Source organism: Hymenobacter jeollabukensis, assembly GCF_005771675.1.
GTDB lineage: Bacteria > Bacteroidota > Bacteroidia > Cytophagales > Hymenobacteraceae > Solirubrum > Solirubrum jeollabukense.
This window is the reverse complement of record NZ_VAJM01000016.1, coordinates 1-57303: the sequence shown is the minus strand read 5'-3', so window position 1 is coordinate 57303 and position 57303 is coordinate 1. Positions and strand designations below refer to the sequence as shown.

Annotated in this window: 54 protein-coding genes (1 of these 54 only partly in view); 25 read left to right on the top strand and 29 right to left on the bottom strand. The window is 62.1% G+C overall.

The window, feature by feature from the left end:
- Positions 1-680, top strand: the 3' portion of a protein-coding gene (locus tag FDY95_RS22985; RefSeq protein ID WP_138081523.1) for a PGAP1-like alpha/beta domain-containing protein. Its footprint begins 2461 nt before the window's first position; the window shows 680 of its 3141 coding nt (coding positions 2462-3141); its start codon lies beyond the left edge, outside the window; it ends in the stop codon at positions 678-680.
- A gap of 76 nt (positions 681-756) precedes the next feature.
- On the opposite strand, the gene FDY95_RS22980 is transcribed toward FDY95_RS22985, so the two are convergent.
- The gene (locus tag FDY95_RS22980; RefSeq protein WP_138081520.1) at positions 757-2217 is read right to left on the bottom strand and encodes a hypothetical protein; all 1461 of its coding nucleotides are present in this window, start codon (positions 2215-2217) and stop codon (positions 757-759) included.
- A 257-nt stretch (positions 2218-2474) separates the two neighbouring features.
- Here FDY95_RS22980 and FDY95_RS22975 point away from each other — a divergent pair, with 257 nt between their 5' ends.
- Positions 2475-4214: an ABC transporter substrate-binding protein gene (locus FDY95_RS22975; RefSeq protein WP_138081517.1), complete on the top strand. Its 1740-nt coding sequence runs from the start codon at positions 2475-2477 to the stop codon at positions 4212-4214.
- Between the two features lie 449 nt (positions 4215-4663).
- Here FDY95_RS22975 and FDY95_RS22970 read toward each other — a convergent pair whose 3' ends face one another.
- The 12 genes from FDY95_RS22970 to FDY95_RS22915 form a co-directional block, all read right to left on the bottom strand.
- On the bottom strand, positions 4664-4927 hold the full coding sequence (locus FDY95_RS22970) for a hypothetical protein (protein ID WP_138081514.1): 264 nt from the start codon (positions 4925-4927) through the stop codon (positions 4664-4666).
- Positions 4914-5108, bottom strand: a complete 195-nt coding sequence (locus FDY95_RS22965) for a hypothetical protein (RefSeq protein WP_138081512.1) — start codon at positions 5106-5108, stop codon at positions 4914-4916. Before FDY95_RS22965 ends, FDY95_RS22970 begins: the two co-directional genes overlap by 14 nt.
- A gap of 16 nt (positions 5109-5124) precedes the next feature.
- Positions 5125-5583, bottom strand: coding sequence for a hypothetical protein (locus FDY95_RS22960; RefSeq protein WP_138081509.1), 459 nt, complete (start codon positions 5581-5583; stop codon positions 5125-5127).
- A 1-nt stretch (position 5584) separates the two neighbouring features.
- Positions 5585-6076: an ASCH domain-containing protein gene (locus tag FDY95_RS22955; RefSeq protein ID WP_138081506.1), complete on the bottom strand. Its 492-nt coding sequence runs from the start codon at positions 6074-6076 to the stop codon at positions 5585-5587.
- A gap of 69 nt (positions 6077-6145) precedes the next feature.
- Positions 6146-6649 (bottom strand): hypothetical protein, encoded by a 504-nt coding sequence (locus FDY95_RS22950; RefSeq protein WP_138081503.1) that lies wholly within the window; start codon positions 6647-6649, stop codon positions 6146-6148.
- 112 nt (positions 6650-6761) lie between these two features.
- Positions 6762-7439, bottom strand: a complete 678-nt coding sequence (locus FDY95_RS22945) for a hypothetical protein (RefSeq protein WP_138081500.1) — start codon at positions 7437-7439, stop codon at positions 6762-6764.
- Between the two features lie 286 nt (positions 7440-7725).
- Positions 7726-8439, bottom strand: coding sequence for a hypothetical protein (locus tag FDY95_RS22940; RefSeq protein WP_138081497.1), 714 nt, complete (start codon positions 8437-8439; stop codon positions 7726-7728).
- The gene (locus FDY95_RS22935; protein WP_138081494.1) at positions 8436-9131 is read right to left on the bottom strand and encodes a hypothetical protein; all 696 of its coding nucleotides are present in this window, start codon (positions 9129-9131) and stop codon (positions 8436-8438) included. The genes FDY95_RS22940 and FDY95_RS22935 overlap by 4 nt, the downstream gene beginning before the upstream one ends.
- 60 nt (positions 9132-9191) lie before the next feature.
- On the bottom strand, positions 9192-9524 hold the full coding sequence (locus FDY95_RS22930) for a hypothetical protein (protein ID WP_212744946.1): 333 nt from the start codon (positions 9522-9524) through the stop codon (positions 9192-9194).
- A gap of 68 nt (positions 9525-9592) precedes the next feature.
- The gene (locus FDY95_RS22925) at positions 9593-9904 is read right to left on the bottom strand and encodes a hypothetical protein (RefSeq protein ID WP_138081491.1); all 312 of its coding nucleotides are present in this window, start codon (positions 9902-9904) and stop codon (positions 9593-9595) included.
- Between the two features lie 171 nt (positions 9905-10075).
- Positions 10076-10402 (bottom strand): cell envelope integrity protein CreD, encoded by a 327-nt coding sequence (locus tag FDY95_RS22920; RefSeq protein ID WP_138081488.1) that lies wholly within the window; start codon positions 10400-10402, stop codon positions 10076-10078.
- A 78-nt stretch (positions 10403-10480) separates the two neighbouring features.
- Positions 10481-12103, bottom strand: coding sequence for a ParB/RepB/Spo0J family partition protein (locus tag FDY95_RS22915; RefSeq protein ID WP_138081485.1), 1623 nt, complete (start codon positions 12101-12103; stop codon positions 10481-10483).
- 123 nt (positions 12104-12226) lie between these two features.
- Here FDY95_RS22915 and FDY95_RS22910 point away from each other — a divergent pair, with 123 nt between their 5' ends.
- The 3 genes from FDY95_RS22910 (at position 12227) to FDY95_RS22900 (ending at position 13991) form a co-directional block, all read left to right on the top strand.
- Complete coding sequence (locus tag FDY95_RS22910; RefSeq protein WP_138081482.1) at positions 12227-13303, top strand: hypothetical protein; 1077 nt, start codon at positions 12227-12229, stop codon at positions 13301-13303.
- 83 nt (positions 13304-13386) lie between these two features.
- Positions 13387-13782, top strand: coding sequence for a hypothetical protein (locus FDY95_RS22905; protein ID WP_138081479.1), 396 nt, complete (start codon positions 13387-13389; stop codon positions 13780-13782).
- On the top strand, positions 13779-13991 hold the full coding sequence (locus FDY95_RS22900; RefSeq protein ID WP_138081477.1) for a hypothetical protein: 213 nt from the start codon (positions 13779-13781) through the stop codon (positions 13989-13991). The genes FDY95_RS22905 and FDY95_RS22900 overlap by 4 nt, the downstream gene beginning before the upstream one ends.
- A gap of 116 nt (positions 13992-14107) precedes the next feature.
- On the opposite strand, the gene FDY95_RS22895 is transcribed toward FDY95_RS22900, so the two are convergent.
- A complete protein-coding gene (locus FDY95_RS22895; RefSeq protein ID WP_171025814.1) occupies positions 14108-14674 on the bottom strand; it encodes an IS630 family transposase in 567 nt (188 codons plus the stop codon).
- Between the two features lie 24 nt (positions 14675-14698).
- On the opposite strand from FDY95_RS22895, the gene FDY95_RS26455 reads away from it, so the two are divergent.
- Positions 14699-15040, top strand: coding sequence for a hypothetical protein (locus tag FDY95_RS26455; RefSeq protein ID WP_171025813.1), 342 nt, complete (start codon positions 14699-14701; stop codon positions 15038-15040).
- A gap of 704 nt (positions 15041-15744) precedes the next feature.
- Here FDY95_RS26455 and FDY95_RS22885 read toward each other — a convergent pair.
- Positions 15745-16680 (bottom strand): universal stress protein, encoded by a 936-nt coding sequence (locus FDY95_RS22885; protein ID WP_138081468.1) that lies wholly within the window; start codon positions 16678-16680, stop codon positions 15745-15747.
- Between the two features lie 104 nt (positions 16681-16784).
- Positions 16785-17096 (bottom strand): phosphoribosylpyrophosphate synthetase, encoded by a 312-nt coding sequence (locus FDY95_RS22880; RefSeq protein ID WP_138081465.1) that lies wholly within the window; start codon positions 17094-17096, stop codon positions 16785-16787.
- A 526-nt stretch (positions 17097-17622) separates the two neighbouring features.
- Here FDY95_RS22880 and FDY95_RS22875 point away from each other — a divergent pair.
- From FDY95_RS22875 to FDY95_RS22835, 9 genes are all read left to right on the top strand, one after another.
- Complete coding sequence (locus tag FDY95_RS22875) at positions 17623-19920, top strand: T9SS type A sorting domain-containing protein (RefSeq protein ID WP_138081462.1); 2298 nt, start codon at positions 17623-17625, stop codon at positions 19918-19920.
- A gap of 521 nt (positions 19921-20441) precedes the next feature.
- A complete protein-coding gene (locus FDY95_RS22870) occupies positions 20442-21020 on the top strand; it encodes a hypothetical protein (protein WP_171025812.1) in 579 nt (192 codons plus the stop codon).
- 508 nt (positions 21021-21528) lie between these two features.
- Positions 21529-22341 carry an amidohydrolase family protein gene (locus FDY95_RS22865; RefSeq protein WP_171025811.1) on the top strand — a complete coding sequence of 271 codons (813 nt, stop codon included), beginning with the start codon at positions 21529-21531 and terminating at the stop codon, positions 22339-22341.
- Positions 22342-22396: 55 nt separating this feature from the next.
- Positions 22397-23887 carry a BON domain-containing protein gene (locus FDY95_RS22860; protein ID WP_138081453.1) on the top strand — a complete coding sequence of 497 codons (1491 nt, stop codon included), beginning with the start codon at positions 22397-22399 and terminating at the stop codon, positions 23885-23887.
- Between the two features lie 59 nt (positions 23888-23946).
- Positions 23947-24639, top strand: coding sequence for a hypothetical protein (locus FDY95_RS22855; RefSeq protein WP_138081450.1), 693 nt, complete (start codon positions 23947-23949; stop codon positions 24637-24639).
- A 3-nt stretch (positions 24640-24642) separates the two neighbouring features.
- A complete protein-coding gene (locus FDY95_RS27160; protein WP_138081760.1) occupies positions 24643-24816 on the top strand; it encodes a universal stress protein in 174 nt (57 codons plus the stop codon).
- Between the two features lie 326 nt (positions 24817-25142).
- Positions 25143-25901 (top strand): MlaE family ABC transporter permease, encoded by a 759-nt coding sequence (locus FDY95_RS22845; protein ID WP_138081447.1) that lies wholly within the window; start codon positions 25143-25145, stop codon positions 25899-25901.
- An 11-nt stretch (positions 25902-25912) separates the two neighbouring features.
- Positions 25913-26707: an ABC transporter ATP-binding protein gene (locus FDY95_RS22840; RefSeq protein WP_138081444.1), complete on the top strand. Its 795-nt coding sequence runs from the start codon at positions 25913-25915 to the stop codon at positions 26705-26707.
- 44 nt (positions 26708-26751) lie between these two features.
- The gene (locus FDY95_RS22835) at positions 26752-27783 is read left to right on the top strand and encodes an MlaD family protein (RefSeq protein ID WP_138081441.1); all 1032 of its coding nucleotides are present in this window, start codon (positions 26752-26754) and stop codon (positions 27781-27783) included.
- 292 nt (positions 27784-28075) lie between these two features.
- Here the strand turns inward: FDY95_RS22835 and FDY95_RS22830 are convergent, their stop codons facing one another.
- Positions 28076-28402, bottom strand: a complete 327-nt coding sequence (locus tag FDY95_RS22830; protein ID WP_138081438.1) for a YbbN family protein — start codon at positions 28400-28402, stop codon at positions 28076-28078.
- Positions 28403-28560: 158 nt separating this feature from the next.
- On the opposite strand from FDY95_RS22830, the gene FDY95_RS22825 reads away from it, so the two are divergent.
- Both FDY95_RS22825 and FDY95_RS22820 read left to right on the top strand, forming a co-directional pair.
- A complete protein-coding gene (locus FDY95_RS22825) occupies positions 28561-30162 on the top strand; it encodes a sensor histidine kinase (RefSeq protein WP_138081435.1) in 1602 nt (533 codons plus the stop codon).
- A gap of 8 nt (positions 30163-30170) precedes the next feature.
- Complete coding sequence (locus tag FDY95_RS22820) at positions 30171-31211, top strand: response regulator (RefSeq protein ID WP_138081432.1); 1041 nt, start codon at positions 30171-30173, stop codon at positions 31209-31211.
- A gap of 225 nt (positions 31212-31436) precedes the next feature.
- Here the strand turns inward: FDY95_RS22820 and FDY95_RS22815 are convergent, their stop codons facing one another.
- Positions 31437-32261, bottom strand: a complete 825-nt coding sequence (locus FDY95_RS22815) for a universal stress protein (RefSeq protein ID WP_138081429.1) — start codon at positions 32259-32261, stop codon at positions 31437-31439.
- A gap of 200 nt (positions 32262-32461) precedes the next feature.
- On the opposite strand from FDY95_RS22815, the gene FDY95_RS22810 reads away from it, so the two are divergent.
- A complete protein-coding gene (locus FDY95_RS22810) occupies positions 32462-33499 on the top strand; it encodes a 2-hydroxyacid dehydrogenase (RefSeq protein ID WP_138081426.1) in 1038 nt (345 codons plus the stop codon).
- 106 nt (positions 33500-33605) lie between these two features.
- Here the strand turns inward: FDY95_RS22810 and FDY95_RS22805 are convergent, their stop codons facing one another.
- Positions 33606-33923, bottom strand: a complete 318-nt coding sequence (locus FDY95_RS22805; protein WP_138081423.1) for a hypothetical protein — start codon at positions 33921-33923, stop codon at positions 33606-33608.
- A 230-nt stretch (positions 33924-34153) separates the two neighbouring features.
- Between FDY95_RS22805 and FDY95_RS22800 the strand changes: the two genes are divergently transcribed.
- The 4 genes from FDY95_RS22800 to FDY95_RS22785 all read left to right on the top strand — a co-directional run bounded on the left by FDY95_RS22800 (position 34154) and on the right by FDY95_RS22785 (position 35589).
- On the top strand, positions 34154-34441 hold the full coding sequence (locus FDY95_RS22800) for a hypothetical protein (protein ID WP_138081420.1): 288 nt from the start codon (positions 34154-34156) through the stop codon (positions 34439-34441).
- 55 nt (positions 34442-34496) lie between these two features.
- The gene (locus tag FDY95_RS22795; protein ID WP_138081417.1) at positions 34497-34877 is read left to right on the top strand and encodes a hypothetical protein; all 381 of its coding nucleotides are present in this window, start codon (positions 34497-34499) and stop codon (positions 34875-34877) included.
- An 83-nt stretch (positions 34878-34960) separates the two neighbouring features.
- Positions 34961-35239 (top strand): hypothetical protein, encoded by a 279-nt coding sequence (locus FDY95_RS22790; protein ID WP_138081414.1) that lies wholly within the window; start codon positions 34961-34963, stop codon positions 35237-35239.
- A gap of 8 nt (positions 35240-35247) precedes the next feature.
- Positions 35248-35589 (top strand): hypothetical protein, encoded by a 342-nt coding sequence (locus FDY95_RS22785; protein WP_138081411.1) that lies wholly within the window; start codon positions 35248-35250, stop codon positions 35587-35589.
- Positions 35590-36261: 672 nt separating this feature from the next.
- Here FDY95_RS22785 and FDY95_RS22780 read toward each other — a convergent pair.
- Together FDY95_RS22780 and FDY95_RS22775 are read right to left on the bottom strand one after the other, a co-directional pair.
- Positions 36262-36627 carry a hypothetical protein gene (locus FDY95_RS22780; RefSeq protein ID WP_138081408.1) on the bottom strand — a complete coding sequence of 122 codons (366 nt, stop codon included), beginning with the start codon at positions 36625-36627 and terminating at the stop codon, positions 36262-36264.
- Positions 36628-36923: 296 nt separating this feature from the next.
- The gene (locus FDY95_RS22775) at positions 36924-37529 is read right to left on the bottom strand and encodes a recombinase family protein (protein ID WP_138081405.1); all 606 of its coding nucleotides are present in this window, start codon (positions 37527-37529) and stop codon (positions 36924-36926) included.
- Positions 37530-37700: 171 nt separating this feature from the next.
- On the opposite strand from FDY95_RS22775, the gene FDY95_RS22770 reads away from it, so the two are divergent.
- Together FDY95_RS22770 and FDY95_RS22765 are read left to right on the top strand one after the other, a co-directional pair.
- A complete protein-coding gene (locus FDY95_RS22770; RefSeq protein WP_138081402.1) occupies positions 37701-40766 on the top strand; it encodes a Tn3 family transposase in 3066 nt (1021 codons plus the stop codon).
- Between the two features lie 60 nt (positions 40767-40826).
- On the top strand, positions 40827-41345 hold the full coding sequence (locus tag FDY95_RS22765; RefSeq protein WP_138081399.1) for a hypothetical protein: 519 nt from the start codon (positions 40827-40829) through the stop codon (positions 41343-41345).
- 27 nt (positions 41346-41372) lie between these two features.
- Here FDY95_RS22765 and FDY95_RS27020 read toward each other — a convergent pair whose 3' ends face one another.
- From FDY95_RS27020 to FDY95_RS22745, 5 genes are all read right to left on the bottom strand, one after another.
- Complete coding sequence (locus FDY95_RS27020; protein ID WP_262710223.1) at positions 41373-41495, bottom strand: hypothetical protein; 123 nt, start codon at positions 41493-41495, stop codon at positions 41373-41375.
- A gap of 201 nt (positions 41496-41696) precedes the next feature.
- Positions 41697-46541, bottom strand: a complete 4845-nt coding sequence (locus tag FDY95_RS22760; protein ID WP_138081397.1) for a DNA translocase FtsK — start codon at positions 46539-46541, stop codon at positions 41697-41699.
- Positions 46542-46557: 16 nt separating this feature from the next.
- Positions 46558-47181, bottom strand: coding sequence for a hypothetical protein (locus FDY95_RS22755; protein WP_138081394.1), 624 nt, complete (start codon positions 47179-47181; stop codon positions 46558-46560).
- An 881-nt stretch (positions 47182-48062) separates the two neighbouring features.
- Entirely contained in the window at positions 48063-49595 is a 1533-nt protein-coding gene (locus FDY95_RS22750) for a hypothetical protein (protein ID WP_138081391.1), read from the bottom strand.
- Complete coding sequence (locus FDY95_RS22745) at positions 49583-51550, bottom strand: Druantia anti-phage system protein DruA (RefSeq protein WP_138081388.1); 1968 nt, start codon at positions 51548-51550, stop codon at positions 49583-49585. The genes FDY95_RS22750 and FDY95_RS22745 overlap by 13 nt, the downstream gene beginning before the upstream one ends.
- 488 nt (positions 51551-52038) lie before the next feature.
- On the opposite strand from FDY95_RS22745, the gene FDY95_RS22740 reads away from it, so the two are divergent.
- Positions 52039-52389 (top strand): helix-turn-helix domain-containing protein, encoded by a 351-nt coding sequence (locus FDY95_RS22740; RefSeq protein WP_138081385.1) that lies wholly within the window; start codon positions 52039-52041, stop codon positions 52387-52389.
- 489 nt (positions 52390-52878) lie between these two features.
- Here FDY95_RS22740 and FDY95_RS22735 read toward each other — a convergent pair whose 3' ends face one another.
- The 3 genes from FDY95_RS22735 to ltrA form a co-directional block, all read right to left on the bottom strand.
- A complete protein-coding gene (locus FDY95_RS22735; protein ID WP_246074115.1) occupies positions 52879-53346 on the bottom strand; it encodes a recombinase family protein in 468 nt (155 codons plus the stop codon).
- Between the two features lie 415 nt (positions 53347-53761).
- Complete coding sequence (locus tag FDY95_RS22730) at positions 53762-54949, bottom strand: Y-family DNA polymerase (RefSeq protein ID WP_138081379.1); 1188 nt, start codon at positions 54947-54949, stop codon at positions 53762-53764.
- Positions 54950-55017: 68 nt separating this feature from the next.
- Positions 55018-56742: a group II intron reverse transcriptase/maturase gene (gene ltrA, locus FDY95_RS22725; protein WP_138081376.1), complete on the bottom strand. Its 1725-nt coding sequence runs from the start codon at positions 56740-56742 to the stop codon at positions 55018-55020.
- Between the last annotated feature and the right edge of the window lie 561 nt (positions 56743-57303).

The window sequence follows — 57303 nt, the reverse complement described above, 5'->3', positions numbered from 1 at the left end:
GCGTCGTGGCCACCCGCACCGGCGCGGCCCCCAGCCCGGCCGCCACCTACACGATCAACGCCTCGGCTGGCTCGCCGCTGACGATTGAGTACGAGTTTCAACCGGGTCAGGTCCGCCTCTGCCCCAACAGCTCGGTTACGGTGAAGGCCACCGGTCAAACCACGGGCCCGTACTATTGGACCCGCTCCTCGACCCGCGGCTACGTGGGGGGCACCCCGGGCACTTACCCGGTTGCGTTCCGGGCAACGACCTCGACGCCGTATTACTCGTTTGGGGTAGTTACCGCTACCATCGAAGTCACCGTAACGGCCCCTAGCTCCTGCTCGGGCGTCAACCTGCCCATCGCCCGCTTCCTGGTCACGCCGGATAACTCCGGCCGCTGCAACCCCTACAGCTTCCGCGTAGCGCCGGTGCCCAGCGACGGCTACGTAGAGGTTAGCTCCCTGGACGAAACGGAGCCTGCCGCCGTCACGGCCGCTACGCTGCAGCTACCCGATGACCAGAACCCGCACGCCTACCAGGTGGAGCTGTTCAACGACCGCGGCCTCGTGCAGAAACTGGGCAGCACGCGCACGGGCAAAGTGCGCATCGACACCTCGACGCTGCCGGCGGGCCTCTACCACGTCCGCATGCGCCGCGGCGGGCAGACCGAAACCCGCAACATTCAGATTACCCATTAACCTTCGCGGTGGGCCATACGGCGGCGGGGAGCTCCTGATCAGGGGCTCCCCGCTTTCTTTTTTCCACCGAGCGCTGTTAGCGCACTTCCTGGCGGCGCTGCTCCAACACCTGCAAGGTCAACGTCCACAACGCCTCGTAGGGAATGATTTCCACCTCGGCATACGCTTCCCCGGGCGCCGGCGAAGCGCGCAGCTTCTCGATCAGACCGGCGCCCTTCTTCGCGCAGGCCTGCGGATCGAAATTGAGTTTTACGACCAACTGCAGCAGTCGGAACATCAGGCGGCTGCGCGTGGCATTTTCCGTGCGCAGGTGCATGCCCTCATATTTTCGCAGCGACTCCAGGCGGCCCTGCAGGGCTTCCTCGTTGTTCTCGCGCAGAAAGTGAAAGAACTGCAGGATCAGGATGGCCACGTTGTAGCCCTGTTTGTTTTTGGCGTGGTCGGGTACGCGCTGCACCAGCTGAGCGAAGTGCAGCGGCCGCAAGCCGGCTTCTTTGGGCCGGACCAGGAACAGGTAAGCCCGGTACAGGTCCCAGCGCTGCGCGGCCGATACGACCAGCTTGCCGACGTTTGGATTTTGCTGCTGGCGCCGCAGCACGTCGGCCGCCTTGTCGTACTCGCCGGCGTGCATGGCCAGCAGCAAGTAGTTTTCGAGATAGGAAAACCAGTTGGTGCTCGATATGTGAAACGCGGCCAGGTAAGGCTCGCATACGGCCAACCCTTCCCGCAGCCGCCCGGTGCGCAGCAGAGCATACGTGTGATAGAACTTGGTAAACCGGCTGTCAAAGCGTTTGGGATTCAGCTGGCCCTGCGCAAACAAGGCTTCGGCCTCGCCGGTGATTCCCGCTACTTTTTCGAAATCACCCGCCATTTCCGCTGAAAACAGGCGCATCTTCAGCAGCGCGTTGTAGACCGTGTAGGACCTGGTCTGGTCCCAGAGTTCGGTAAGCCGGGCCACTACCTGCGGCAGTTTGGTGTTCAGCACCTCCGTGCGCACGGTGATGACCCCGCCTAACGCGGATTTGGTGGACCAAAACAAGTCTTCCGCTTCTTCCTCGGCCGCCCGAAGGGACACCAACCGTTCCAGTTCGGTTTGACACTGCCGAAACAGGGTCGTATCGTTGATTTCCACGGAGTAGCTGCGCATCATCTGCCAGCCCGATAGTGCCATCGACGTGAATTCGCCCTCCTCGGCGAGCCGTACCAGCTTGCGCAGCACCTGCGGCACCAGCCCTTGGCCTCCCTCCCGCCAAAGCACCGTAGCCTGGTGGTGCAGATCGAGGCATTGCTGCTCGTAGCGCCGGTGTACCGGGTGGCGGGAATCGGTGTTGTCCAGGAAGAACAAGTGGCTCATGAGCTTGTCCTGCAGGCGCTGTTTGAGCTTGCGCAGCGCCGCCTGGGTCGTCTCCGAGTTTTCCCCGTACAGCCGCCGGGCCAACTGGCTTTTGGTCAGGTTGGTTTCCGTCACCAACATCTGCAGAAACTCGGTTTCCCGCGTGGCATTATCGCCCTTGGCGCCAAATTCGAGCAGGGGCAATGTGGTCAGCCGTCGGTTCGTGACAATCTTGGCTAGGTTGATTAATTCCTGCATAGCGATTCTTCGGTCATCTGGTAAGTAGGGCGGCGGCCAGCCCCTGAACGGGTGCCGGCGGTGTGTATTGCCCGGGCCTATCTGCTCGTTACAACCGCATTCCTGCCGGCCTGGTGCCAGCTCACCGGCAAAGGTAAGAGGCAGTTCGCGCACCCGATGGCGCGGCCGTACTGCCTACCTTTGCCGCCTTTGCCGCATTGCTGATGATCTTCTCCAATCAAGTTCGCGCCTTTGTCTGCGCCCTGCTCGTGGCCACGCTGACCGGCTGCCCCGGGTCCAAGCCCCAACAAAGCACCGGCACGGTGCGCGTCGTGTGGCCCAAAGACCCGGAAAGCCTCTGCCCGGTCACGTTGCCCAATTCGTACGCCGTCCAGTCGATTAACCTGCTGTACCAGGGCCTGCTGGCCATCGACGCCGCCTCGCGCAGCCGTGTGCCGTGCCTGGCCGAAGCCATGCCGCGTGAGACCCGCGATGATTCGCTCACGTACCTGCAGTACCGCCTCAACCCCGCCGCTACCTGGGACAACGGAAAACCCGTGCTGGCCAGCGACGTGGCCTTTACGCTGAAGGCACATTTCGCCCCGGGCATACCCAACGAGGGCCAGCGCGCCATCATCGACTTTATCCAGGACATACGCCTCGACGCGAAGGACCCGCGCGCCTTTACCCTGGTCTGCCGTGGCCACGCGGCGACCCACGCGATTAACAGCGGCGAGTTTTCCGTGCTGCCGGAATACCTGCTTGATCCTACGGGCGTGCTGCGGGCCGTGCCGGTGCGCAGTTTTACTCGACCCGTTCCGAACCTGGAGCAGCTGCCGGCGGTGCTGGCCTTCCAGAAAGCATTCAACGAGGCCTCGCGCTGGCGTGACCCGCAGCAGCTGCGCGGCAGCGGCCCCTACGAGTTGGTGAGCTGGAACAACGGGCAGCAGCTCACGCTTGCCCGCAAGGCCCACTGGTGGGGCAGCCAGCAGTCGCATCCGGTGTTTGAGGCCAACCCCTCCCGCATCGAGTTCCACATCGTGCCCAACGCGGCGACAGCCATCCTGGCCCTGCGCCGCGGCGAGCTGGACGTCTACCCGATGATATCGGGGCCGGACTTTGCGCGCCTGCAGCAGTCGGCCGACAGCACCCGGTTCCGGTTCTATTCGCCGCCGTCGTTCCGGGTGGTCGTCATGGAAACCAACACCCAGCACCCGAAGCTGCGCAACGCCCTGGTACGGCAGGCCATGGGCCACCTGATCGACGTCGACCAGTTGGTGCGCGCCGTCACCTTCGGCCGCGGCCGCCGCACCACCGGCATCATCAACCCGCTGGAACGCTGGGCCTACAATGATAGCCTGCCCCTGCGCTCCTACGCCCCGGCCCGCGCCGCTGAGCTGCTGCAACAGGCCGGGTGGCAGCGCCGCGCCGACGGCTGGCACCTGCCCGGCCAGGCCCAGCCCGTCTCGCTGCGCGTCGCGTACGGCGCCGGCGAGCGGACCTACGAAACGATTGCCCTGCTCTTTCAGCAAGCAGCGCGGCAGATCGGGCTAGAAGTAGCCTTGGCGCCCACCGAGGGGGGACTGCTCTCGGAGCAGCGCCGCAACGGTGAATTCGAGCTGGCGCTGCGCACGCTCTACGGCAACCCCTTCTTCTACGACCTGCGCCCGCTGCTGCATTCCGATTTTGTGGGGGAACACGGTGCCAACCGCACCCGCTTCAGCAACCGCCGCGCCGATCAGCTGATGGAAAGCATCGTGGCCACCGGCGACTCGACCAGCCAGGCCCGGCAGTTGCGTCAGCTGCAGGCCCTGCTCTACGACCAGGCGCCCTACCTGCCGCTGTTCTTCGAGCCCTTCCGCGTGGTCGTGGGCAAGCGCCTCGACAACGCCCGGCCCACCGGGTTGGAGCCGGGGTTCGCGGTTGGCAGCCTGCGTGCGGCGGCTGAAGCCGGTGGCCGCTGAGCCCCGGCGGCGGGTGAAAAGGTGGATAACGCTCTTTACGCCGGCGAGACGCAAAAAAACACCCCTTGACGGTCAATCACTTACAAATATTTCGGGGTAAAAACCCGAATAAGGGGCGTTTTGCCCGTGACAGAGCAGAGGTGCGGTACTACATAGGGCATGGTTAGTATATTTTCCATGAGCCTCGCAGCCCTAGGGGTTGCCGCTCACTCGCTCCTCGTTGCCCTGCTGCACTTGCTGGCTTGGGTCCTGCAACACGCCGCTGAACTCGGCGCGTTTGCCCTCCTGTGCAAGGTTTTACACGCCTTGTTTAGCATGCTAGCAGCCTTCATCCGGCTGTGGCTAGCCGGTGTTCGGCTCCGCCGGCGCTACCGCCTCTGGTAGCCCCAGCAGCTGCTAGCGTATGCTCGCCCCCAAGGTGCACCTGGTGCGCTTTGGGGGCGTCGTCGTTAATGGTCGTCCACCCAGGCCAGCAACAACAGCCGTACCACCTCCATGCTCCAGCCTGCCATTGCCCAGGCCAGTGGCGGGGGGCCGGCGGGCCCGACCAATGCGGGCCAGCACAACACGGCCAGCGCCATCAGCATCATCTCAATGGTCATGAAGTCGAACATGGCTGGAACCACGCGGCCTTCCCGGATCTGGCGTCGGACTATGCGGGTGGCCAGGGCGGTCAGGACGCCGAGGCAGAGCCAGGCCTCAGGACTGAACATGGGTTTGGGACTTGGGGCGCAGATAGCCGCGGTAAGGGTAATACTGGCGGATGGCCGCCTGCAGGGCTCGGTTTACACGCACGGCCTGCACCACCTGGCCCGCAAGCCAAAGGATGCCTACGAAGAGAAGTGCCAGCACCGCCAGCAAAAGCGGCACGGGAACGGTTACGACTACTTGCATAGCATGGGGAGTAAGGTCATCTGATGGGATTAGTGGCAATGGATTCGGTACCGGCGCTAACCCAAACCTGGATCATGCTGCTAATGCGCATTTCCGGGTAGCATTCGGAGAACTGGCTCAGCGGCGTAATGCCGTGGAAGGGGTCGTACACCTTTTGGTCGTAGTACACAAAGGCGTACCAGTCCGGGCTGTCGACGCGGCGCTTTCCGTCGGCGCCCGGCTCGCGCTCAGGCTTCGGTGGTCCCAGGGCCCGCATCAGCACCGGGTATTCGGTGGCGGCATCGAAAGGCTTAAAGCGCTCCGAGCAGCTGTAGCCCAGCGCCCGGAAGGCCTTCTTAAAGTCTGTTGACGGCATCCGGCTGACCTTGCCCGTCTTGGCCAGCACCTCAACCAGCGAGTAGCCCGTCAGCATCATGATCAGGGCCTGGCAGTACCATTTGCGCTCGGCCACGAACTCAACTTCGTATTTGCGCATCTCAACGAGTCAGTATGGCCAGCTGCTGCTGCTGCACCGCCGGGGGCAAATGCCAGATGCGCTGCCGGCCGGCGCACGGAACGGGGATGCTCAGGGCCTGGGTGTCGTCGAGCGTCCACGCGAAGCGGCCGTGGCGGTAGTCGCCGTAGGCGCGTTGTGCCGGCGTGAGCTGAGCCGGGTCGAGCACCGCGCCGGCGTAGGCTTGCGGGTGCTCCTGGATCTGGGCCACCTCGCCCAGGGTAGTGATGGCCACGATGGCGCCCTGGGGCAGCGTGGCCAGGCTCAGCCCGGCCGCCTGCAGCGCGGCCATGATGTGGGGGTCGGCGGCGCACGCGGCCAGCACGGCGGCCGGCGTACTGGCCGTGGCGTGCAAAGCCAGCGGGCCGCGGTAGTCGGTGTACCAGGAGCGGGTTTCGTACCGCTTCGCGCGAAGGGCTGCCAGCGTAGCCCACGGTTGCCACAAGCTGATAGCACGAGTAATAAGAACGTCCATGGGTGCGGAGCCTTGTAAAATTCGACTAAAGTTAAACTAAACTTCAATCAAATCACTGACTCCGAGTGATTACCCCGCCGGCGGGGCCGCCTCCCGTGCCCGGGCCTCGTCCGTGCGGGCGCAGGCCCGCTCCCAGGCGGCCCGGGCCTCGGCGCAGTGGGCCTTGCGCAGCTCGGGGTCGTTGGGGTACTCCCGCTTCGCTTCCCGCTGCTTGTCGTTGAGGTGCCGTTTTTGAACGGCTTCCCCCGCCTCCAGCACGCTCAGCGGCAGTTCGACCGGCAGGGTGGGGAAGTCGCCCAGCTCCACGCCGAAGGCGTGCACCTTCGTTACCCCCGGGCTTTGCAGCTTAAACCAGTCGGGCAGCACCTCTGGGGTGCAAAGCACGCCGAGAAAGCCGTCGGCGTGGAAGTAGTAATTCACCACGGCCGGCCCGAAGTCATTCATGCGGATATACACCCGCTCGCCGATGGCCGGTAGCGGCTGCTTGCCCGACCAGATAAGATCCGCCGGCAACTCGGCGCGGGTAAGGACACCGGCAAATTTTTCGGGCATCTGGGGGGCGGGCTGGCTCATGGTAAACAAGTGAAAAAGTGGACGTTGCTTATAGTGTATTATACGGATTACGGCCTCTATATGTTGTAAAAAATACAACATATAGAGGCCGTATTTTCTGGCTTCGGCCGGGCTATTTTTTCCCCTGGGCCTGCTTACGGGCCTGCGTCACGCTGCCCACCATCGGAGCCATTTCGGTAACGCCGCTGAACAAGCCCAGGTCGAGCAACGTGGGTTTGGGCCCGTACAGGCGCTGCATTTCCTTGAATAGCCGGCTGGCCTGCTTGGGGTCGGCATCGAGCCAATGTGCCACGTCGGCAACCGAAACGGTCTGCCCGGCTAACAACAACTCCATGTTGGGGCTCAGCTCCGCGAAGGGTTCCGGCTCCGGCTGCGGCTGCAGGCTCAGGTAAACCGCGCCCTCGCGCTCGGGGCGGGGGTCGGTGGTGGCCCACGTATCCGGGGCCTCCCCGCCGTAGCCCTTCACCCGGACGGCGGTGTACGTGCCGGGCACCGCGGTGCCGCCGGCCTGCGCGATGGCCGCGGCCACCAGCTGCGGGCTGGTCAGGAAGTCGTAGCCGGCCGGGAACTGGTAGGGCAGGCGGTGCCGGGCGCTCAGGCGCAGCTCGCCCAGCAGGTTGCGGCAGGCGCCGTCCATCCAGACGGCCTGCACCTGGCCGTTGATGCTGGAAAACTCGCGGATGGGCGCGGCCACGTCGGCGTTGCGGGTGCTCATGTGGACGTAGGCGCCAACGCGGAAGCCTTTGGCAGCGGCCTTGGCTAGAATCTCCTGGGGAGTGGGGTAAGGCATAAAAACAGATTTGCGACGGTGAAACGATGAAGTAGGCGGGGCATCAGAACCCCCACGGTTCCCCGCTCGGCCAGTCGGCCGGCGGCGGGCCCAGCAGCCCGGCCGGCCCTGGGCAGCCGGGCTTGCACCGGCCGTAAGCCCCGCAGGCCGGGCAATCCGGCTCCGGCTCTGGCCGGGGGCAGCTACAGTCTTGGGGCAGTTCGCCGCACTGTTCGCAGGGGGCGGGCTGCTCGGCGGCGTCGGCGTGCTCCGCCGCGTAAGGATTGGGGTAGCTCATGGCCAGGGCTTAGAATAAGGTTCCTTGGATGCCGGGCCCGGTGCGGAGCGGGGCCGGCGCGGGCGCTGCCGGCAGCGGGTGGGCATTGCGCCAGATCTGCTGCTTTAAGGCGTAGGCTTCGGCCTGCAGCTGCTCCAGCTGGGCTGCGTTAGCGGCCTTGTCTTCGAGGGGCAGCCGGTAAAACAGCGGCCGCATGGCCCACAACAGCTCGCTCAGCTCCTGGTGCTGCGGACTGGGGGCGGGCCGCACCACCGAGTAGCGCAACGGCTGGCAGTACTCCGGGCTCCGGTCGTCCTGCTCCCGGCCCAGCATGTTGAACTCGAAGGTTTGCCGGATGCTGGCCCAATCGTAGGCGTCATCGGTGGGCTGGCTCATGGGGGGTAGGGTAGTGGCGGCCAGCAGGGCGGCCGTCAGCCGGCGGATAACGGCGGGCTCGTTGGACGTGACGGAGTAGGTGTCGTGGGCGTAGCCGTACCAGGCATCGAACTCCACGCAGTAGGACGTGGGGCGCACGTTCGGCAGCCCGTTGATGCGCGGGTGCGGCTTCTCGCGGCGAAGGCGGTCCTCGAAGGCAGCCAGGCACGCGGCGGTGCCTAGCTGCTCTTGCTCGCGGTGCAGCAGCCCGCCGCAGGTGTGAATGCGGGTAAAAGGCTTCACCGGCTCGGGTTTCGGCTTGGGCTGAAACCCGATGCGGCGGGTCAGGACGGGGGCGGCAGTGCTCATGCGGTGGGGCCTTCGGTCGGGATAATCAGGTAGTCGCGCAAGGCGGTTTCGGGGCGGGGCCGCAGCTGCTCCGGGTCGCTGCCCAGCAGGTAGTGCCACTCGAAGGCCTCGCCCTCGCGGCGGCGGCCGGCAGGTACCTGGTGCAGCTGAATGCCGGTCACCGTCTCGGCCTGCTTCCCGCCGGTCCGGTACACCCGCTGACCCAGCGCGAAGCGGGGCTCGGGGCGGGCCTGGCCGGTGTAGACGTAGGCCAGCGCCCCCACAATCCCGAAGCTGCCGCGAAACCGCACGTCCACCGGCCGGCCCTCGGCCAGGCGCGTCAGCTGCTGAACTTCGTAGGCTTCATCCTGAATGCCGATGCAGCGGGCCAGCAGCTTTATCACCTGCTCGGACGTTTGGGCGAAGTACACCCGGTCGCCCTGGCCCGGCACCAGCACCTCAAACGCGCCGCTGAGCACCGGCTCCGCGTCCTGGCTGAGGATGGCCAGCGCCTGGGGCTCGGGCGGGGCCACCAACACCAGGTCGCCGGCGGCCTCGCCGTGGCGGTCGTTCAGGATGGCGCGTGGCCCCTGGGGGCTGTTGGGCACCAATTCGGTTATCAGGCCTTGGCGCCGGGTGGTCGTGCTGCGCACGGTAGCGCCTAGCACCAACTGGCCGGCGGCGGTATCGAGGACTCGGGTAATGGCTGGCATGGCAAGGGAGAGGAAAAGGGGGCGGGCCAACGGCCCGCCCGGTGGTAGATAGCGGGCGGGCTATTGGGCGGGCTCAGCGGCCCGGCTGCGCACCTTGGCAAAGGCGGCGTTAAGGGTTGGCACGTTCAGGGCGTAGAAGCGGCTAAACCGGCCCTCTGCAGTCAGCTCTACCCCCGTCCATACCCCGTCCGTGTCGCGGTAGATGACCTGGTGGTCGGCCAGCACCAACCCTTCTTCCCACTCGGCTATGTCGGCCAGCACGTTTTCAATGTCGTTGGTCACCGAGCGGCCCGCGTCGAGGTCGGTGATATACAAAATGCGGTCCTGGGTGGTGTCGTAGGTGAAGCAGGCGCGGGGCTCGTTGCGAGGCTGAAAGCGGCGGTTGCGAAGCATGGGGCGGTAGGTGAGAGGGGTTGGTAAGCCGGCCGGGCCTGTCCCGGCCGGATGGAAAGCGGCGGGGGTTAGGCCACGGCGGGCTGCTCGTCCCAGTCGCGGCGGGCGTTGCCCACGTTGTCAACTTCGTCCTGGTCGAGCGCGGCCAGCAGCCCGGCCGGAATGGCGATGCCCAGTTCGATGCACTTGGCCTCTATGTCGTCCACGTTCAGGCCCGGGTCACGCTCTTGCAGGTTGCAGTAGATTACCTGGTCGTCGTCGGGGTTGTGGCAGACCGTTTCGATGGTCAGGTGATGGTACTGCAGGGGGCGGTCCCACCCGCAAAGGACTTCGACAAGCTGACCGGCGGACGTGACGCCTCGAAACGTGTGCTGGCTCATGTTACAAGCTGGTTTTGTGCGCGTTGCTTATAGTTATTAAACGTAAAACCGGGGCTATATGTTGTATTTTATACAACATATAGCCCCGGTTTTCTTGTTTATGTGAGCGTGGTAAAATCTTCTCCCCTACTGCCCCGGCCCCGGCAAAAAGGCGGCTGGTGCCGCGCCGGGCTACGTCCCGAGCAGGTCAGGGTCCACAAAGCCCGCCAGCAGCCGGGCGGTGGCAAATGCCTGCTTGAAATAGCCGCTTTGCCAGTCCCGGCGCAGCCGCATGGCGGAATGAAACGAGTAGGTTACGCCCGTTGGGCCGAGCCGCTGCAACAGCTCGTCGGCTTGGCCGGGGCTGTAGCTGCCGGCATCGGTGCCGTCGCTGAGCAGCACCGAGACGCTAAAGCGGCCGGAGCCGGCAGGGTCAACGGCGTACACCACGCCGATATTCCTTTCGCGCACGGTGAGTACAGCATCGCCAACGGTTAATTCTTGCGGTTCGGGAGTCATAAGCGGTGGAAAAGGGGCGGTAGGGGGAAAGGGCGCACCGGGACCAGCCCCCGCGCTGGGGGCTGGTCGCTGGGGTGGCTACTTGCGGCGGCGCAACGTGGCCGGGTCGTACAGCCGCTCCATGTGGGCTTTTGCCACTTCGGGAATGTCCGCGAAGGCTTCGGGCATATTCATGCCTTTGGCGACGGTGGTTTGGTATTCCTCGTAGTCCGTTGCCATTTCGTGATGCACCACCAAGTACATCAGCAGGCGGATGAGCTTTTCGGGCGTGTTGGCGGTGGCCTCCAACTGCGTCTGGACCCATTTATCTTTCGTGTAGTAGTCGAGCGGCTTTTCGGGCTTCTCCCAGCCGAAGGTTTTCACCAGCCCGGCCACCAGCACATCGTTCAGGTTGTTGCGGCCCTTTTTCAGCTGCTCCGTCACGATAAAGCCTAGCAGCCCCGTTACGGCCTGCGCCGTTTCGGGCGCGTCCACCGGCCCGTTTAGCAGGTTCATAATGCGCTCGGCCGTTACCTGCTTGCGGGATTCGCGCATCAGGTTGGAGAGGCGGGTCTGCTTGGCCTGCTGGCCTTTGGTCAGGGCCGGGGTGGCGCTGGGCAGGGCCTTCGTCCGTTCCTGCGCGGCGCGATACGAATCGGTCAGCTTGATTAGCACGGCGTGGCCTGCCTGCGGCCCGTTGGCGTACACGCCCCACACCGACCCTTTTTTGGCGCGGGTCTTTTCGTAGTGGTGGCTGGGTAAGCCCTGCCCGCCGTAGCCAATGACGTTGAGCAGTTGGGCGGGCTTCTCGTCGGTGCTGAGTTCGGCAACCTTGCGCGTGATTTGGGCTTCCGTCTTGGTGGCCCAGCACACCTTATCGAGGCAGGTGTCGTGCGCGGCCATTTCCGCAAAGAGCACCGTTGCGCAGCTGCTGCGCTTGGGGCAGGCGCTGCAAGCTCCGGCAGCTTCTACGAGCGTTTCGTCGCTCAGGCTCCACGGCGCGGCCGACAGCTTGCGGGCCTCCTGGCTCAGCCAGTTGGTTACGTTACCGTGGGTAATGGATTGCCAGCCGCCGCCCGTTTCAAACAGGCGCTGCTGCACGGAATGCGGCCAGCGGCACAGTTCCTCAGCGGCTTGCAGGGTGAGTTTATTGCTGCGCAGCAGTTTCAGCCACTCCGGCAGCAGCTCGGACAGAGCGCGGCGCTGGGCTACCCACCGGGGCGTTTTGCCCAAACGGGACGCAATGCCCTCCTGGTCGATGTCGAGGGCTGCCAGCCGGGCCACGGCGGCGGCTTCGTCGGCCGGGTGGGGGGCCTCCCGTTGCAGGTTCTCGATAACGCGCCATTCCTCGACCTGCGCGTCACTCATGCCGTGGCGCACGTTGCAGTCGATGGTCGGCAGCTCGGCCTTTTCGTGGGCCGCGAAGCGCCGGAACCCGGCAATCAGGGCGAAGTGCTTGCCCTCGATGGGCTCGGTCAGGGCGCGCACGGCAACCGGCTGCACCAGCCCGTTATGCTTCACGCTCACGGCCAGCTCGTCCAGCCCGGCCGGGTCGATGGTTGAACGGTAGTTGCCCGCTACGTAGATTTCCGAAAGCGGCAGGCTGCGCAGCTCCGTTACGAACATCGGGGCGGCGGGGGCCTGCGGCTCCTGCTCGGGCGCGTCCTGTACGATGGTCAGGTGCGTTTCGTCGGCGGCGGGGGTTACTGCAATTTGCTCCATGTAAGTGCTTGTTTGTTATACTATTTAAACGCAAATCGACCCCGTTATGTTGTATTTTTTACAATATAAAGAGAGAAACGTTACCCCCTGCGCACCTTTCCCCAACTGCCCCGTTTTTTTGTTGTGAGCGCCCCGAAATCCCCCTCCCGCACGTCGCTTCCGCAGCTCAACGAGCGTCAGCAACTCTACCTGGTTGCAGCCTACCGCCTGGATCAGGAACTAGAACAGGAGCACAAGCACGATTATGTGCGCGGCCGGGCACCGGTGCCGGCTGCCGAGTGGCGGCTGATTCCGTACGGCCGCTGGAAGCACCGCCTGGGCGCACCGGCAACGGAGCTGCGGCAGCGCATCGAGCAGCACGAGGCCCCGGGCACGCGGCTGGTGGACCCGGGCGCCGGCAGCACCTGGAAAGCGCTGGCTGAGCGCGGCCTGGTTGAAATCGAAGAGCGGGTTGTCGTCGACGACCCTCACCCGCGCATCGGCTACTCGTTGCCCTACATTCGCCTGACGCGCAAAGGGCGCCGCCTGGTGCGGCAGCTCACCGGCGAGCAGCGCCCGCCTGCCCCACGCCGCGCCAAGCCGCAGCAGCCCGAAGGCCTGTTGCCGCAGCAGGTGTGGCGGGCCCTGGTGCTGGCTTACCAGCAGGATGCGGAAGGCGTTGCGCTGGATACCGTAGACCGCTTTCACGCTTGCTATGCCCGCATACCGGCCAACAGTTTTGAGTGGTTGGAACAGCTAGGCCTGGTAGACGCCGGCCCGCGCACCGCCGGGCCTGCGGGCCAATGGCCCGTAAGCTACCACGTCACCGAGTCCGGCCGGGACTACTATCAGCGGTACTACCGGGTGAATACCACTGCTTACCGCAATGTGCCGGCGGAACTGCCGCGGCCGGTACTGAGCGCTGAGCACCGGACCTTCTGGCAACGGGTGCAGGTGCTCAGCCTGCAGCGCGACGGGGCCGGCCTGGACCAGGCCCGGGCCGAGGCCTGCCGGCGGGAGCTGCTGCAGTTGCAGCTGGCCGAACCTGGCGGCGCGCTTTACGCCGCCCCCTTCTGGTACCCAATGCTGGCCGGCCGCGCCGTCACCACCCGTCACAACCGCAGCGCGGAAGACTTCGGCTGCGCGACTGAAGCCGAGGCGTTAACTCAGTTGCAGCAGCTCAAGCAACGTTGGCAGCAGCAGTTGGCAGCGTTACCTTAGGCCGCCCTACCAGATCCTGGCCGGCGGGCGCCGAAGCGTTTGCCACGTCCCGCCGTTTACCTGTCAATTTTACCTCCGTTCGCGTGGCAAATTCTGAGACTGCACAACTGCTCCCCATCCTGCAGCAGGTCGCAACCGGGCTGGCAGATCCGGCCAATCATTATATGCTGCAGGCCCACTGGTACGAGCACGAGGGCCAGCGCGTCCTGTTCGCGGCCGTGTACCTGCACCACGACTGCGCCTGGAACTTTGAGCTGGGCCCCGACGCGGTGGCCGTCGACGTGCTGCTCGACCGCCGGCACCTGGACCGCCGCTCTCGCATCAGCATTCCGTACGCCGAAATCTACGGCGTGCAGCACTACGCCGGCGCCGACTTCGGCGGCACGTTCCTGGACCGGCATACGCTTTACTTCAGCATCGAGAAGATGGCCAGCCTGACGCCGCGGCTGAAGGAACTGCTAAAAGCCCCGCAGGCATGAGCAGCGCGCTGCTTCCCCTGGTGCTGGCCGGCCTGCTGCTGGCCCCACCCGCTAAAGTCTACGTGTGCCAGGGCTCGGCTTCGTACGCCTACCACGCCACCGACCGCTGCGAGGGGTTGGCCTGGTGCACCAAAACGGTAGCGAAGCTGCCGCGGGCCCAGGCCGAGAAATTGGGCCGCCGCCCCTGCGGCCGTTGCTACCGGCGCTGACCCGGTGGGCCATTTATGGCCTTGGTTAAAAGTTTGGTACAAATGTTACATGAGTAGTAGCAGGAGCTACCGGCAAGTGGCTTACAGTTCCTGCTACCACTAGAGCATATTCGTGGTCAGTGTATATGATAGCCGCAGTGGGCAAACCAATTGTGGGCATCCGTGGCGGATATCCAGTCGCTGGCTGTTTGCAGGGCTTGGGTCAAGGCCTCGCGGGTGCGGGCCGCGGCGGTGCGCAGGTGGGTTTTGAACTTGCTGAAGGCGAGTTCGACGGGGGTAAAGTCAGGCGAGTAGGGCGGCAAAAACAGCAGCCGGGCGCCGCGGGCCGCGACGACCTGGGCCGCTTCGGGCGCTTTGTGTACGCGCAGATTGTCAAGCACGACCACGTCGCCGGGCACGAGCGTGGGACCGAGCACCTGGTCGAGGTAGGCCACGAAGCTAGCCGTGTTCACGGCCCCGTCGAGTTCCATGACGGCCTGCAGCCCCTGTGGGGTGAGGGCCGCCAGCACCGTCACGTTCGGCCCGTTGTGCAACGGCAGCGCTTGGTCGAGCCGCCGGCCTGCGACGACCCGCCCGTAGCGGCGCGTGTAGGTCAGGTTTACGCTGGTTTCGTCCACGAACTTGAAGCGCGTCACATCTTCACCCGGCAGGGCTTCGAGGAAAGCCCGGCGCAACGCTCTCACGCGTTCGGTGTCACGCTCGGCGGCGTGGATGCTCTTTTTTTACGCCGCAAGTCCAACTGCTGCAAGGCCTGCCAGACCGTGGTGCGGCCGACCGCCGGCCGGCCCGCCGGCCGCCACGAGCAGGGCGCGCAATTCATCAAGCGTGGCGTCGGGCTGTTGGGCCACGCAGGCGGCCAACTGGGTGCGGGCTGCCTCGTCCAGCAGCGGCGCGGGGCCGCCCCGGTGCGCAAGCGCCGCCACCCCACCGCCCGCCCGCTGGCGCTGCAGCAGCTTGTTAACGAAAGACAACGAGACGCTGAACCGAGCGGCAACCTGGCCACGCGTGCTGTCCCCAGCCGCACAGGCGGCCGCGACCCGTTCACGTAAATCAGCAGAGTAAGGCTTCACACCGTATACATTGACCACGAAACTGCTCTAATCATATAGTACTGTCGGCGGAGAATAAGCCAGACGAGGCTGCCGGCAAGTCCTGCATACGGCGCGCAAGCCAGCTGGTAGTCAGTGGCTGGCTGTGTTCAACGCCTCACACAGCGGGCAACGCGGCCGCTTTTCCGTGGCTTGGGTCGGTACATAGTACTGCCACTGGCCACTTTTCTTCACGGCTTGGCCGACCGGGCACTCGACATGGTCGTGAAAAGGGTAGCGTTCTGCCACCGGGTCAGCGGACCGCAGCCCCGGTGGGTGGGCCGCATGGCGAAAGAAAGCGGTGGTATGGACCATCAGTGACAAGGAAAGAAATGGGTAGGTACCAAGGCCTGCGGGTGCAGTTCGCCCTGCAGACGGAAAGGTGCGGCGGGTCCGTTCGCTGGGCCCGCCGCAGGGTCGTTGTAGACGGTGTGTCATATAACCAGCCGATAACCGCTTGCTCGTTACTCGGGCAGGCTGTCAGCGTCGACACCGCCGCACCCTGCCAATCGTCATCGGGATACCCTCAGGCAGTTAGCGCAGCTGCGGCAACCGAACCGCGCTTGCGCTACCTCATTTCCCAACTCCTGCCAGATGCTTCCTCCTTACCTTCCATGAACAGGCTTCCGCTACCAGCACCGCTACCCGTAAAACACCCGGCTTCCCTAGACTCCGGGAGGTAGGGGCCGTCGTTTCCCAGCACCCGATGGGCCGAGCTTTCTGGACGCAAGCCCGGCAGGGTACACGGGCGAGGCGGAACGGACCGGCGCCGCCGTGGTCGGCAGCAGCAAAACTGGTACCGGGCTGTGGCGTATCACGTAGGCCGCCACGCCGCTGGTGAACAAGCTTTCCACGAGGCGGCGTGAGCGGGTAGGCAGCACGAGCAGATCGGCCTGCACATCCCGCGCTGCCTGCACGAGGCCGGCCCGGCGCGGCTGCTGGCATACCCGGTGCGTGGGGAAGTGAGCTAGGCCCGGCAGCAAGCCGCCGTGGTACACCGTATCGGTGGCTCGGGTCATGGTGGCTTCATCAGCCGGCGTTTCGGCCACGTGCACGATGCAATAGGCGGCGTGCCAGCTGTGCAGCAAGGGCTGCAACGACTGCGCTGCCGCAGCGAGGTGAAATTCCTCCCCGTCGGCGGCTACGGCCACGAGCTCCGGGAGGCGGACCGGGCTGCCGTCGGGGACCAGCAGCAGCGGCAAGCCGGCATCGCGCAGCACCGGCAGCGCCTGGTGGAGCAAGAGCTGATCCAGCAGATGGTGCTCCGGAGCCAGTCCCAGCACCAGCAGCAGCGGGTACCAGCGGTGCAGCAGGTCCGCCAGGCCATGGTCGAGGTCTTCGACGCGGGCCGCTACCTCGACGGTGCCCGGTAGTTGCCGGGCAAGGTCGGCCATAGCCAGGGCTTCGGTTAGTTGCTGCTGGTAGTAATCGGGCAGCTCCGGGTCCAGCCCGGGGGCCGGGAGCATGGGGGCCGCCAGGGGTACCAGCACCACCCGTCCCGCAACCGCCGCGGCAATCAGGGCCGCCAGCTGCGCGGCAGCGTGGGCCGCCCGGGATGCAGCCGACGGGTCGACAACGACCAACACGGTAGGAGTCATCATAGTGAAAACCGGAAAAGGGCTCGGAAGAAAAAACCGCCGCGTAGGCTAGGCCGGTGAGCCTCGGCCCAGGCTGCCCGCACCGGCCACGGCGGTCGATAGGCGCGTTAGGGCAAAGGCACGGCCAGCCCGCGCAGCAGCTCCGTGGTTTGGCTATCGGCGTAGTGGCCGTAGGCATCCACCACGACGCCCTTCACCCCGCTTTCGGATTCAATAGCGTAGACCACGCACATGTCTTCCGGGTCGGACGCCCCCTCGAAGCGGTGCACTTCGTGGATGCGAAACCGGCCGGGGTGCCGATGCAAGTCCAATCCCTCGTCCGGCTGCTGCGCGCCCGAGAGATTAAAGTCGTGCCGGTAGCCACGACGGGCCAGGTCGCGCAGGGTTGGGGCTTCGGAGGCAAACGTGTGGGGTTTCATCAAGTAGCAAGGCAAACGGGTGATGAGCAGTCCTGGCGGCTATTAGGGGCTGTCGGCCGGGGCAGCGACGACGTAATGCTATGCCGGAAGGCAGTGGGGAGCGGGGTGAAGCAGCAGCCCGGCCGGGCGGCGGGCGAAAATGGGCGGGCTCCCAGCCGCCGCCAAGGCTTCGCCTGGGGCTAATCATTTCATGGCGGGGCTTTTTTCCAGGTAATATCCACTCAATGCCGGGGCGCTTCCATGACCGGCAATACGTTACCGGATGATCTGCATCATGGGGCAAAAGCGACGAACAAGTCCCGCCGAGGGCTCAGGAGTTGGGCTGGGTTGCGGCGGCTGCCGGGCAGGGGCGGATGATGTCAAACACCCAAGCGCGTGATGTGGGTCATGTGCGGCCCTTACCGGATGACGGACCTTTGCTGCTGGTAGCTCGTCCATCGTTTTGGCAATGGCTTGATCTGTACCGTCCGTTGCTCGGATAGCCAGATATACTCCGTCTATCAGCCATCCTTTTCTTTGCCTTACCGTGAATACAGTTACTACCCCGCGCTTTCGGATAGCCGGGTCGCCGTTTCGTGCCTTCCTGGCCTTCCTGGCGCTTTTCTTGTCAGCAATTGGTGCTCAGCGGGCGCAGGCCCAGGGCAATACCACCATCACCGCCAGCTCCATCATCATCGACCGGGGCGACACGACCGGCAACGAGACGTTTGGGGCCAAGAATGGGCTGCCGGCGCCGGCGTTTCAGAACCGCAACCTTGGCTCCTTCGACATCAGCGACTTTGCCACCCGCCTGCTGCTGAACGGCGGCACGCTGACCACCCAGGAAAGCGCCCCGGACGAAGTCTACAGCGCCTCGCTCACGTACCGGGTTCGGGCCAATGGCGGCGGCCTCAACCTGCGCTCCGGCTCCATTGCCCTGCCCCAGGTAAGCCAGACGGCCGGCACGCGCATGTTTGCCGCCACGGCGGCCAATACCAACCTGCTCACGGGCCTGAGCGCCGGCAGCTACGTTCTGAGCGTGCAGCTGGTGGCGGAAGGCATCAATACGAGCCCGGATGGGGGCGCTTTTGCCATTTCGGATCCGCAGTTCCGGTTTTACGAAGCCACGTTTACGGTAACGGGCGTCGCGCCCACCGAAGCGCCCAACTCAACTACCTGGACGGGCGGCAAAAACGACAACTGGTTTGACGCCGCCAACTGGACCCAGGGCGTACCCACCCCCACGAAAGACGCCACCGTGCCCAATTTCGGCTCGGGCTCGACGGTGGCCTACCCCAACATTTACAGCAACGCCGTCAAGCCCGCGTCGACGGCTACCACCCGCATTCAAAACCAGGACGGCACCTTTACGGACGTGCAAACCACCACGCCGGGCTACGACAACAGCAACTCCGGCCCGGCCCTGACGCACGCGCTGACCATGCAGGGCGACAACCAGCTGCAACGCTCCCTGGTGCGCCTGCTCGTCGGCCGCCTGCAGGTGTACGGCGACTTCCGCAACCAGCAGGACAGCTTTGTGCAGCGCGAAAACACCGTCGTCAGCTTTACCGGCGGCAACCAGACCATCAGCGGCTCGGCCTCCGGTTTCGCCGGGGTCGAAATCGACGGTGGCGGCCTGAAAACCCTCACCACCAGCTTCACGATTCTGCCGGGCGGCACGCTACGATTCATCAGCGGCGTACTGGAAACCAACGTCAGCAACGTCAACGTGGAGTTTGTGGAACTGGCTCCGGCCACCGTCAGCAACGGCGTGACCACCCCCGCGGGGCAGCTGGCGGGCGAAACCGACCTGACCCACCTGCGCGGCTTTCTGAAGACAACGCAGACGGCCCAGACGGGCGTCGCCCAGAACTTTGGCAACAGTGGCCTGACCGTGACGTTCAGCGGCAATGACCCGGGCAACGTCTCGGTTACCCGCAATACCAGCCTCAACTACGCCTCCATCAACAACGGCGCCAACGCCAAACCCAGCATCCGGCGCGTCTACGGCGTGCGGCCGTCCAACCAGAACGCCGCCGGCGGCCTGCGGGCCACCATGGTGTTTCACTACCTGGACGACGAAACCCGCAACCTGACGCCGGGCAATCAAAACTTGCGCGAGGCTGATTTCGCGCTGTTCCTGTCCACATCCTCGGGCGACGTATTCGGCCAGCTGGGGCGCGATGCGCTGAACACGACCACCAACGAGCTGACCAAGAACGACGTCACCACGTTTGGCACGTTCACTATCAGCGAGGCTACCGACCCGTTGACCTTGCCCGTGACGCTGACGGCCTTTTCGGCCAAGCGCGAAAACACCGATGCGGTGGTGAGCTGGCAAACGGCCATGGAGCGCAACAGCCGCGGCTATGAGGTGCAGGTTTCCACCGACGGCCGGCAGTTCCGGGCGCTGGCGTTCGTGCCCAGCTACTCGCCCACGGCTACCACGCTCAGCACCTACCGCTACGTCGATACGGAAGCCGGTAAGCAGGGCATCCGCTACTACCGCCTGCGGCAAGTAGACTTGGACGGAACCGCCACGTTCTACGGCGCAAAAGCCGTAAGCTTTGGCCCCGGCGCGGCCACCGCGGCCCGGATGAACGTGTTTCCCAATCCGTTCGTCGACGCGCTGCACCTGACGGCCACCAGCGTGGAAGCCGGGCAGGGGCAACTGACGCTGCTTGACTTGGCGGGCCGCGTCGTCCGGCAGCAGACCAGTACGCTGGACGCCGGCGTCAATGGCCTGACCTTGAGTTACCTGAACGGCTTGCCAGCGGGGGTGTACGTGGTGCGTTTCGCGCCCGTCGGCGGCCAAGCCCAGACCACGCGCGTACAAAAACAATAAGGCTGGGGCCCGACTGGCGGCGCCTTGTTCTCAACGGCCCGCACCCGCTGGCAAGCGTCCTGCGCACCAGCCAAGACCTGGGCACCTGACTTGGCCCGATTAGCCATAGCGCGGCCGGCGCGGTGATGGGCATCATGCGTTGCCGTGCCGCGCGTCATGGTATGCCCGGGAAACCGGCTGCACCTTTACCTAAGGTTACCGACTACCTGGAAACAGACCTCGGAGTTATGCTTCACCTGGCCCCGAGGGGCAGCCGCAACGCTGACCGCGTTGCGGCTGCCCAAGCGCTGGCGGCCTTGGCTTAAACCAGTTGCAGCCAATGTCTTTCCGGATTCAATCAGCGCTGTGCATCCAGGTACCGATTCTTTGCCTTCACCTCTGCTTACCCTGTTCGCCCGTGGAACCATCCCCAACCATATCAGCCCACGACACGCTCGTGGTTATCAGCGCCCTTGCCGGCATTCTGCTGCTGGTCACCTTGGCGCTGTGGCTGCCATGAGCCGGTTTCTACCGGCCGCTTCGTGCCCCAGCATCTGCTCATTGTATTGACTTTTCGTTGTATGACTTCTCCCAAGCAAGCCCTGACCCACCAGCTCGTCGCGGCGGTAGCGCCTCACCTGAGCGCAACAGCAGCGGCGCCCACGCAGGCGCCCAAAGCCGTTGTGAAGACGGCCGAGCAGCTGGCCAAACAGGTGCTCCGACACCAAAACAAGCTGGCCAAAGCGGCCAAGCCCGCTGCCGCCGACCCCAAGGCGGCGCGCAATGCCCTGGCCGGGGAGCTGCTGGCGGCCGTGCAGCCCCAGTTGGCCCCCGGCGATACGCCGGCATTCGTGACGGATACGCTGAAACGCCTGGCCGGCCGCCTGCTCAAGCAGCGTCGTAAAATGGCTAAACAGCTGGCTAAATTGACGAAAACAGGCTCCGCGAAGCTCTTTTCAACGGAGCTTACGCCGTTTCAGGCCCCTCAGTCTGCCCGCCGTCGTTCTACGCCGGCTTCGCCTGCCCCAGCGCCCCGGGCTGCTTCGCCAAAGCCACGAGTACCCACCACAAAGCCAGCCCTTGCCGTTGTGCACACCGCCACCCCAGTAGCAGCGGCGTAACGAGGTCGGCGGGCTCCTTGCCTGATTCCACGGTAGCGTTTTCGTCTCGGCGAAATAGTGTGCTGCCCTGGGCTAATTGTGCCGGCCAGTTCCGCTGGCAGCCCGGCCCGATGTGCTAGCTGCACCCGCCTGACACTCCGACGGCCGGGCCAGCTACCGGCACCATGTTAAAGCTGTATTCAGCGGCCTTCCCCTCTCATTGCTCACCAAGTAATGAGAGGGGAAGGCCGCTTGCATGACTAGGCGTAAATGTCCGACCAACGCTCAACGTCGGCACGGGCCAGGGAGACGGCAGCCAGTGAAGGATCAAGCCCGGAGCATGATCGTGGTCATGTCAACGAACCGGTATTCGGGGCAACCTTGCATATGGCCTGAAGCGGCATTTAACTATTTGCCAATCAGTGCTTTTTACAGGTATTGCTTGCGTCTGTATGCTTCCTTGAAGTAAGCCAGCACGGCCAAAATGGGCCGATACTGGCGCTGCTGGGCCGCTTTCTTTTCCTTCGTCATGAAACACTCCTTGGTTCTTGTGCTTGCTACCGGGCTGGTCCTGCTGGCGGCCCGGGCTACCGGTCAACCAGTGCCCCTCGGCCGCGCCGCCAGCCTGCTGGTCATTACGCACGTCAACGTAGTGGACGTTGTCGAGGGCGAGGTGCTGCCCGACCGCATGGTGGTCGTGCGCGACGGGTGCATCGAATCCATTGGCACGCACGCGCCGGGCGGTGGGGCCGTGCTGCGCCTGGACGGAAGCGGCAAATACCTCATGCCGGGCTTGTGGGATACCCACGTGCAGGCGCCGCCCATCGCGGCGCTCGAACAGGAGCTGCTGGCCCAGCTGGTTAAGCGCGGCATCACCAGCATCCGTTACTACGGCGTACCGGCTGGGCGGCCAGCCCTGCTGGCCACCATGCGGGCGCTGGAAGCCGGCACGCAGGTAGGTCCGCGCGTGGTATGGGCTAGTGACGAGCCGGGGCCGGCCGGGCCTTACCCGTTCCACCCGGGCCGGTTGCTGGACGAGCTAACGGCGTTGGCTGCCACGGGCAGGACCCCAACGCAGGTGCTGCAGGCCGCCACCGTAGACCCAGCCGCAGCGGCCGGGTACCGCTACACCCTGGGGCAGGTAGCGCCGGACTTCCGCGCCGATCTGCTGCTGCTGGATGCCAACCCGCTGGACGATATCCGCTCCCTGCGGCAAGTGCGGGCAGTGGTGCTGCGCGGGCGGGTATTCGACCGGGCCGCGCTGGAGGCGCTGAAAGCCCGGGGGCCGGCCGCCGCGGTGCTGGTCAAAGCCAAGCCGGCGCCTGGAATACGAACCCGCTAGTGGCCTTCTTCTGCGGCAGAAATCCTGATTTGCTGAATCTTTTTTCCTACTGCTCATGTCAACTGCGCCAATCCTGACGCCGTCTGCTCCGGCAGCACCGGTGGCCGACGCCGACATCACGGCGGCCATTGAAATGCTGTTGTCGAACAAGAAAGGGCTGACTACCCACCTCATTACCGTCCGCACGCAGGCCGGCATGGTGGAGCTGACGGGCTTTGCCGACAGCCTGCTGGCCCGGCAGCGGGCCGAAGAAGCCGTCCTGACCGTCCGCGGCGTGTGCGGCCTCGACAACCAGCTGGCAGTCAGCCCGACGGTGGTGGCCGATGCGGAGCTGCAAAGCGCGGTGACGCAGGCGCTGGCCGATGACCCGGCCACCGGCCAGTACCCGGTGCACTGCGAGGCTAGTCAGGGCAGCGTAATGGTGAGCGGAACCGTGCAGTCCTGGCCCGAAAAGCAATTGGTGCTGCGGGTACTCGCCGGCGTACGCGGAGTGGAAAACATTCGCACGGAACGCCTCTTCATCAGTGGCGGAACGGTCGTCAATTCCGATGACCAGATGACCACCCAGCTGCGGGAGCTACTCGACTGGGATGTGCGCCTCAACGGCACCCTGATCGAGGTACGCACCAGCGAGCAGGCCGTCCACCTGGCGGGCACGGTGGGCTCGGCCGCCGAAAAAGAGCGCGTCGTGGCGCTGGCCTACCAGACCGGGGCCGTCCGCGTAGACGCCCGCGACCTGTTCGTGGCCTATTGGGCCCTGGGCCGGGAACTGCGCCGCGCCACCCAGCTGCCCAGAACGGATGAAAGCATTGCCCAGGCCGTGCGCGATACGCTGCTGCTCAACCCGCGGGTGCGGGCGTCGGAAACTCTGGTGCAGGTGCTGCATGGCGTAGTGACGTTGGCCGGTACCGTGAGCAACCTACGCACCAAGCAGGAAGCCGAGCACGACGCCCGCCACGTGGCCGGCGTCGTAGACGTGCACAACCTGCTGAAAGTGCGTACCGGGCGCCTAGTGCCCGACGACGACATTGCGCAGAACATAACCACCGCCCTGGCTCGCGACCCGTACGTCGGCACCGTCAGGTTTGACGTCCGGGTGTACAGCGGCCGCGTGCTGCTCACCGGCAAGGTGACCTCGCCCGAGGAGCAGGATCAGGCCGGCGACGTGGCCGCCGGTGTCAGCGGCGTGACGGCCGTCGACAACCAGGTGGAAGTTTCCACGGATTGGCAAGACAGCGCCGCCTACAAAGCGCGGAAGCTGCAAGCTGCTGAACCGGACGATACCACGCCGGACCAAGCGCTGGCCGTGCGCATCGAGGCGCGCCTGAGCTGGTCGGCCAGCCTGCGCGACCAGTCTATAAAAGTGCAGGTCGACCGCGGGGCGGTTACCCTCACCGGAACGGTAGCTACCTGGGCGGACCTGCAGCTGGCCATCCAGCACGCCCGCGAAGCCGGCGCCCGCGGCATCACCAACGGCCTGCACGTGCTCACTAGCACCCCATTCATCATCGGGCTGCCGCTAGCCATCAGTATTCTTTCGTTGTAGCCGCCGCGGCATCTCTGCGGGGCGCCAGCTATTCTCCAGTGCCTTTTTCCTCCTTCGTTATGTCCTCCTCCTTTGTCGTAGTGGTCGACCCCATGGAAGCAACACCGCCTACTACCGTGCCCTACGCTGTCGGTATGGGAGCAGCTCTGCCCGTACTGCTGACGTTGCTGCGCATACAGCACGCTCCAGACTTATTGGCACCGGAACCGGCGCTGGCGGCGACCAGTCAAACCGACTGTCACTGCGCCGAAACGACGGCCAACGCGCAGCAACTGGCCCGGCAACTGCCCGGGCCGGCTGCTACCCAGGTGCTGGAGCTGTCTTCGTCCGAGGCCGTGGAGCAAGCCATTCGGCAGTTGCAGCCGCTGCTGCTCGTGCTGGGGCTGCACGCCGAGCACACCCTGCTGGACCAGCTACGGCACAAGCACCTGCTACCGGTGCTGCGGGCCACGCATCACCCCTTGCTGCTGGTACCGGAAGCCACTAGGGTTTCGGGGCGGCCGGGCCGGGTGTTACTGGCCATCGATGCCGAGCCCTACAAGCTCACGGCTGCGGCCCGGGCCCTGGTTCCGCTGCTGGCCTCCTGGCAAGCGGCTTACACCGTAGTGCACGTGCTGCCAGCCCACGCTTCGCAAACCCGCTCGGAGCGCCAAGTGCTGACCGGCGTGCGGGCGGAGGGGTTGGTGCCGCCCGACGCGCCACTGTGGCTGTACCAGGAACCCGCCGCCTCGTCGGCGGCGGGCATCCTGTAGGCCCTGGCCGACACCCAGGCTGATTTGCTGATTCTGCTGGCGCGGCCCCACAGCTTATGGAGGCGTCTGTTTCACCGTAGCATCACGGCCGAGGTGCTGCGCCGCTGCCCGGTGCCCGTGCTGCTGGTACCTGTCGCGGCGCCGGATCAGCCCGGCTGGATGCCTACCATGAGCTGAACAGCTCGTCGGGGAGGCAAATAACGCGCCGCGTAGCCGGGCTGCTGCCGTGGGTTGGTGCTGCTGCACGTCAACCGCGCCTGCCTGGTGGACGGCAACGGCCCGGGGGAGCAGGGACTACTACCAGGCGGCGCGGAACCGCCAGACCGAGACGGCTGCTAGCCTCTACCAGCGGGTGGAAAGACCACGCACTCTGCCGTACGGTCGCTTATGACAGGGTGGCGCGGCCCCAAACAGACCCTGGGCCGGACCTGAAAGCCGCTTTCCCCGGCGTAGCATAAGAGAACCGCGGCCCCTGACATTGCCTTCATAAGCCCCGTTCTACGATGCTGTACAGTCCCCTCCTAGCAGAAACCGGCGCCATTGCGCAGTTCACCGGCCGGTTTTTCCGCGAGGGATTCCGCCCGCGCTACGAGGTGCGGGAGTTTCTTTACCAGTGCTACGTGGTGGGCTACCAGTCGCTGCCCATGGTGGGCATTACCGGCTTTATCATGGGCCTGGTACTCACGCTGCAAAGCCGGCCCACCATGGCGCAGTTCGGGGCCGAGGCGTGGATTCCGACCATGGTGGGACTGACCATCGTGCGCGAGATGGGTCCCATCATTACTGCCCTGATTTTCGCGGGCAAAATCGGCTCCCGCATCGGGGCCGAGCTGGGCTCGATGCGGGTGACCGAGCAAATCGACGCCATGGAAGTGTCGGGCACGAACCCGTTTAAGTACCTCGTCGTCACGCGGGTGCTGGCCACCACGCTCATGCTGCCCATCCTGACGCTGCTGGCCGATGCCATCGGCCTGTACGCCTCCTACGTGGGCCTCAACACCCGCGGCGTAACGACGCTGGCGCTGTTCACCAACAACATCCTCAGCGGCCTGGCCTTCGCCGACGTGCTGCCGGCCTTTTTCAAGACGTTTTTCTTCGGCTTTGCCGTCGGCCTGATCGGCTGCTACAAGGGCTACTACGCCGATAATGGCACCGCGGGCGTGGGCCAGGCGGCCAACTCGGCCGTGGTGGTGTCCTCGCTGCTCATCTTCATTCTCGACCTGCTGGCCGTGCAGATTACCGGCCTGCTGGGCTTCAACTAACTGCTCCGCTGATGCTGCCCGCCGCTCCTGCTCCCATCAACCCCGCTGCTGCCGCTGCCCCGGCGGCAGCGGACCGCACCGGCGTGGTGCTGACGCTGGAAGCGGTCGGCAAATCGTTCGGCGACAACCACGTGCTGCGCGACTTTACCCTGGACCTGCACCGGAACGAGAACGTGGTGGTGCTGGGCAAGTCCGGCTCCGGCAAGTCAGTGCTGGTCAAGTGCATCATCGGGCTGCTGCGGCCGGATGCCGGCCGCATCACGGTGCTGGGCCAGGACCTAGCCACCCTCAGCCACGCCACGCTCGACGAGCTGCGGGCCCACCTGGGCTTCCTGTTCCAGAGCAACGCCCTGTACGACTCGATGACCGTGCGCGAAAACCTGCTGTTTCCGCTGCGCCGGCAGTGGCTGGCTCACCGCCGCGCCGAGGAAGCCGAGCTGGTGCGCCAGGCCCTGGAGGACGTGGGCCTGGCCGATACCGTCGACAAGATGCCGGCCGAGCTGTCGGGTGGGCAGCGCAAGCGCATTGCCCTGGCCCGCACGCTCATTCTGCGGCCCGAAATCATCCTGTACGACGAACCTACCACCGGCCTCGACCCGGTGACGGCCCGCGAAATCAGCGGCCTCATCCGCTCGGTGCAGCAGAAATACAACACCGCGGCCTTCATCATTTCCCACGACATGGACTGCGTGCGGCTCGTGGCCGACCGGGTGGCCCTGCTCGCCGACGGCCGCTGCTATGCCCAGGGCACCTACGAAGAGCTGGCGCATGACCCCGACCAGCGCATCCACGAATTTTTCGTCTGAGCCCGGCCCGTCGCGCTTTTCCCACCCCGTTTTCTCTACCTCCCATGCCTGTCAATACCACCAGTAACCACGTGCGCCTCGGCTTATTTGTTTTGGCCGGGTTGGGTTGCCTGCTGGCCGTGCTGTTTTTGCTGGGCCGCCAGCAAAACCTGTTCAGCCGCAGCCTGCCGGTGTCGGCTGATTTTCGCAACGTGGCGGGCCTGCTGGCCGGCAACAACGTGCGCCTGGGCGGCATCACCGTGGGCACGGTCAAACGCATCCAGATCCTGAACGACAGCACCGTACGGGTGAGCATGGCGCTGAACGAGGAGGTGCGCCCCTTCGTGCGCCAGAACGCGGTGGCCAGCATCGGCACCGACGGCCTGGTGGGCAATACCATCGTCAACCTCACGGCGGGCCCGGGTACCGCCCGCCCCGTGCAGGCCGGGGACGTGCTCAGGACCACCGCCCCCGCCAGCCTCGACGCCATGCTCGGCACCCTGGACGTGTCCAACCAGAACCTGGCCGTCATCACCAAGGGGCTGCGCGAAGTCACCGACAAGCTAAACCACAGCGAGGCGCTCTGGGAGCTGCTCGGCAACGAGCAGCTCGGCGCCGACGTGACCCGCAGCGCCCGCAATGCCGCGGCGGCTTCGGCCCAGCTGCGCGGGGCGGCCCGCGACGTGCAGCACCTCACGGCCGGCGTGCGCCAGGGCCGTGGCCCGCTGGGCTACCTGCTCACCGACCCGGCCTTTGCCCGGCAGCTGGGGCACGCCGCCCGGCAGCTGTCGGGTACCTCCGATACGCTGGCTGCCACCCTCAACGACCTGCAGCGCCAGGTGCAAACCGGGGCCGGGCCGGTGCAGACGCTGCTGTCGGACACCACCGCGGCCCGGCAGCTGCGCCAGACGGTGGGCAACGTGGCGCAGAGCACCCAAAAGCTCAACCAGAGCATGACGGCCCTGCAGCACAACTTCCTGCTGCGCGGCTACTTCCGCCGCCAGGCCAAGCAGCTGGCCCGCGACAGCGCCCGGGCTGCCCCAGAGCCGGCCCGCACATTGCACCTGCCGTCAGTATCGATTACCCCTGAGCCGTGAGTGGTACTGCCTGCCCAAGCCCCGCTGCTCCGGGTGGCCGAGAGGCGCCACTTTTACCCGATGCCCGATGCAAGCGGCATATATTTCTGTCTGCCGTGCCAATGCGGCGGTGCCACCTTCAGCCAGAAAGTGGTCCGGGCTATTTGCCCCTGAAACGGGGAGGAACCGGAGCCAAAAGCAGCTGTGACTTGGCGCTGAACGATTCACACAACCCGGATAGTTTTGGCCACAGCCTTGGAGACGCAACGCAACGACCTTCCCTGCGGCTAAGCGGCAGGCTCAGTTACGGACCCTACAGCTTGCTGAGCAGCAGCTGCGCTATCTGTTCGCCCTCGGGTAAGCCCTGCTGCCGCCACAGCTCCACCCCATCGCGCACGAGCACGAAGGCCGGTACTCCCCGGCCGTCGAAGCTGCGCACCACGGCGGGGTACGTAGCCTGATCAATGCGCAGCACCCGAATGAAAGGCGCTACTTGCTGCTGCAGGGCTTGCAGCAAAGCCAGGGTTTGCAGCCGGACCGCTGGACCGAGTTGTCCCTCCTGTGGATCGGCGGCCGGCAGCAGTACCAGCAGCATGGCTACGTAAGTGGGCGGCGCGGCCAACAAGGTACTGAGGAGCATAATCTTGAAAATGAGTTAGGTAAGAGAAGTGTAAACATACCGTTACTGCTCCCTCCGACGTATGACGGGCATCAACGCGCCGCCGTGATGCTCATCACGTCTGCCCTGTCCACCCCGGCCGCCCGTCTCCATCGACGTCGGCCTTTTCGCTCCCGCTTATGTTACCGGCTTCGCATTCCGCCGTCCTGGCCAACCTGCTCTATTCTCATTCGGCTGAGCTGGTGGGCGTGTACGACCCGGTCGTGGGCTGGTTCACGCACGTCAATCCGGCCGGGGTACAGCTACTGGCTTACCCCTCGGAAGCGGCGTTTCTGGCCGACCCCAACCACTCGCTGCGCACCCCGCCCTGGACCCGGGCGCAGTGGCAGAAGCTCTGCGACCGGGCCCGGCGTGAAGGCCACCAGGAAGTAGAAGCCAACATCCGCCGGCACACGGGGGAGCCGCTGCAGGGCTACCTGCGCATGACCTACTTCGAGGTGGCGGGGCAGCCCCTGTTTCTGGTGTACCTCACCGCGCGCAACCGCCTGCAGCAGTCGGAACGGGAGCTGGCCCACAGCGTCCGACGCTTCGAGGCCGTTTTTGCCAACGCCGCGCTGGGCATCGTGGTGTGCGACCAGCCCGGCCGCATGGTGTCCGTCAATGCCCAGGCCGAGCAGCTGTTCGGTTACGCGCCCACCGAGCTGCTCGGGCAACCCCTCCGCGTGCTGCTGCCCGACGCCGCGGGCCAGTTGCTGGAGCAGGCCCGGGCGGCGTTCGAGGAGCACCCGCCCAGGCGCAGCGTGGCCCCGTCCGGCACCTTGCCGGGCCGGCGCCACAACGGTTCGGCGTTTCCGGTGGAAGTCAGCCTGAGCTACTTTTACCTCGACGAGGAGCTGTTCGTGGTGGTTTACCTGCTGGATTTGACGGCCAAACACGCCGCGGACCAGGAGCTACGGACCGAACAACGGCACGTGAGCCGGCTCAACGCCGAGCTGGAGCAAAAAGTAATAGACCGCACCAACGCCCTGCTGATTACCCTGGACCAGCTCGAACGGCGGGGCGACGAGCTGGCCCAGGCCCTGGCGGCCGAGCAGGAGCTGGGGGAGCTGAAGTCGCGCTTCGTGAGCATGGCCTCGCACGAGTTTCGCACCCCGCTCACGGCCGTGCTATCCTCGGCCGACCTGATCGAGGACTACCCGGAGGGCCAGCACCAGGCGCAGCGCCTCAAGCACGTGCAGCGCATCCGCGCCTCGGTGCAGCACCTGAACGACATCCTGGAGGAGTTCCTATCGGTGGGTCGCCTGCAGGAAGGCGCCATCGAAGCCCGCCCGGTGGATAGTGACCTGACCGCCTTGTTGCCCGAAACGGTGGCCGATCTGCACAGCCAGTTCAAAGCCGGCCAGCTGATCGACTGGCAGGTAGACTGCCCGGTACCGATGCGGCTGGATGCCTCGCTGCTGCGCAAAATCATCGTCAATCTGCTCTCCAACGCCCTCAAGTACTCGGCGGAAGATACCGTGGTGACGGTACGCGCCTGGTGCCAGGATCAGCACCTGCTGCTCCGGGTGGAGGACCAGGGCGTGGGTATTGCGGCGGACGACCAGAAGCACCTGTTTCAGCAGTTTTTCCGGGCCCGCAACGTCACCACGGTGCCCGGTACCGGCCTGGGCCTCTACATCGTGGCGCGCTATCTGGCGCTGATGGGTGGCACCATCGAGCTGCGCAGCGTACTGGACCAGGGTACCACCGTCACCATTCAGGTGCCCCTCATTTCCGCCTAGCCCCCACCATGCAAACCATTCTGCTGATTGAAGACGACCAGGGCATTCGGGAAAACACCGCCGAGCTGCTGGCTATGGCGGGCTACGCCGTGCTGACCGCCGACAACGGCGACGCGGGCGTGAAGCAGGCGCTGCACACCCGCCCCGACCTGGTGGTGTGCGACATTATGATGCCGGTGCTCGACGGCTACGGCGTGCTCCAGATCTTCAACCAGAATCCCCAGCTCTCGGGCGTGCCGTTTATCTTCCTGACGGCCAAAACCGAGCGGGGCGAGCAGCGCAAGGGCATGGAACTGGGCGCCGACGACTACCTGACCAAGCCCTTCGTAAAAGCCGAGCTGCTGAGTGCTATCAGCGGCCGCCTCAGCCGCTTCCAGCACCTGAAGCCCGACTACGAGCCCACCGCCGACGGCCTGCACGCTTTCCTGCACGACGCCCGCGTGGCCGGCAACCTGGCCAGTCTGTCGGTGGACCGCAAAGTGCACCTGGTGCGCCGCAAGCAGGACGTGTACCAGGAGGGCGACGAAGCCACGCGGCTGTACTTCGTGCAGTCGGGCCGCGTCAAAGCCATCAAAACAACCGAAGCCGGCAAAGAGCTGATGGTGGGGCTGTACGGCCCGGGCGAGTTCTTCGGCTACCTGCCGCTGCTCGAAAACACCCCGTACGGCGACTCGGCCGTGGTGGTCGACGACGCGGAGCTGCTCTACATTCCCCGGGAAGACTTCGCGCAGCTCCTGCTACGCGACAGTGCCGTGGCCCAGCAGTTTGCCCGGCTGCTGGCCGGCCGCGTCAGCACGCAGGCTTCCTTGCTGCTGTCCATTGCCTACAGTTCCATCCGGCGGCGCGTGGCCGATGTGCTGCTGCGGCTGCACGAGCAGGAGCCCGAGGGCATGCAGTTCACCCGCGAAGACATGGCCGCCATGGTGGGCACCACGCCGGAGTCGATGAGCCGGACCCTGAACGAATTCAAGCAGGACGGGCTCATTGAGCTGACCCCGAACGTCCTCCGCGTGCTCAAGCCGGAAACGCTGCGCCGGAGCCGCTGGTAACGCCAGGCCGCCGCCAGCCCCTGCCCGTTGCCCGCGTCAGGCCGCCGTCAGCGGCTGGGCGCGGACGCGTTGCCTGCCGGCACACACGAGGATCATTAGGTGCAGGGCAAACGTCCGCGTTTCACCCCCCGGCAGGGGCTTGGCCAACCTCAGTAGATAGCCAGCGCCAGGGTCAACTGTCTAAAAACGAGCACGGTGAAGACCGCTTTTTAGTCGGGCAGCGGCTTATTCTGCGGCTGGCAGCAGCAGGACGGGCACGTCACTGTGCAGCAGCACCTGGGCTGTGACGCTGTGGTGAAAAAAACGGCTCAGAAAACTCCGCGGCCGGACGATGAGCACCAGCAAATCAGCTTTGCCAGGGTGAGCCGCTTGCAAAATGGCGGGGGCCGCTTCTTCGGCCACGACGGTACAGGTGCGCACCGGCTGGGCCAGATCAGCGGTGAGGCCGGTGCGCTGCACCGAGTCCAGGGCCTGCGCGGTGCAGGCCTCGGCCCGCTGCTGGTGCGTAATGTGCAGTACCGTCAGCTCGGCGTCCAGGCAGCTAAGCAAGTGCCGTACGGCCCCGGCATGTTGCCCCAGCGAAAATTCCTCCCCGTCGGCCGCCAGCCAGATGCGGCGCGGTGGGTGCGTGGCGTGCACCGCGCGCGGCACGGCCAGCAGCGGGTACGGCACCGTGCGCAGGATGTCGAGGGCCGTGGCCTCCACCAGCTCGTCGGGCGTACTGGCCGCATCGGAGCGACCTAGCACAACCAGGGTGGGGTGGTGTCGGCTGATGGCCTCGGCCACGGCAAAGTCCACCCGGCCGTGCGCTACTTCGGTCGCGACCGGCACCAGCAGGTTACCAGCCAGCCGGTTAAGCGCGACGGCCGCAACCTCCTCGTTCAGGCTCGACGCCTGGCTGGTGAACAGCGCCGGGTCCAGCAGCGAGTCGCGGCGCACGTGCAGCAACACCAGGCGGACGCTGAGTGCCTGCGCCAGGGTAACGGCGTAGCGGAGGGCGCCATGAGACGCTTGCAGGAAGTCCGTGAGAATAAGCAGGGAGGAAGCCATAGCAACGATGAAGCCGAAAGTGAGGCGCTTCGGCAAGTTCTGCCGGCCCGGTCCGGAGCGCCATGCGCAAGGTCTGCCGGCGGCATGATGCAGGTCATGCCGCCGGCAGAGCGGGGGGCCGACCTTTACACGGGTTGCCGCTTAAGCACTTGGGCGCCGGTTGGCGGCCCGGTCTGCCTTCACTTTTGCTGTCCCTCCCGATGAACATCACCGTCTTCAGTGCCCACGCCTTTGAGCGCCCCTACCTGCTCGCGGCGGCGCAGGGCAAGCACGAGCTGCGCTTCGTGGCCGAGGCGCTGAGCGTGACCACGGCCGCGCAGGCCCGGGGCAGCCGTGCCGTAGCCCTCTTCGTGAACGACGACGCTTCGGCTCCCGTCCTGACGCAGCTGGCGGAGCTGGGCGTGAGCTACGTGGTGGTGCGGGCCGCCGGCGTCGACCAGGTAGACCTGCCCGCCGCCCACCGCCTGGGACTGCGCGTGGCCAACGTGCCGAAGTACTCTCCCTTCGCCATTGCCGAGCACGCCGTGGCGCTGATGCTGGCCCTGAGCCGGCAGCTGCGGCGGGCCGACGCGCAGGTGCACCGCTCCGACTTCCGCCTCGACGCGCTGGTGGGCTTTGAGTTGCACGGCAAAACCGTGGGCATTATTGGCTGCGGCACCGTGGCCAGCCTGCTGCACGGCTTCGGCTGCCGCCTGCTGGGTACCGATGTGGTCGAGGACGAGGCGCTGACCCAGCGCTACGGCCTGACGTACGTGCCGCTGGACGAGCTCTGCGCGCTGGCCGACGTCATTACCGTTCACGCACCGCTCACGCCCGCTACCCGCCACCTGCTCGGCGCCGCGCAACTGGCCCGGATGAAGCGGGGCGCGATGCTCATCAACACCAGCCGAGGCGCGCTGCTCGACACCGAGGCCGCGCTGGCCGCCCTGGAAACCGGGCAGCTGGGCTACCTGGGCCTCGACGTGTACGAGTACGAGAAAGGGTTATTCTTCTACGACCACTCCCAACAGCCGCTGGCAGACGACTTGCTAGCCCGGTTGCTGGCGCTACCCAACGTGCTGATTACCGGCCACCAGGGCTTCCTGACCCGTGAGGCGCTGGGCAACATTGCCGCTTCGGTCGTTGGCACGCTGGAATTGTGGCAGAGCGGCCAGCCAGCGGGCAATGAGCTGTTGCCTGCCGGTTCAGCGGTGCCGGCTCTGGAGGTCGGTAGGCTCCACTTGGTTCCGCCTTGGTAACTACCTGACGCCTTCGCCACACCGCTCTTTTTCGGCACCGTTGCGGCCCTCCCTTTAGTAGGATTATCCGGGTATCTACTGCTGTAGAAATACTGTTCCGGCGAGACTACCGGTGAGGGGGCGTTTGCGCCTCCAGGTACTGGTCGCAGCAGCTCAGGAATTCGGGGGTGGTCAACTCCATGCCGCCTTCGGGACGCCCTGGCAGCGCGTGCAGCGACATATCTCGGGTGTAACGCCCTACGGGGTAGTCGTCGTGCTCCCACACCAGCATCGTGGCCGTTATGGGCTCGGGTCGTTCCAGGGCTTCTTCGGTCGCAATGGCCACGGGTACGCCTTTCGAGTGGGCATAGGCCAGCAACGCCCGCAGCTCGATATCGGAGCTGCATCGAATGCCCTGCTTGGTTTCAAAAGTTCTGGTTTTCATGGCCGTAAGGAGTCAGGCGACAGATGCTCCTGTATACGTGGACCACGGCAATGAGCGGCTTACTCCCAGCACAATTTGCCAGCGGTAGCGGGGAACCTCCTCCGCCGAAAGCTGCTACCTGGCGCGCATGTTCACCGCGGCGGTTACTGGTGTCGAAACCGGGCCCTGCACCTTCCTTCATTGCCATGAACCTTGCCCAACCTGCCGTTCACTCGTTAACGCAACTGCTCGTGACGTTTCAACAACCCCTGCGCTTTGTCAGCCAGGACAAAGGGCTGGACTGGAAGTCGTACCAGTTCGACGAAGCCCTGGCGCCTTACCTGGCGCAGGGCTACCGCATTGCCCATGTGCAATACCACATCGGCGAAGGCATTCACTTCCAGGACTCCGACAACCGCAGCGAGTCGCGCGGCATGCACCTGTTCGCCTGCGTGCTGTTCGAACACGACGCCCACCACGCCCCGGCTGCCGCTGAAAACACCGCCTGGGCCGGCCCCGGCCGCCACGGCAACGACTAGCCGCATCCACGGCCGCTGACTTCTTTTCCTTTCCACGTCATTCCACCCTTGCCCCATGAAAACCTTCCTCTCCTTCGTGCTCCTGAGCTTGTGCAGCTTGCTGGCCCTCCCTACCCAGGCCCAAACGGCCGCTGATTCGGCGCAGGCCCGCCTGCGGGTGCAGCAGCAGCGCACCCACGATGCCGAGCAAGTGTTGGCCACCCAGCGCAACCAGGCGGCCAGCAGCCGCGGCACGGCCGACGAAACCGCCGCTGCCGTGAAGCAGCAGCGCCACGATCTGCAGACGCAAAAACGGCAGCTCAAGGACCAGCAGCTGGCCGCCCGCGAAGACGAAGCGCGGCAAAAGCTGGCCCGCGACCAGGTACGCACCGAAAAAGGTCGGACCCGCGACCAGAAAAAGCAGATCAAACGGTACGTCGACCCCGCAACGCAGTAGCGGGGCCGTCGCCTCACGCCACCGGTGCCGGCAGTTGCTGCCGGCTGCCGCCACCACGCCTGTCCGCCAAGCTCATTCCCGTCATGCTCCCGCTTTACCAACCCGACGCTCAACTACTGGCCACCATGGGCTTCACGGCCTACAGCTCACCCCCTCGCCAACTCCGCTACAGCCGGCCCAGCGCCTGCGGGCAGGAAACCATCGTGCTTTACGAAGACGGCGAGCTGGCCCTGCTGGAAAGCGTCAACGGCCAACTGCTCTACAGCTTTCAGGGCCGCCTGGCCTCCGAAGCCGAGCTGCGGGTGCTGCTGCGCCAAGTTGATTGGGTGCTTCAACCGCTCGCCTACGCTCTAACCGAATAGCTCGTGCCATGACCGACGTGTATTTGCAGAGCCTCGGCTTTTCGCCCCTGCGGGAAGAAACCCGCGCCAGCCGCCCCGCCTTCGAACGGGCTTGGCGCTACCGGCACGAATTCCAGGCCCAGGACGGTACCAGCGTGTTCATCGAGCACCCCTTCGGCATCGACCGGTGCCGGATGAGTACCCTGGAAGCCCCGTTACGCCGCCAGGACCTGCTGGCCGACCTGGCCTTGCAGGATCGTTCCGGCCTGGAAGCTGCCCTGGCGGCATTTTACCGGGCCCACGGCGGCGTAGGCGACCGGCAACCCATCGTGGTGGTGAATCATTTTCGACCCTACCGCCGCCAGCGCTAATGTCAGCCGGCAGTTGAAAAAGCCGCCGATTGCAGCTCTCAGCAGGTGTAAAAACGTATTGCCCCGATTATTATCGTCTCTTTCCAGGCGCAACGGCACGAAAGAGCTGCGTTGGTCGTTCACCCGGTAGTACCTACCCCTTCATGTGGGAGTAGGATGCGCCGCCGCACTTTTGAACAGCTACGAATAGCACGCAAGCCACTGCCGACGGACTCCAGGGGTTGCCTTTCCGACCCTGTTGCTCATCCTCTACCGTCTTGGTATGCTGGTTCTCCCGGCCTTTGCCGCGCATTGGCGGCCTTGGTTAAAAGTTTGGTCCAAAAGTCGCATTTGCCGACTAGTGCCATGTTGTATACAATAGCTGAGTCGTGCTGATGCCCTGTGTTTAGGTAACAAGATTAAGCCCGCAAGGTGTGTCGTGCGGTCTCAATTATGGCTTTGGCTTTGGATGGGACGCATCTTTTGGGGGCGTTACGCGCCGAAAACGACCCTTCTGATATTGGTAGTAGCCTGGCGTAATGGGAGTCAGTTGCGGGTCGGGTTCTTCAAACTTGTCCAATCTGTGTACACTCGACACATACACCAAGCCTTTGCGCATGGCCACGGTTCGGCTATGCTCGGCCAAGTTGCCGCCCAACATTTCGCCCTGTTCATCGGACGTGATGGGCGGTATCAACTCGCTCCGCCCGTCAACGCTCTGCCAGAGCAGGCACGGCGGGCTGTCGAGGATAACAAAAGCGTTTGGTCGACGTCCGTGCGGTAGCCCTGCACGCCGGTGCTACCGCCCGTCTTCACCATGATTTCTTCGGGTTCGCGCTGGTTGAGGTTCACAACGTAGACGTGCATGTAGGCCAAGTAGTGGTCGTTTTCTTTTAGCCAGGGGTTTAAATCAAACTCGACCCACCGGGCGGGGGTAGCTAGGGGGCGGTAGAAGAGGCGGAACGTGCGCTCGTCGTCCGCGCCGTCGCCATAGAAGACCCGGTACCGCGCCGTCGAGTCCCCCAGCCGCTGCTGCCTTTCCCAGCGGGTAGATCCCAAGGCCGCCTGGATACTATCCACTTGCCGACGGGTCCAGTACGTCTCCTCTAGTGGCTGGGCACGAAAAGTGTCGGGAAAGTGCGTTGGGCGCTGGGCGAGAGGTGGGGCGGAGGCAATTACCGCTGGTTTGGGACGGGCCTGTTGCGCAGCAACTGGCTGAAGCGTACGCCAACACGCTCCTCCCAGTAACAGGAGTCGCAAGTAATAAACAAGGCGGGAAAGACGCATTTGGTAGGATAAGCTTTTAGGCACTGTCTCGATAACTGGACTAGGAATTAATGAAATGCCCACTGTATCTACCGGCTAGTAGGTACAGTGGGCGTTTCGCTAATCTGACAGCCGGCGAAGCGCAGGATTTTGTAGAGGGTGCGGCGGGAGCCAATCTGAAAGTAGGCCATCAGTTGGCGGGTCGATTGCTGACCCGCTTCGTAGAGCTCCTTGACGGCGGGCGCAATTTTCTGGTAGCGCGGGGCCAGGCCCGGGGGCCGGCCGCCCTGCCGGCCGCGGGCGCGAGCGGCTTGCAGTCCGGCGTGGGTGCGCTGCACGAGCACGTTGCGCTCGTGCTCGGCCAGGGCGCAAAATATCTGGAACACCAACTGGCCACCGGGCGAGGTCGTGTCGATGGGGTCCTGCAGCGAAATCAGGTGCAGCTGGCGGCGGCTCAGGTCCTCGACCACCTCAATCAGGTGCTTGGTCGAACGACCCAGCCGGTCCAGCCGCCAGATGACAATGGTGTCGCCGGAGCGGGCGTAGGCCAGCAACTGCTCCCAACTGGGCTTGTGGGCCTGCATGCCCGAGACGGTATCGGTGAACAGGTGCTCGCAGCCGGCTTGGCGCAGGGCATCGAGTTGCAGGTCCAGGACTTGTTCGCTGGTGCTGACGCGGGCGTAGCCGAGTTTCATCAAAAGAGGGGTAAATGGTACCGGAAACAAGCAAAAAACAAATTTATGGTACCTTGATTGCGGAAACCAGTTTCGGGTACCGGTTTTTTCTGTACCGGGGTGCCGATTTCGGGCCGGGGTGGGCGGTACCGGAAAAGGGACGTTTTCGTGCTACCTCCGCCTGCCACTATCATGGCCCGCCATCTCTCGCTGCTCGATGCGGCTCAGCGCCGCGAATTTGATTCGCCCCCGAAGTTTACCGCCGCGCAACGCGCGTTCTTCTTCTCCCTGCCGGAGTGGGCCGAGCCGCTGCTACGCACCATGACCGCCGCCCACATACGCGGAGGCTTTATCTTGCAGCTAGGCTACTTCAAAGCCAGCGGCCGCTTCTTTTCCGTCGAGCGGTTCGTGGCAGCGGACCGCGCCTACGTACAGCACCGGTATGAACTGGGCCAGCTCGTCTGGGAGCGCTACGAGCGGGTGGCCAGCTTCCGGCACCGGCCGCTGGTGCTGCATCACTTCGGGGTAGCCCCGTTCGACGAGGTGCAGGCCCAGGTGCAACAGCAGGCACTTCACTTGGCACGGCAGCAGATGAACCCGGTAGCCGTTTTTCGCTCCTTGGTGGACTTGCTGCTCGGGCATCGGTGGGAAATTCCGACCTACGCCATGCTGGCCGGCCTGGTCACGGAAGCCTTCCGGACGGTTGAGCAGCGCCTCGGCGACCACCTGACCGAGTTGCTTACTCCGGCCCTGCGTCAGCAGCTGGACGGCTTGCTGTTGCCGGAAGGGGACGAGGCGGGGCCGGCCCATGCGCACCGGCCGTATCGGCTCACGACCCTCAAGCGCAGTCTGGAACTGATGCGCCCCTCCGCCATTCGGGCTAATGTGCGGGACTTCGCCCTGCTGCACCGCCTGTTTCAGCAACTGCAGCCGGTGGTCCAGGCGTTGGAGTTGTCCGAAGAGGTGGTGCGCTACTATGCCCGCTACGTGGAGCGGGCCCAGGTCTTCCAGGTGCAACAGCAACCCGACAAGAAATACTTGTTGCTGCTCTGCTTTCTGGTGCAGCAGTACTACCAAGTGAGTGACTTGCTGACGGACACCTTGTTGCAGGCCGTTCAGACCCACCGCAATGCCGCGCAACGCGACACGCAAGAGCGGGTCTACCGGCAGCAGCAGGACTCGGCTGGCCAGCTGCGCCAAGTGCTCGATGGCGTGCTGCACCACGCCACCGCGCTCCAGCAACTGGAACAGGTCGCGTTTTCGTTTGCCCACACCAACGACGAAAAGGTCGCCCGCTTGCTGGACTGGCTGCACACGCCGGCGGTCGCCGCCTTCGCCCATGTGCGGCAGACGGCGCAGCAGCTACGCCAGGGCAATGGCGGAGGACCCAATGGCGTCTATTACCAAGTCGTGGCGGAGCGCTCGCGGGCCTTGCAGCAGCGCTTGGGAGAAATCCTGCGCCAGGTGCCCTATGAGGGCATGGCCGACAATGCGCTTGCCCAGGCGCTGGCCCAGTACCGGGAACGCGGCGGGCAGGTCGGCCAACAGCCTTCCGTCGCGTTCCTGAAACCGGCCGAGCGGGCGGCCCTGGCGCAGGCCGATGGGTCGGTGTCGCTCTACAAAGCCTTACTGGCTGGCCACGTCGCCGACCAGCTGAAGGCCGGCAAGCTGAATCTGGCCCACTCGTTGAGCTACCGTCCCTTCGACTCGTACCTGCTGGCGGCCGCCACCTGGACAAGCCAGCGGGAGACGTTGCTGGCGCAGGCCAACGTGTCGGAGTTACGCGAGCCAGGCGTGTGGCTGGATGCCTTGCAAGCGAAGCTGGCTGGGGCCTTTACCCAGACCTTCGAGCGGCTGCAGACCGGAGCCAATCCGGCTGTACGCCGCCGGGCGGATGGCCGACCCCGCTTCCTGACCCCAGCGCGGCTACCCGCTGACACCACCCCGGTGGCCCGGCCCCTATTTCCAGAGGCGGGACAGGTCTCGCTGCACCATGTGCTGCACACGGTGAACCAGCACGGCCATTTCACCGATCAATTGCGCCACTGGAACCCGCGCCACCAACCGCCCCGCCCCGCCGACCAGGTGTTCTTCGCCGGCGTGATGGCCTACGGCTGCAACCTGGGCCTGACGCGCATGGCCCACGCCGCCCGGCACGTGGCTCAGGCCACGCTGGAAAACACGGTCAACTGGTATTTCTCGCTCGACAACCTGCGCCGGGCCAACGACGCCATTGTCGCCCTGACGGGCAAATTGCCCGTCGGCCGCCTGTTTCAACGCGCCCCCGGGCACACACACACCTCCTCGGACGGGCAGAAGTATCATGTGGCTGTGGATTCTATTCACGCCACCTACTCCTATAAATACTTCGGGCAGGGCAAGGGGTTGGTGTCGTACGGCTTCCTGGATGACCGGCACCGTCTCTTTTATTCGACCACCTTCACGGCCGCCGAGCGCGAGGCTCCCTACCTGCTCGACGGGCTGCTGCACAACGACGTGGTCGAGTCCACTATTCACAGCACCGACACGCACGGGTTTACGGAGGTCAACTTTGCCCTGACGGCTCTGCTGGGCATCGCCTACGCCCCCCGGCTGCAATCTTTCCAGGACCAGCAGCTCTACGCCTTCGCCGGGATGGACGTGCCGGACGTAGCGGCTTACGCCCTGCGGCTGGGCAAGCCACTGGACCGGGAGCTGATTGAGTCCCAGTGGGAAACGATCCTGCGCCTGGTCGTCAGCCTGAAGCTGAAGGTGGTGACGGCATCTACCGTGCTCAAGCGTCTCAATTCCTACGCGCAGCACCATCCGCTCTACCTCGCGCTGCGGGAGCTGGGCCGCGCGGTACGCACCGAGTTTCTGCTGCGCTACATGGACGACCAAGACCTGCGCAAGCGCATCGACGACCAACTCGACAAGCTCGAAAGCACGCATCACTTCGCCCGCGCGGTGTTCTACGGCCAAAATGGGCAGCTGCGCTACGCCGGCAAGGAAGAACAGCAGGTAGCGGATACCTGCAAACGGCTGGTGCAGAACGCGATTGTATGCTGGAACTGCCTGTACCTCACGCACGCACTCTTCCAACGGCCCTCTGGGGAGCGCCAAGCGGTAGCGGAGGCCATTGCGGGCATGTCACCGGTGAGCTGGCAGCACATCAATCTGCAAGGAGAATTTGATTTCTCTGAAGAGGCCCTGACCGATGCGTGGCAGTTTGATCTGGACACACTGCTGACAATGGAATGGGCGAACCCAACCATGTAACATTTGTACCAAACTTTTAACCAAGGCCATTTATCCGTAGAGTTTGCTTTCCCGCTTGCCATGACTACTTACGAAAGAACCCAGGTCGTCAAAATCCTCGCCGACCCGAAAGGCGAAGCCCGGATGATTATGTTCATTGCCGATGGCCCCAAACCCCTCATCTGCCGGCCGGTATCCGAAATCTACGTCGAGTCGCCGGCCACTGAACCGGAAACCTATGCGCCGGACGAGGTTCGTCCAGCCCTGCTGCAAGAGTATGTGCTGAAAACCCCGCGTGAAATCGTCAGAGAGCGGACGTTTCGGGCCCTGGATGACTTTCGGAAACAGATTCCTTCAGATCGGCTGTTTGAATCATTCCAGCGCGTCATTGCCCTCTTCCGGCAAGACGAGCGACCGGGCCCGGAAGCACAAAAACTAGTGGCCGCGGTCGTCGACCGCGCAAATCGCTCTCGGTTGCCCTGGTCGGCTATCATGACCGGGCTGCTGCTAGATCCTCAGGTTCCGCAGGTTGTCTACGAAACCTTGGTCGTGCTTTTTTACCGCGTTATCTCCGAATGGAACGTGCGCGCCAGCGCTTAATGCCGCACATGCTGCAGACTGGCGGGCTCAAGCCCGCCAGTCGCGGTGCTGCGGGCCTACCTGGGCCGGGCTCTCGAAGGAGTACTTGCCCAGCTGGTTGATGTGCTCGTAACGGCTGGGCGAGAGGTACTCAAAATGAGTTTCGTCCACCGGACAGTTCTAGCATGCAGAACGTGCAAAAGCTGGTAGATGTAATCAACAAGCAGGGACTGATTAATGAGAGATACCGTGACCGCAGGTTTTGCATCTTTAGGCCAGCATGATAAATAGAGCACCAAAGACCCATGTATCGAAGGAATTATTAATATGATTTCTTCGATACATGGGTCTTTGCATTAGCTTTCTAGAATGTCAGGCGCTTCTTTCTTTTCGCAACTCATCAGTAGTTACAAAGAACCCTTGAAGCCTTTGCAATACGCCACCATGACGTACCAACAAATCCCCTTGCCCCAACAGGTTTTCGGCGCCGTTTTGGTCTAGGACAACCCGACTGTCTACTCCCGAAGCCAACTGGAAGGCAATACGGCCACCTAAGTTGTTTTTAAGGTTGCCAGATATGATTTTGCTATCTGGACGTTGAGTTGCAATAACTAAGTGAATGCCAACATTCCGAGCACGTTGGGCCAGCCTGCCCACAGCTAACTCAAATCCCGCACGCTCGCGCTTAGGCAAGGATTCTACCAAGTCAGCATACTCGTCTATTACTACCACGAGGTAGGGAAGCGGAGGAGCCTCAACTTTGGCGCGGTACTCGAGTAGGTTAACGCACTCGTACTGTCGTAGCAGGTTGGTACGACTGACAAGTTCGGTTGCCAATAGTTCTTGCAATGTTTCAACCGCTTCCTCAGGTTCAATAATCACGCGCCCACCCCGAACTTCAGGCCAATTGTTGAAGATCGTAAAGTCCGTTTGTTTGGGGTCAATGAGCACCCACTCGACCGAGCCAGTTGGGCTGAGATGGCGCAACGAGAGCAGCAAACTCCAGAGAAAACGGGTCTTGCCCGAACCAGAAGTGCCTCCTACCAACAAATGAGGTAGGGAAGCTAAACTAAGCCATTTTACTTGCCCGTCGGGGGCTACGCCTACTGGGATGGGAAGCGGACCCAAATCAGGGGGAGTTCCGTGCCTCAATATGGAAGACAGGGGGGCAATTTGGGGGTCTGGTCGTGGAATTTCAACGGCTACATAACTTGTACCGGGCAAATTATCAATGCGAGGTACCACCGTTAAACTTAATTCCCGTTGCATATCGATGGCCCGAGCCTGGAGTTGTGGCAGTTTCTGGTTGCGTTCTAGGCGTACTTTAAACCGAATGATACTGGGACCAATATCCGCCTGATATGGGTCGATAGATGCAGCAGGGGGGAGATGAAAATCCTGCAGGACTTCGTACAAACGAAGTGCTAATTGCTGGATTGCCTTTGAAGGTGCTGGTTTGGTTTCCGGCTGCTGAGTAACATGTACTGGTGTGGGTAAGGGGGGCGTAATTGTAGTTGCTGCAGGAACAGGTTTAGGTGCCGAAATAAATTCTATTTCGTCGGCATCCGACTTACGCGGTTTTTCAAATGTACTGGCGGGTGATGCCGGCTGGGTTGGAGAGGCTGGCGGTGTGGATGGAGGAAATGATGGAGGAGCCGATGGCGGGCTTGGGGTTACCAAATCGCTGACGAGTAGTTGTATATCCGGCTGGTTGATGTGCCAGAACTCAAGATCACGCCGTAGAGCTTCATCTGCGGCATGGGGGTCTCCGTGGATGATGTCAAAACCAGAATCTTCATTCCGGTTTAAGTTGACCTCAAGCAGCAAGAGATTCAATTTGGCCTTTTGCGTGCCGTTCAGCAACGCATCGAGTTGGTCCACCCATTCGGCCCACGAACGCGGCTCTATGTCAGCAGGACCTTTCAGGTAGTCTTTCCCTTCCAAGTAAAGTTGCTCCCGCAACAGTTCGCGCCGGCAATCGGTCAGCAAGTCGCCTCCCGTTTGCTGCAGAATGGGTAACAGAACCTTGGCCATCGCGCGGAGTTGCTCCCCGGGTGTGCCCGGCCCGTTGTCAGGGTGTGGACCGACCGCATAAGCTTTTACTTCGATTAAATCAACGTGCCATTGCCCGTCGCTGCCGTAACGTAGGCCAAGCAAGTCCGTACGTTGATTGGTGTCTCGCTGACATAGCCAGCGTCGGGCTAATGCGGAATCCAAACTCAATACCACGTGGTAAGGAGTCTTAGCCACATTCTGCTCGTACCACCGTAATGCCACGGCTAACCCAAACTGGCCTTTTAAAGCCGTGTCGGAAAACCCGCTGGTGTCCTTGGAACTGATAAGATGGAATAGTCCTGTTTGGCCAACTCCATCTAAGTCCCGAAGAAGGTCGGTCAGTTTGTCTGGTTTGGGCACATAATCCATTTGCTCAAGCATCCACTTCACGCGGTCGCGGAAACGTCGGCCGTAGCCGGTCACAACCATTTGGCCGTGCAGCGTGGTATCGTGCTTGAGCGCTAGCTGCTCATCACTGAGTGGATAAGGATGTTCTGGGAGAATAGCCCAAACTGTTCCGGTTAAAACCGTTGGAAGGTGCTCCGGGGGAACTTCGGGTGTGAGCATGCCAGACGCTTCCTGGTCGGGCCGTCCGCCGAAGCGCGACACTAAGTCATGAAATGCTCCAAATGGGTAGCGGTGGGCATCATCCGATTGTTGACTACGAGGCTCCAAAACGGGCCGTTCGCGATAGGTTTGGTACCTAAGGCGGCGCGGTAAACTCAACGGATGGAGGGAACTCGGTTCACGGTCCACTTGCAGATTGTCGATGCGAAAGGTGGCCGGTACAAGAAGCAAGTGAGCAGGCGCTCCTTTCTCGCTTGGACGCAGGTCGCCTCTGTCCGCTTGTTCGACAATTAGTTCTCCTTCACGCAGCCATCCCGCCCACTCCATGGGCAGAGAGAATGGCTGACTACCAAGAGGATAAGTTAAGGTTAGGTGAATGTTTCGAAATACAGGTTTCTCTGGTCGTGGTTTGGATGCCAACAGCGTTTTGATGTCGCGAGTAAAGCCTTCGAGGCGAGTTGGATGATGCACTACTAAACGCAGGGAATCCGATACCGGCGGATAAAGCAAGGCCAACTTGTGGGCTGCAGCAACTAGCAGCCCACCACTGCTGCGCTCACGCACGGTACCACTTGGCTGGTACTCAGGCCAAGTACCGCACCGTCCAGCAAAAGCCAGCGGTTGTATTCGCCCCGATGCATCCGGGATGACAACTGCCCGCAGAGGCTCAACCATTGATTCCGGCCAGTCAGGCAGCAAATTGTGCAGGTTTTTACCAGCCCCTTTTTTTGCTTTGTCTTCCAGCACATCTGCTAATTCAGCATACTTCCACAGTACCAACGGATGCAAGGGAGCCAGCATGACATATCCTCCTAAGCCGGCATCCTTTCCACTTGACCTTACTTCTACAGTATCCAGCCTCAATACATCAGGCAGTACAACATCGGCGCCCTCGCGACGAAGCACATCATAGTGGTCCGCTAGCGTTTGGCATAATTCCCGATAAGCGTCTTGGCTCATACGAGCTGCATCGCGCAGATCCGAGTCGGTTAACAGCGCTGCCAGTGGAGCCGCCGTCAACAGATCTGCCTCACGGGCTAACAATTCACGTGCTTCCAACCATTTACCCAGTAAAGCAGCTGCGTCTACTCCCCGCGTGAGCAATGGGGCTAAATCAGCTAACGCCTGACGAAGTTTGTGCCCGAAGGGTAGGCCAAAAGTATCTGTTGTAACTGGGGTTAAGTCTGCCCGAGCTGCTATTGTTAAGGACATAGCTGCCGGAAGGTCCAAGCGTCCTCCCAGCAAATCAGGTCCACAAAAAGCCTGTGTTACCCGAGCGCTGGTTCGCTCATGCGGGTGGTCAACATAACAAGAAGGACTTTGTAGAAGCCAAACGGATTTTGCCAATTTGCCTTCTGCAAATTTGCGCAAACTGCGCCGCAAATCTTTCGTCAATAGAGTCGCCTCCTTCAGTAACTCAGCGGGAGAAATCTCGGCAGCCCGCCTGATAATTGCTTCATCTAGAGATGCTTCAATTTTCGGCCGTGCAGGCCGGGTATTCACCTTCTCCCTAGTCCGCCTCCTCAACGTGCTTACGTCATCATCATCGCCGTCATAGGTAGGCTCTGCACCATCAGGTCCGTAACCAGGCTCATGGCTGCCTTCTGGATGAGAGCCTGTGCCGTCTCCCAAATTATCACCGCCATTATTGCCAGATTCCTCCTCATTATCGGACCCCGGGGTATGGTCACCAGGTGGAACAGAAAGTGAGCCGGCAGGAGGGATAAGCGGCTGGCCGGTCTTACTGTTAAGTGGACTGAGCAGTAATTGACGTGCCCGGGCCAAAGGAATAGCGTCAGCCCAGTCCCTGACTGCTTGCCCTGGCCTTAAGCGAGCAAATGCGGCATAAGCCGTTCGCAATTCAGCTGCCTCCTTTGGGTCTTTTTCAAGCCGCGAAATCTCAAACGCTCGGCGCAGGTCAGAATGTTCCCTTTCCTGTAGGCGGGCTACGAGCGCCGCATTTTCATGCAAACGACTCGGTATCTTATCAACGTGTTGAAAAAGGGGTTTATCGGGCAGTAAGTCCAGTAACGGAAGCCTATTGTAAAGGTCGGGATGAGAACTAGCAGCCGTGTAGTTCAGCATTTCCAGAATGCCAATCAACGGAAGTGATATTCCCCCGATTGGCTGGGCTAAAAATTGCCAGAAAGCAATATGTGGTTCGTTTAGGCTATTCTCCACTTGCTGTTGCGCGCCGAAACGGGCTACCTCATCGGGGCCAATTATGCCGTATCCCCGTTGAGTAAGCGAATGGATGCGGGGTTCGCGGGCCCCTCGCAGCACCACAAGATGCCAAGACGAAGTTGGCCGATTGTGTCGCGTGTCAATGGCTTTCTCTACTCCTCTGTTGGTCCGAGGCCCCGCGTTTTTGAGCAGCACCTTTTCTTCCGCACTTGAGAAGCCAACCAATGTTATGTAGCAACGCTCGTCTTCGGCCAATTTATCGAGCAACTGAGGCAGCCAATCCCCGATCGGCAATCCTTCCAGTAGCAGTCCAGTATACGGACCTCTTTCCGCCGCGTAACTCGGCAGGAAGTCGAATAATAACTGGAATAAGCGGTCTGATAGAGTCGGAAGCAGCGAAGTATCAAGCATAAAAGGAGGGTAGTAGCTACCAGGAAGTAGCAATCATGGTCACATCATCGGCATAGGTACGGGCGTAACCTAGCCGAGTCAATTCTTCGCGAATGTCGTGGGCGTTGCGTTTCAAATCAGCCAGCGTTACCCCACTTACACTTGCCTGGGCCAAGCGGGCCAAATCTTCTGGACCTCCTTCCCCACTCAGCAATCCCAATTGTCTGGAAGCCAAGCGCCAAAATTCCGTAGACGACACGGGTTTCTTGTCTGGCAAAAGTGATGGCACCAGTGCATCGTAAAGCGCAGCAGTAGGCCTAAGAGACCGGGCACCGGCGCCTTGTCGGCGGGGCCAGTACAGCCCTAGGTGGCGGCCAAGGTCATTTACACTATCAAGAGGAGTGGCAGAGGCTTGTTTTTGGGCAATGCGCTCAGACGCAGGGGGGCTCAGGGCACGACAGGCAGCTGCAAATAGAGAATCTTCACTGAGTTGAAATTGCTCGAAATCCTCTTCGTATCGTGCCTGCGCTTCTAAATCAGGTTTTGGGGTATCAGGTTCTTGTTGGCCCTTCTTTGGTTTTTTCGGGGCCTTATAAATCTCTTGGCCCCAGGCAATGTACTCCTCCTTGGATAGCATGTCCATGCCCTTTAGCTCCTCCATGAGGGCCGCAGTAAATCGCTCCTGCAGATGACTTCCAGCACGAGCTAAAGCCTGTTGACTGGCTGACCTCGCTCCCTCTGTTGGGGTGGAGGCACATAGTAGCAGGGGCACCGGCTCAGGCGAGTTCCCATTAAGTAGATGTAACCAAATGCCGAAGGTCGCCAGGGTTGTAAATCGGGTAAGCAGTTCGGTACCGGTCAAGGGCGCAAGGGCCAAATGACGCAAGAGGTTCACCGTGGCCTGGAGTGTAGGAGAACGAGATAACAATGCTCGCTCTTCAGGGCTCGCTTGTGGGAAAGGCCCAGGATGCTGCTGGTCCTTAGACGGGGTCCGTAGCAGCGGAAGAAGCAAACGATGTAGGGGGTCATCCTCGCGACAAAGAGCGCTTCGAAGTGATTGGGCTGGAGCCGTATCATGTTCATCAACAACCAACCGAGCAAGCAATTTGCCCACCCCCCGGTCGGAAGGATCGGTGCTTAAATGGCGCCAGTGAGTAAACGGCAATGTGGAGACGCTCGCATTTCTATAGAAGGAACCGTCTTGCGAAAGGACATCATCTATTCGTTGACGCCACGCATCCAGCACAACCGGTCGGGGCATTCGGCCATGAACCGCCCGTTGGAAGTTAGGCAGTTCCCTTAAGTGTTGCGCCGTTAACGGGTCTTTCACATTGCGCCCTGGGTGAGCGGCAAACACCTCCCCGACTAACCCCCATTCTGGAACAGAATTCTTCCATAGCTCTTTGAAGAAACCATTAGCCAAATGAGCAGGCTTGATGTCACGGTTCGGTTCGAATCCCCACAATTGAGTGGCCGCATTCCGAGCTGCCCGGGATAGGTTTAATGGCTTCGTTACCGAGTTGTCAGTTGTAGAGAATAAACTCATCCGCCGGGAAATAAGTAGGTGAATTGTCCTTCAGGCGATTGTACTAATCGAACAGAGTCTTCCGCCCCTGTTTCAAGATTAAGTATCCATACGCGGTCTGGTGTCGGTGGAATGCCGGTTGTTAGGGCGGCGCGAAAAGCGCCCACGCGCCGCTGAACTTCCTCGCTGGCGTATGCAGCTGGCATCCCTGCTGCCACGCGGCTCAGTTCGCGCCAAACTGGTAAATCAATGCGCAGGGTCGGCACAGGTTGTTCTCGATTCCGCCAACGCTCCGTTAGTAGGGTAAAAGTTAGGAAGGTCGGTTCGTAATCAGTTATCAAATCGACGGCGGGAGACGGCAGAGCCGGAACGCTAACCGTCACATCGTCGGCCCGCAGCAGAGCACCGGCGACGGCAGCCGTCGCCGGTGCGTCGGTATCGTAACGGTGCGTCTGGTAGAGGGGCCATATTTCGGAATCCGCGGACTGGGCACCTGTAAGGAGCCGTAGTTGCTGCCATACATTGGTTGCTGCCAGCAGCGGGTGCGTTTGTATCTGTGCCAGCAAGTCCGAGAACGTTTGTCGGTCACGCGGGAGTCCTAAAAGCAAGTCGTCACCAAGAGTGTTCTCAAAGAAAAACTGGCGTTTTAGTGACCGAAAATGCCGCTTCTGCTCCACGCGGGGCAAGTTCGAATTAGGAAGTTTGGGCATTCGGTTAGCTAACCATACTCCTAATTCACGGGGGGCATCCCATAATCCATGGGTATCATGATGCGCATGTACAAAGTCTGCAGGGTCCAATGCTTTTAATTCACGGTCGAGAGGACTGGCTTCTGTCCGTGGTACCTGAAAAAGGGCATCGTAATAATCTTCTTTCCCAAGCGCAGCTTTGGCTAATAATCCGAGCAACTGGTGCATAGTAGGCTGAATACCTCCTTGTGCTACCAACTTCAGAAGCGTGATTAAGCGGGCTTGCACCCTGGGCTCCCGAAGCGCACGGATGTTTGCTTGCACAATATCTGGCGCCGAATCAGGGTCTACGGTATTGAGAAGATGGTCTAGGGCTCCCAGGAACATCTTGCCCAATGTAGGCCGAGCGTTCAGCGGTATCAAAGCCACCTCCTCTGCCTCGCTCGTTCGTCCCATTAATTGAGCCGTTAGCGCCTCTTTGTCCGTAGTAGGCAACTCAGGAATTAGTGCCCGGAGTGGCCCTTCGTTTATTGCGATGAGCGCCGGCTTGGCAGTGATTTGTGCTTGCTCAATCCGCCCGATTAACTCCGTTTTGTTCGTTGCGCTCGCATCAAGTATCAGTTCTGTTTCGCCTGGAAACTCAGGAAGGCTACGTAGGTATTGAATCAGGTGCGTCTTTCCGTCCCCAGGGTTACCCGTGAGATAGACCCTGCATCCTCTATTGAGCAGCGCAATAATGCCTCCCTCCAAGGCTGGGTCCCGGATATGAAGTGTTTTTAATTCGTCTTTCCCAAGCTGTTCTGCGTAGCTCGCTCTGCCATCATTGAGACTGGCAAAGACTTTCCAATCTATTCTGGACATGCGTGGTCGGCCGAAAAAAAAATTGCGATTTGTTTGGGGTCTCTACTCTGGGGGCTGCTCTCCCCAAAATGTGCCAGGGAGGGCAGTACAGAACTATAATTCAACTTTGCCAGGATGTCCGGACGCTGAGCGCGTTTGACAAACCATCGGCTCTTCCAAAAATCGATAATTTGCTGGGTGCCTTCTTGAGGATTGTCTTGAGCGAAGTGCCAGGTGGGTGCACTGTCAATTCCCAGGAGGAATTGCTGCCAGTTGGTTGCAATGGGCAGGGCGTATACTAAGCGCGGACTAGCATGATTCTGCAAACGCTGCAGGCCCAACATGGCTAGGGCAGAAGCAATGCTACGCATCTTATAATTCACTCCTGCCGCGAATGTGTAGCTCTGTTCTGACTGGTCATGGCGCAGCATCTCTTGGATCAAGTTGTAGGCATGCTGGGATAGGTGCACATGCCCAAATCCTTCAGTACGGCCTACACCGATGTATTTAAGTGATCCTTTGTCGGTTGGAATCTTGATGCGATTGTATTGACTACTACCAACGTGATAGAGACTGGTTGTACCTAGCAAGACCAGTTCAGGCTGACGAACAAACTCTTTTCCGCTCATTCGACTCGCGATCACACTGCTCATAGTGCGGTAACGCTGCCGGTATTCAGTTGTCACTTGCGGGCTGGCCATAAGCATAGACACCAGTTTACCACCCAGCAGGTCACCGTATGGGGGAATAGCTCCACAAGTGGTAATCTCCATCATTGAAGCAGCGACGTGACGTTTCTTGATGCTGCGCAACGCGATACTTAAGGCCTTCTTACCTTCTTTGTAAGAAAACAAGCTTTCTAATCGTATGCTCTCATCGAGTAGTGCGGCCTTATCAAATTCGCAGAGCGCGTTTAATAGCTCTGCTAGTGTCACAGCTCGCTTGCGACGGAATAAATCAGTACGGGCATCCCACTCAAGACTAGAACTGAGTTTGTGTTGCCCTCGGTTAGCCACTGGCAAAAGGGCAGCGGCAGCCCGTAAACGAAGGCCAACCTCCAAGGTCGGCGCAACCAAGTCTGTAGGGGTTATGAGTTGCTCAGCCAGAAAATCGTCACAGTACACTTCGTCAATGGCCCTTCGCAATTCTGCTCGCAACGCATGTAGACGGGCAATTGGGTCAGGGGCAACTCGCAAAGCGGAGAGAGTCCATCCAACAAATTCGTCCCGGCAACTGATTTGTACAACTGCAGAGCCCAGAGCCGCAATTCCCATCACCGGGTGATTAAGCCTGGAGGCATCGCGAACCAAGTAGAACATGCGCCTACCAGGTTGCGTGTTAAAAGGCAAACTCCACGTATAGCGGCAGTACCGCCAGATGTCCAGCAATCGCAAACCAGTATGCTCGTCTAAATCCTCAGTAACTAACTGAAGATAAGGCTTTACAACTTCCATGAGCCTGGCTGTTCTTTTTGGCTCGGCAACTCGTAAAGCGGACTCGATATCGTTTGCTAATACTTGGGGATCAGCTAATAAATGCCGAACACTCACGCGCCGGCCTTCGTGATAGCGCACCCGCTCCATCCGCTGAATAAATCGCTGATTGAGTGGGTCTGCTAATTGTTCGTCGCGATGCGCAACCAACCCTTGGCGCAGATGCTGCTTGATTTCAAGTGGTGCCGGGGCAACATAACCCGGCTGGGCTGTCCGCGGGGTAGAATCTGGTGGATAGGCCTTCAAGCGGCCTGGCCGGGAAGAGTGGAAGTGCCATCCCTGTCCTGCTAAATCAGCAAGGACTCTGACAAAAACAGCTAACCGAAGTTCCTCGGGCCGGGACAGGGCAGCTGCTGGTAGCGTCTCCGTCAACCAATGACGCAAAGCAGCCGCTTGTTCCAGAGGAAGCCAATCGTTAGCTAGAACACCCCATAATGAGGTATTCACTGCTGTATCTGGTAATTGAGGAGTTAAATCGTACACAATTGGGAGTTTGGAACTAACGAAATCACAAGGCGACGGCTATACCACATGAGCATGAGGCGAGACTAATGCCCATGTGGTATAGCCGTCGCCTTGTGATTCGTGATAGGCAAACATACTAGATTGATTACAAAAACCGGAATTATATTCCGCAAAATGCAATCAAACGACGTAGATTTGCGTAATGATCATATTCACCGAGCGAAAGTTTCGGAACTTCGGCGGACAACTTGCTGGGGGCTGCCACAGCCCTGACAGTTTGGTACACTGGGTGGGTAGTGCTATTTGGCACTCTTGGTCAGATATCAGAACTAGTTATTCAACGGCCGATTCTATGTCGCAACTGACATTCATGTGTCAACAATTCGGACCAATCATTAGCGCTTAGTCGCTCGATATATTTTGATACTACTATGATATACATGCGATTCTTAAGCACACACCTGTCGACTATAAAGTGAACGCCTCAACTGTTAACCTACTAGGTCATGACGTTACACACTGAAGCTGAATACTTGGCGGCTTTGCGCCTATTTGATGCGTTGATTGATGCAGATTCAGCTAACAATGCTGCGCTATTACCACTGCAAGATGCTATTCATGCTTACGAGAAGGCGCAGGATTTCCACCCTGGAATTCCCCAAACTATAGCCGGACGCATTGAGATAGAAATGTTTCGTCGGCGCTTAAAGCAAAAGGAATTAGCAGCCCTTCTGGAAATCACTCCTTCGCGTCTCAATGAGGTGTTGAAGGGGAAACGGCAAATTAATCTTGACTTAGCCCGACGCTTATATCAAAAGCTTCAGATACCCGCCGATTTTATCTTGGATGCCGCTTAGGAGCCGTTGCGGCTTTTTGCTCACACCCACTCAAAGCACCACCAGTGACAACTTCCTCCACACATTCACGCATCGCCCTACGAGAGTTGGTAACCGGACTTGCTGACCCAGCTAATCATTACATAGTGAAAGCTCACTCGTATGTATTGGAGGGACGGACTTGGTACCTAGCGGTTCTTTATCTTCATCAAGCTGTTGTGTGGAACGTGGAGGTTGATGATGACGCCCTTACCTGTGATATCCTGCTTAATCGGCATCAACCCCAGATTAAATCCCGCATCAAAGTTTTCTATAGCCAGGTTTGGAGCATCACAAGTGGCACGGACCCTAAATGTGACACTGAGTATAATCGGCTTTATTTTTGTGCGGAGACACTAGCAAATTATCCGTTGGCAACTGAGTGCATCTAGTATAAAGTGGGGATTGGGATTACTCCACGGCAATGAGGCGAGTCACGATGTTCTTCTTTCAGAAGAGGTGGTACACGCCTTAAGCATTTTTTAGCTTCTGGGCGTAATTATATACCGTGCCATACGCTACGCCTAACTGCTTGCTGACCTGATTCATGGATAGTCCTTCGCTCAGTAGTTGAGCAATTGCTTCCTGTTTAGCGGTCACTAGACGTGGACGGGCCACGTGCTTACCCTGGGCCTTAGCCCGTGCCATGCCAGCGCGCACACGCTGGCTGATGAGCGCGCTTTCAAACTGGGCCAGCGAGGCCATGACGTGGAACACCAACTCGCCCATGGGCGTGGTCGTGTCGATGTTTTCCTGGTAGGAGATGAAGTCCCCGCCCAAGCTCTGGAACTCCTTCAGCGCGTTGACCAAGGCCTGGGTGGAGCGGGCGAAGCGGTCGTAGCGCCAGACCAGCACCGCGTCGAGTTGCCGTTTCTGCGCGGCGGCCATCATCCGTTTGTACTGGGTGCGCTCCTCGCTGGTGCCTGAGGCCTGGTCCACCAAATTTAGCGTTCTGCGTTATGCCTGCTCCTACTTTTTTTGAGCTTACCCCTGACCAAAAAGTGCTGAAATTTCGCTGGCCGGCGGAAGCTGGTGATGAAAGCGTAGGCACCTTGTTTGATGATTTTGACTGGCATGTAAGTCCGGTTGGGGTACGCCGGTTGCTGGTGGATTTGCGCGCAGGAAACAATACCGTTGCCAACGAGGTGGACTGGGTCTACACCATCAAGTTCCCTGCTATAGCCTGCTATGACCGGGAAACGCCGCTACGGGCGGCATTCTTACTCAACCCCATACAGGAGCGCTGGCTACAGAAACTTCCTGCCCCCACTTTTCAGGGCCTGCACGGCTTTGCGGCTGCTACCTTCCAGGACGAGAGGGCGCGACCACGGATTGGCTTCAAGCAGACTCCTGATCAGGAGCGAACCGTCAGCAGTTCCTCGAAGCGCGTGGTATACGCTGGGGAGCACATCGCCGACTTGCCCAGCCAGGGCCGGGGCCGCCCGGGCTGGCTGGCGCAGGTAGCCACCTGCACGGTGTTGGACCCATAACGCGCGTTGAGTTGGTCGAGGCACTGCATCAGGCGCGGGTGCTCCGGCAGTTTGGCCGGCTGCGCGAACAAGCTCAGCTGCTGCTGGCCGGCGGGCTCCATGCCGTCGAGCACTACCCCGGCTTTGGTGTAGGCCGTGCCTGGGCGCCACAACTGCTGCACCAGTTGCCGGGCGACGCGCACCAGGGCCAGCGTATCGCTCGTGGCCATGGGCAACGCAACCACGGCGGACGCGGAGTAAGGGGGCGGGGAGCCGTCGAAGCGGCTCCAGCTCAAAAACACGGTCAACAGCCGGGCGCCGTCCTGCTGCCGGCGTAGCTTCTCCGCCGCGCGGGACGTGAAGGCCGCCACGGCGCCGAGCACGTCGGCCTGGGCCCGTAGCGGCCGGCCGAAGCTGCGGGAATGGCATATACTGCGCCGGGCTAGCGTACCATCCTCGCTCGGCATGATGCCCAAACACGAATGCCCCTGCAGCTCGCGCACCAGGCGCACGCCCACGACACCGCCCAGGTGCTTGCGGGCCCAGCTCTCGGGCACCGCCGCCAACTCGGCGGCCGTCGCGATGCCGTGGCTGGCCAGCAGCTGCGCGTAACGCCCGCCGACGCCCCACACGTCCTCGGCCGGCAGCTGCGCCAGGGCCCACTGCCGCCGCGCCGGTGAGTCGAGGCACAGCACGCCCTGCAGCTCCGGCCGCTTTTTGGCCAAACGGTTGGCGACCTTGGCCAGGGTCTTGGTCGGGGCAATGCCAATGCACGTCGGAATGTGGGTGCGCTTCAGCACGCCGGCGCGCAGCCGCTGGGCGAAGGCCACCAAATCCGGCTCCAGCCAGCGCTGCATGCCGTGCAGGTTGAGAAAGCACTCGTCAATGGAGTAAACCTCAATTTCGGGCACCTGGGACGCCAAAAACAGCGAGACCCGTTCGCTCATCGACCCGTACAGCGGATAGTTTGAGGAAAAGGCCCGCCCGCCGTGCTGCTGCAGGATGGCGCGAATCTGAAAGTACGGGTCGCCGCGGCGCAGGCCCAGGGCCTTGCTCTCGTCGGTCAGGCTCACGATGTTATGGTCAGCCGGGGAATCGCTCCCCCGGCTGCCACTTCAGAACCGTGCATGAGACTTTCACCTCACACGGCTCCTCGTTGTGTACCGCTACCGCGAGCTGCCATACTGCCGTCCTGCTTCGTCTTCTGGTCGTGACAGTGCCGGTGCAGCAGTTGCAGATTCGCCAACTCCTCCTTCCCGCCGCGTATTCGGGGTACGCGGTGGTCCTGTTCGAGTATATCCGTGTCCGTAAAGTAGAGCTTGCACCACCCGCAACGCCCGGCCTGTTGCTTCAGCAGCGCACACGTGCGTCGGCTCAAGCCGTGGTAGTCCCGCAGGCGGGCGCCCCAGTACACCCACCGGCCGTCGAAGGGGGAGCGGCTGCCCGCCACCTTGACGTGTCGTTTGATACGGGTGAGGCTATGCGTGTGCAGCCGCACGCCCTGCGGCGTGTCGAATTTCCAGCTGCCCTGCTCTAGCCGCCAGTATTTGTGGACGATACGGCGTTTGTGCTTGCCGCTGTGCCGACGGGTGGCCCAGCGACGCAGCTTGTGGTGCAGGGTGTAATCCAGCCGGGAGAAGACGTCTTTGGCCACCACGCCCGCGTAGTAGGCGCACCAGCCGCGTATCACCGGGTTCAGTTCCCGGATGAGGGCGGCCTGGGGCGAGCCGCGCTGCCGGTACACGATTTCGCCTAACCGGCGGTCGTGGCGCTGCTGCGCGGTACGGGAGGGCTTGATGATCGTCTTGTATCCTAGCGGGATGCCCCGTGGGCTCTTCCCTGTGTGGGTACGTCCCACCGGGAATTGCCGGACCGTCATGCCCAGGAAATCGAAGCCGGCCGGGTGCTGCGGCGTGTGGTGCAGGGTGTGCACCACGCGCGTTTTGGCCGATTTCATGGCCAGTCCCAGCTGCGCCAGCCAGTCCGCCAGCACCTCCCGACAGGCTTCAACGACGTGTCGGTCTTCGTGCAGGACCACGAAGTCGTCGGCGTAGCGGATCAGGGTTGCTTTGGGACTCAGGCGGGTGCGGCTGATGCGCCGTTGCCGGAAGTGCGTCTGGATGACCGTTTCCATGCCATGGAGGGCGATGTTGGCCAGCAGCGGCGAAATGACACCGCCTTGCGGGGTGCCGGCTTCGACGGGCTGAAACACGTCGCCGTCCAGTACCCCGGCCCGCAACCAGCCTTTCAGCAGGCGCCGGAACAGGGGCATGATGGCCACTTTGGCTAAAAGCCGTTCGTGGTCGATGCGGTCAAAACACTTCTCGATGTCGGCGTCCAGCACCCACTTCGCCCGCTGGTTGATGCAGTTGTAGATGGCCCCAATGGCGTCGTGCGCCGACCGGCCGGGCCGGAAACCGTAGCTGTTGGGCTCGAACCGGGCTTCCCACTCGGGTTCCAGCGCCAGCTTGACCAGGGCCTGCAAGGCCCGGTCGTGCATGACGGGAATGCCCAACGGGCGCTTTTCGGTAGAACCCGGCTTCGGAATCCAGACCCGGCGCAAGGGCTTGGCCGCGCACCGGAACCAGAGCCGACGGCTGAGCCGCAAGCGCTGTGTGTCGGTGAGCGACTTCACCCCGTCGATGCCGGCCGTGCGTTTGCCTTGGTTGTCCTGGGTGACTTTGCGAACGGCCAGGAGCTTGGCCGCCCGGGATTTACTCAAGAGTTTTTGGAGTTGGCGCACCTGGCGGGAATCCCCCCGGAGGCTGGCCTGGTAAATGCGTTTTTGCAGTCTGAAGACCGTACGCTGGAGTTTCTTCCAGGGCAGGGCCTTCCATTCATCCATCTGCGGGGAGGCAGTGTCCATCGTCTTGACTGCTACTGGCTACATGTACCGATACACAACGGGCGCAAGTGGGCATATCCGCCGGCTTTCCCGGCGGCGTTGGCTTCTTGCGCCATCCTGCCACGGGCCGGCGTGTAGCTGGCTGCCCACTGCCGAAGCAGAGCCGTTCCGTGGTTTCCCTGTTCCATCTGTCTGTTTCACGAAAGGGTAGCGCCCCACTCAGTCACCGGGTTGTGCTGCGAATGAGCAGCGGTGGTCGGAAACGCATTACCACCGCTCGACAACCAGTCCCTTTTGGGCAAGCTTCTCATACTGGCTAAGCTTGGTCAACGTAACGATGAGTAGTGGATTCAGAATTCTTGCGCATGCTTTCACACTTGCGGGGATGGCCGGCCAGTCTCCGACGTACCCGCGTTCTTTCCCGCTTCACCCGCCCGGTTTGCCACGTCGGGCAGATGGGGAAAGCGTTTTCGCCCGCTCATCAGGGCGGCAGAGAATTGAACTCTGCACCAGACAGATAGTTATTCGTTAGCCCGAGCTAAAGAACGCCTGCTTATGTAGTTCGCAGGCAACAGGTCGCAC

Coding starts and splice junctions, on each gene's coding strand:
- FDY95_RS22975 (WP_138081517.1), top strand. CDS start 2,475: ATGATCTTCTCCAATCAAGTTCGCGCCTTTGTCTGCGCCCTGCTCGTG.
- FDY95_RS22970 (WP_138081514.1), bottom strand. CDS start 4,927: ATGTTCAGTCCTGAGGCCTGGCTCTGCCTCGGCGTCCTGACCGCCCTG.
- FDY95_RS22965 (WP_138081512.1), bottom strand. CDS start 5,108: ATGCAAGTAGTCGTAACCGTTCCCGTGCCGCTTTTGCTGGCGGTGCTG.
- FDY95_RS22960 (WP_138081509.1), bottom strand. CDS start 5,583: ATGCGCAAATACGAAGTTGAGTTCGTGGCCGAGCGCAAATGGTACTGC.
- FDY95_RS22955 (WP_138081506.1), bottom strand. CDS start 6,076: ATGGACGTTCTTATTACTCGTGCTATCAGCTTGTGGCAACCGTGGGCT.
- FDY95_RS22950 (WP_138081503.1), bottom strand. CDS start 6,649: ATGAGCCAGCCCGCCCCCCAGATGCCCGAAAAATTTGCCGGTGTCCTT.
- FDY95_RS22945 (WP_138081500.1), bottom strand. CDS start 7,439: ATGCCTTACCCCACTCCCCAGGAGATTCTAGCCAAGGCCGCTGCCAAA.
- FDY95_RS22940 (WP_138081497.1), bottom strand. CDS start 8,439: ATGAGCACTGCCGCCCCCGTCCTGACCCGCCGCATCGGGTTTCAGCCC.
- FDY95_RS22935 (WP_138081494.1), bottom strand. CDS start 9,131: ATGCCAGCCATTACCCGAGTCCTCGATACCGCCGCCGGCCAGTTGGTG.
- FDY95_RS22930 (WP_212744946.1), bottom strand. CDS start 9,524: ATGCTTCGCAACCGCCGCTTTCAGCCTCGCAACGAGCCCCGCGCCTGC.
- FDY95_RS22925 (WP_138081491.1), bottom strand. CDS start 9,904: ATGAGCCAGCACACGTTTCGAGGCGTCACGTCCGCCGGTCAGCTTGTC.
- FDY95_RS22920 (WP_138081488.1), bottom strand. CDS start 10,402: ATGACTCCCGAACCGCAAGAATTAACCGTTGGCGATGCTGTACTCACC.
- FDY95_RS22915 (WP_138081485.1), bottom strand. CDS start 12,103: ATGGAGCAAATTGCAGTAACCCCCGCCGCCGACGAAACGCACCTGACC.
- FDY95_RS22900 (WP_138081477.1), top strand. CDS start 13,779: ATGAGCAGCGCGCTGCTTCCCCTGGTGCTGGCCGGCCTGCTGCTGGCC.
- FDY95_RS22885 (WP_138081468.1), bottom strand. CDS start 16,680: ATGATGACTCCTACCGTGTTGGTCGTTGTCGACCCGTCGGCTGCATCC.
- FDY95_RS22880 (WP_138081465.1), bottom strand. CDS start 17,096: ATGAAACCCCACACGTTTGCCTCCGAAGCCCCAACCCTGCGCGACCTG.
- FDY95_RS22865 (WP_171025811.1), top strand. CDS start 21,529: ATGAAACACTCCTTGGTTCTTGTGCTTGCTACCGGGCTGGTCCTGCTG.
- FDY95_RS22860 (WP_138081453.1), top strand. CDS start 22,397: ATGTCAACTGCGCCAATCCTGACGCCGTCTGCTCCGGCAGCACCGGTG.
- FDY95_RS22855 (WP_138081450.1), top strand. CDS start 23,947: ATGTCCTCCTCCTTTGTCGTAGTGGTCGACCCCATGGAAGCAACACCG.
- FDY95_RS22845 (WP_138081447.1), top strand. CDS start 25,143: ATGCTGTACAGTCCCCTCCTAGCAGAAACCGGCGCCATTGCGCAGTTC.
- FDY95_RS22840 (WP_138081444.1), top strand. CDS start 25,913: ATGCTGCCCGCCGCTCCTGCTCCCATCAACCCCGCTGCTGCCGCTGCC.
- FDY95_RS22835 (WP_138081441.1), top strand. CDS start 26,752: ATGCCTGTCAATACCACCAGTAACCACGTGCGCCTCGGCTTATTTGTT.
- FDY95_RS22830 (WP_138081438.1), bottom strand. CDS start 28,402: ATGCTCCTCAGTACCTTGTTGGCCGCGCCGCCCACTTACGTAGCCATG.
- FDY95_RS22825 (WP_138081435.1), top strand. CDS start 28,561: ATGTTACCGGCTTCGCATTCCGCCGTCCTGGCCAACCTGCTCTATTCT.
- FDY95_RS22820 (WP_138081432.1), top strand. CDS start 30,171: ATGCAAACCATTCTGCTGATTGAAGACGACCAGGGCATTCGGGAAAAC.
- FDY95_RS22815 (WP_138081429.1), bottom strand. CDS start 32,261: ATGGCTTCCTCCCTGCTTATTCTCACGGACTTCCTGCAAGCGTCTCAT.
- FDY95_RS22810 (WP_138081426.1), top strand. CDS start 32,462: ATGAACATCACCGTCTTCAGTGCCCACGCCTTTGAGCGCCCCTACCTG.
- FDY95_RS22805 (WP_138081423.1), bottom strand. CDS start 33,923: ATGAAAACCAGAACTTTTGAAACCAAGCAGGGCATTCGATGCAGCTCC.
- FDY95_RS22795 (WP_138081417.1), top strand. CDS start 34,497: ATGAAAACCTTCCTCTCCTTCGTGCTCCTGAGCTTGTGCAGCTTGCTG.
- FDY95_RS22790 (WP_138081414.1), top strand. CDS start 34,961: ATGCTCCCGCTTTACCAACCCGACGCTCAACTACTGGCCACCATGGGC.
- FDY95_RS22785 (WP_138081411.1), top strand. CDS start 35,248: ATGACCGACGTGTATTTGCAGAGCCTCGGCTTTTCGCCCCTGCGGGAA.
- FDY95_RS22775 (WP_138081405.1), bottom strand. CDS start 37,529: ATGAAACTCGGCTACGCCCGCGTCAGCACCAGCGAACAAGTCCTGGAC.
- FDY95_RS22770 (WP_138081402.1), top strand. CDS start 37,701: ATGGCCCGCCATCTCTCGCTGCTCGATGCGGCTCAGCGCCGCGAATTT.
- FDY95_RS22765 (WP_138081399.1), top strand. CDS start 40,827: ATGACTACTTACGAAAGAACCCAGGTCGTCAAAATCCTCGCCGACCCG.
- FDY95_RS22760 (WP_138081397.1), bottom strand. CDS start 46,541: ATGCTTGATACTTCGCTGCTTCCGACTCTATCAGACCGCTTATTCCAG.
- FDY95_RS22755 (WP_138081394.1), bottom strand. CDS start 47,181: ATGGAGGAGCTAAAGGGCATGGACATGCTATCCAAGGAGGAGTACATT.
- FDY95_RS22750 (WP_138081391.1), bottom strand. CDS start 49,595: ATGTCCAGAATAGATTGGAAAGTCTTTGCCAGTCTCAATGATGGCAGA.
- FDY95_RS22740 (WP_138081385.1), top strand. CDS start 52,039: ATGACGTTACACACTGAAGCTGAATACTTGGCGGCTTTGCGCCTATTT.
- ltrA (WP_138081376.1), bottom strand. CDS start 56,742: ATGGACACTGCCTCCCCGCAGATGGATGAATGGAAGGCCCTGCCCTGG.